This window comes from Sporosarcina sp. Y838 (genome assembly GCF_056786515.1).
Map to the genome: position 1 here is coordinate 1 of NZ_JBXCJD010000016.1, position 57,671 is coordinate 57,671.

The 57,671-nt window shown below is 42.1% G+C and carries 56 protein-coding genes; 41 read left to right on the forward strand and 15 right to left on the reverse strand.

From position 1 onward, the window contains the following. Nucleotides 1-95: 95 nt before the first annotated feature. From AC1TO4_RS15420 to AC1TO4_RS15435, 4 genes are all read right to left on the reverse strand, one after another. Nucleotides 96-2,222: an MMPL family transporter gene (locus AC1TO4_RS15420; protein WP_482106070.1), complete on the reverse strand. Its 2,127-nt coding sequence runs from the start codon at nucleotides 2,220-2,222 to the stop codon at nucleotides 96-98. A gap of 168 nt (nucleotides 2,223-2,390) precedes the next feature. Then, complete coding sequence (locus AC1TO4_RS15425; protein ID WP_067205063.1) at nucleotides 2,391-2,591, reverse strand: cold-shock protein; 201 nt, start codon at nucleotides 2,589-2,591, stop codon at nucleotides 2,391-2,393. 159 nt (nucleotides 2,592-2,750) lie between these two features. Further along, nucleotides 2,751-3,749: an inorganic phosphate transporter gene (locus AC1TO4_RS15430; RefSeq protein ID WP_482106071.1), complete on the reverse strand. Its 999-nt coding sequence runs from the start codon at nucleotides 3,747-3,749 to the stop codon at nucleotides 2,751-2,753. Between the two features lie 14 nt (nucleotides 3,750-3,763). After that, nucleotides 3,764-4,384 (reverse strand): DUF47 domain-containing protein, encoded by a 621-nt coding sequence (locus AC1TO4_RS15435; protein ID WP_482101500.1) that lies wholly within the window; start codon nucleotides 4,382-4,384, stop codon nucleotides 3,764-3,766. A gap of 408 nt (nucleotides 4,385-4,792) precedes the next feature. Here AC1TO4_RS15435 and AC1TO4_RS15440 point away from each other — a divergent pair, with 408 nt between their 5' ends. The 7 genes from AC1TO4_RS15440 (at nucleotide 4,793) to AC1TO4_RS15470 (ending at nucleotide 11,516) form a co-directional block, all read left to right on the forward strand. Next, nucleotides 4,793-5,326, forward strand: a complete 534-nt coding sequence (locus AC1TO4_RS15440) for an NfeD family membrane protein (RefSeq protein ID WP_482101499.1) — start codon at nucleotides 4,793-4,795, stop codon at nucleotides 5,324-5,326. Nucleotides 5,327-5,344: 18 nt separating this feature from the next. Continuing rightward, a complete protein-coding gene (locus tag AC1TO4_RS15445) occupies nucleotides 5,345-6,907 on the forward strand; it encodes an SPFH domain-containing protein (RefSeq protein ID WP_482106072.1) in 1,563 nt (520 codons plus the stop codon). A 238-nt stretch (nucleotides 6,908-7,145) separates the two neighbouring features. Then, nucleotides 7,146-7,844, forward strand: a complete 699-nt coding sequence (locus tag AC1TO4_RS15450) for an ABC transporter ATP-binding protein (protein ID WP_482106073.1) — start codon at nucleotides 7,146-7,148, stop codon at nucleotides 7,842-7,844. Then, on the forward strand, nucleotides 7,834-9,120 hold the full coding sequence (locus AC1TO4_RS15455; protein ID WP_482106074.1) for an ABC transporter permease: 1,287 nt from the start codon (nucleotides 7,834-7,836) through the stop codon (nucleotides 9,118-9,120). The genes AC1TO4_RS15450 and AC1TO4_RS15455 overlap by 11 nt, the downstream gene beginning before the upstream one ends. 127 nt (nucleotides 9,121-9,247) lie before the next feature. After that, nucleotides 9,248-10,630 carry a class II fumarate hydratase gene (fumC, locus tag AC1TO4_RS15460; RefSeq protein ID WP_482106075.1) on the forward strand — a complete coding sequence of 461 codons (1,383 nt, stop codon included), beginning with the start codon at nucleotides 9,248-9,250 and terminating at the stop codon, nucleotides 10,628-10,630. A gap of 1 nt (nucleotide 10,631) precedes the next feature. Further along, nucleotides 10,632-10,754, forward strand: coding sequence for a hypothetical protein (locus tag AC1TO4_RS15465; RefSeq protein ID WP_482106076.1), 123 nt, complete (start codon nucleotides 10,632-10,634; stop codon nucleotides 10,752-10,754). Between the two features lie 96 nt (nucleotides 10,755-10,850). Next, a complete protein-coding gene (locus AC1TO4_RS15470) occupies nucleotides 10,851-11,516 on the forward strand; it encodes a Dph6-related ATP pyrophosphatase (protein WP_482106077.1) in 666 nt (221 codons plus the stop codon). A 35-nt stretch (nucleotides 11,517-11,551) separates the two neighbouring features. Here AC1TO4_RS15470 and AC1TO4_RS15475 read toward each other — a convergent pair whose 3' ends face one another. The 3 genes from AC1TO4_RS15475 to nfsA all read right to left on the reverse strand — a co-directional run bounded on the left by AC1TO4_RS15475 (nucleotide 11,552) and on the right by nfsA (nucleotide 13,905). Further along, nucleotides 11,552-11,884, reverse strand: a complete 333-nt coding sequence (locus AC1TO4_RS15475; protein WP_482106078.1) for a nucleoside triphosphate pyrophosphohydrolase — start codon at nucleotides 11,882-11,884, stop codon at nucleotides 11,552-11,554. A 111-nt stretch (nucleotides 11,885-11,995) separates the two neighbouring features. Next, the gene (locus AC1TO4_RS15480; protein ID WP_482106079.1) at nucleotides 11,996-13,162 is read right to left on the reverse strand and encodes a class I SAM-dependent methyltransferase; all 1,167 of its coding nucleotides are present in this window, start codon (nucleotides 13,160-13,162) and stop codon (nucleotides 11,996-11,998) included. Nucleotides 13,163-13,173: 11 nt separating this feature from the next. After that, nucleotides 13,174-13,905, reverse strand: coding sequence for an oxygen-insensitive NADPH nitroreductase (nfsA, locus tag AC1TO4_RS15485; RefSeq protein WP_482101492.1), 732 nt, complete (start codon nucleotides 13,903-13,905; stop codon nucleotides 13,174-13,176). An 89-nt stretch (nucleotides 13,906-13,994) separates the two neighbouring features. On the opposite strand from nfsA, the gene AC1TO4_RS15490 reads away from it, so the two are divergent. The 4 genes from AC1TO4_RS15490 to hflX all read left to right on the forward strand — a co-directional run bounded on the left by AC1TO4_RS15490 (nucleotide 13,995) and on the right by hflX (nucleotide 20,694). Then, a complete protein-coding gene (locus tag AC1TO4_RS15490) occupies nucleotides 13,995-15,554 on the forward strand; it encodes an FMN-binding glutamate synthase family protein (protein WP_482106080.1) in 1,560 nt (519 codons plus the stop codon). A 151-nt stretch (nucleotides 15,555-15,705) separates the two neighbouring features. Beyond that, the gene (locus AC1TO4_RS15495) at nucleotides 15,706-17,340 is read left to right on the forward strand and encodes an AMP-binding protein (protein ID WP_482106081.1); all 1,635 of its coding nucleotides are present in this window, start codon (nucleotides 15,706-15,708) and stop codon (nucleotides 17,338-17,340) included. 407 nt (nucleotides 17,341-17,747) lie between these two features. After that, nucleotides 17,748-19,232 carry a sodium/proline symporter PutP gene (gene putP / locus AC1TO4_RS15500; protein ID WP_482106082.1) on the forward strand — a complete coding sequence of 495 codons (1,485 nt, stop codon included), beginning with the start codon at nucleotides 17,748-17,750 and terminating at the stop codon, nucleotides 19,230-19,232. 190 nt (nucleotides 19,233-19,422) lie between these two features. After that, a complete protein-coding gene (hflX, locus tag AC1TO4_RS15505) occupies nucleotides 19,423-20,694 on the forward strand; it encodes a GTPase HflX (RefSeq protein WP_482101488.1) in 1,272 nt (423 codons plus the stop codon). A 99-nt stretch (nucleotides 20,695-20,793) separates the two neighbouring features. Here the strand turns inward: hflX and AC1TO4_RS15510 are convergent, their stop codons facing one another. Continuing rightward, on the reverse strand, nucleotides 20,794-22,512 hold the full coding sequence (locus tag AC1TO4_RS15510) for an ABC transporter ATP-binding protein (protein WP_482106083.1): 1,719 nt from the start codon (nucleotides 22,510-22,512) through the stop codon (nucleotides 20,794-20,796). Nucleotides 22,513-22,733: 221 nt separating this feature from the next. On the opposite strand from AC1TO4_RS15510, the gene AC1TO4_RS15515 reads away from it, so the two are divergent. The 14 genes from AC1TO4_RS15515 (at nucleotide 22,734) to AC1TO4_RS15580 (ending at nucleotide 36,847) form a co-directional block, all read left to right on the forward strand. Beyond that, complete coding sequence (locus tag AC1TO4_RS15515; RefSeq protein ID WP_482106084.1) at nucleotides 22,734-23,612, forward strand: DUF6612 family protein; 879 nt, start codon at nucleotides 22,734-22,736, stop codon at nucleotides 23,610-23,612. A 247-nt stretch (nucleotides 23,613-23,859) separates the two neighbouring features. After that, the gene (locus AC1TO4_RS15520) at nucleotides 23,860-24,810 is read left to right on the forward strand and encodes an ABC transporter permease (RefSeq protein ID WP_482101485.1); all 951 of its coding nucleotides are present in this window, start codon (nucleotides 23,860-23,862) and stop codon (nucleotides 24,808-24,810) included. After that, nucleotides 24,803-25,753, forward strand: a complete 951-nt coding sequence (locus AC1TO4_RS15525) for an iron chelate uptake ABC transporter family permease subunit (protein ID WP_482106085.1) — start codon at nucleotides 24,803-24,805, stop codon at nucleotides 25,751-25,753. The genes AC1TO4_RS15520 and AC1TO4_RS15525 overlap by 8 nt, the downstream gene beginning before the upstream one ends. Next, on the forward strand, nucleotides 25,750-26,511 hold the full coding sequence (locus tag AC1TO4_RS15530; protein ID WP_482101483.1) for an iron ABC transporter ATP-binding protein: 762 nt from the start codon (nucleotides 25,750-25,752) through the stop codon (nucleotides 26,509-26,511). Before AC1TO4_RS15525 ends, AC1TO4_RS15530 begins: the two co-directional genes overlap by 4 nt. 87 nt (nucleotides 26,512-26,598) lie before the next feature. After that, on the forward strand, nucleotides 26,599-27,570 hold the full coding sequence (locus tag AC1TO4_RS15535; protein ID WP_482106086.1) for a siderophore ABC transporter substrate-binding protein: 972 nt from the start codon (nucleotides 26,599-26,601) through the stop codon (nucleotides 27,568-27,570). A gap of 1,032 nt (nucleotides 27,571-28,602) precedes the next feature. Next, a complete protein-coding gene (zupT, locus tag AC1TO4_RS15540) occupies nucleotides 28,603-29,412 on the forward strand; it encodes a zinc transporter ZupT (RefSeq protein WP_482106087.1) in 810 nt (269 codons plus the stop codon). 148 nt (nucleotides 29,413-29,560) lie between these two features. Beyond that, complete coding sequence (locus AC1TO4_RS15545; RefSeq protein WP_482106114.1) at nucleotides 29,561-30,703, forward strand: MFS transporter; 1,143 nt, start codon at nucleotides 29,561-29,563, stop codon at nucleotides 30,701-30,703. A gap of 302 nt (nucleotides 30,704-31,005) precedes the next feature. Then, nucleotides 31,006-31,653, forward strand: coding sequence for a uracil-DNA glycosylase (locus tag AC1TO4_RS15550; protein WP_482106088.1), 648 nt, complete (start codon nucleotides 31,006-31,008; stop codon nucleotides 31,651-31,653). Nucleotides 31,654-31,764: 111 nt separating this feature from the next. Next, nucleotides 31,765-32,733 (forward strand): ABC transporter ATP-binding protein, encoded by a 969-nt coding sequence (locus AC1TO4_RS15555; RefSeq protein WP_482106089.1) that lies wholly within the window; start codon nucleotides 31,765-31,767, stop codon nucleotides 32,731-32,733. Beyond that, complete coding sequence (locus tag AC1TO4_RS15560) at nucleotides 32,730-33,368, forward strand: ABC transporter permease (protein WP_482101478.1); 639 nt, start codon at nucleotides 32,730-32,732, stop codon at nucleotides 33,366-33,368. Before AC1TO4_RS15555 ends, AC1TO4_RS15560 begins: the two co-directional genes overlap by 4 nt. Nucleotides 33,369-33,381: 13 nt before the next feature. Beyond that, nucleotides 33,382-34,272 carry a glycine betaine ABC transporter substrate-binding protein gene (locus AC1TO4_RS15565; RefSeq protein ID WP_482106090.1) on the forward strand — a complete coding sequence of 297 codons (891 nt, stop codon included), beginning with the start codon at nucleotides 33,382-33,384 and terminating at the stop codon, nucleotides 34,270-34,272. Nucleotides 34,273-34,444: 172 nt separating this feature from the next. Next, entirely contained in the window at nucleotides 34,445-35,038 is a 594-nt protein-coding gene (locus AC1TO4_RS15570; protein WP_482106091.1) for a DNA-3-methyladenine glycosylase, read from the forward strand. Nucleotides 35,039-35,101: 63 nt separating this feature from the next. After that, a complete protein-coding gene (locus tag AC1TO4_RS15575; protein WP_482106092.1) occupies nucleotides 35,102-35,617 on the forward strand; it encodes a type 1 glutamine amidotransferase domain-containing protein in 516 nt (171 codons plus the stop codon). A gap of 174 nt (nucleotides 35,618-35,791) precedes the next feature. After that, nucleotides 35,792-36,847 (forward strand): YkvI family membrane protein, encoded by a 1,056-nt coding sequence (locus AC1TO4_RS15580; protein WP_482106093.1) that lies wholly within the window; start codon nucleotides 35,792-35,794, stop codon nucleotides 36,845-36,847. Between the two features lie 219 nt (nucleotides 36,848-37,066). On the opposite strand, the gene hmpA is transcribed toward AC1TO4_RS15580, so the two are convergent. Continuing rightward, on the reverse strand, nucleotides 37,067-38,254 hold the full coding sequence (gene hmpA / locus AC1TO4_RS15585) for an NO-inducible flavohemoprotein (protein WP_482106094.1): 1,188 nt from the start codon (nucleotides 38,252-38,254) through the stop codon (nucleotides 37,067-37,069). 161 nt (nucleotides 38,255-38,415) lie between these two features. Here hmpA and AC1TO4_RS15590 point away from each other — a divergent pair, with 161 nt between their 5' ends. Together AC1TO4_RS15590 and AC1TO4_RS15595 are read left to right on the forward strand one after the other, a co-directional pair. Beyond that, a complete protein-coding gene (locus AC1TO4_RS15590) occupies nucleotides 38,416-38,859 on the forward strand; it encodes an RrF2 family transcriptional regulator (protein ID WP_482106095.1) in 444 nt (147 codons plus the stop codon). Between the two features lie 42 nt (nucleotides 38,860-38,901). After that, entirely contained in the window at nucleotides 38,902-39,828 is a 927-nt protein-coding gene (locus AC1TO4_RS15595) for a manganese-dependent inorganic pyrophosphatase (RefSeq protein ID WP_482101471.1), read from the forward strand. Nucleotides 39,829-39,902: 74 nt separating this feature from the next. Here AC1TO4_RS15595 and AC1TO4_RS15600 read toward each other — a convergent pair whose 3' ends face one another. Further along, nucleotides 39,903-40,688 (reverse strand): AAA family ATPase, encoded by a 786-nt coding sequence (locus AC1TO4_RS15600; RefSeq protein WP_482106096.1) that lies wholly within the window; start codon nucleotides 40,686-40,688, stop codon nucleotides 39,903-39,905. Nucleotides 40,689-40,737: 49 nt separating this feature from the next. Further along, entirely contained in the window at nucleotides 40,738-42,111 is a 1,374-nt protein-coding gene (locus AC1TO4_RS15605; RefSeq protein ID WP_482106097.1) for an FAD-dependent oxidoreductase, read from the reverse strand. A 104-nt stretch (nucleotides 42,112-42,215) separates the two neighbouring features. On the opposite strand from AC1TO4_RS15605, the gene AC1TO4_RS15610 reads away from it, so the two are divergent. After that, nucleotides 42,216-42,848, forward strand: a complete 633-nt coding sequence (locus tag AC1TO4_RS15610) for a DsbA family oxidoreductase (RefSeq protein WP_482106098.1) — start codon at nucleotides 42,216-42,218, stop codon at nucleotides 42,846-42,848. A 99-nt stretch (nucleotides 42,849-42,947) separates the two neighbouring features. Here the strand turns inward: AC1TO4_RS15610 and AC1TO4_RS15615 are convergent, their stop codons facing one another. Next, nucleotides 42,948-43,475: a YceI family protein gene (locus AC1TO4_RS15615; RefSeq protein ID WP_482101467.1), complete on the reverse strand. Its 528-nt coding sequence runs from the start codon at nucleotides 43,473-43,475 to the stop codon at nucleotides 42,948-42,950. Between the two features lie 198 nt (nucleotides 43,476-43,673). On the opposite strand from AC1TO4_RS15615, the gene murB reads away from it, so the two are divergent. Beyond that, nucleotides 43,674-44,594, forward strand: a complete 921-nt coding sequence (gene murB / locus AC1TO4_RS15620) for a UDP-N-acetylmuramate dehydrogenase (RefSeq protein WP_482101466.1) — start codon at nucleotides 43,674-43,676, stop codon at nucleotides 44,592-44,594. 46 nt (nucleotides 44,595-44,640) lie between these two features. On the opposite strand, the gene AC1TO4_RS15625 is transcribed toward murB, so the two are convergent. Next, nucleotides 44,641-45,312: a histidine kinase gene (locus AC1TO4_RS15625; RefSeq protein WP_482106099.1), complete on the reverse strand. Its 672-nt coding sequence runs from the start codon at nucleotides 45,310-45,312 to the stop codon at nucleotides 44,641-44,643. A 367-nt stretch (nucleotides 45,313-45,679) separates the two neighbouring features. Here AC1TO4_RS15625 and AC1TO4_RS15630 point away from each other — a divergent pair, with 367 nt between their 5' ends. Genes AC1TO4_RS15630 through AC1TO4_RS15660 form a run of 7 tightly spaced genes read left to right on the forward strand, consistent with a single transcriptional unit; the run spans nucleotide 45,680 to nucleotide 51,490 of the window. Then, the gene (locus tag AC1TO4_RS15630) at nucleotides 45,680-48,091 is read left to right on the forward strand and encodes a Na+/H+ antiporter subunit A (RefSeq protein ID WP_482106100.1); all 2,412 of its coding nucleotides are present in this window, start codon (nucleotides 45,680-45,682) and stop codon (nucleotides 48,089-48,091) included. Beyond that, complete coding sequence (locus AC1TO4_RS15635) at nucleotides 48,081-48,503, forward strand: Na(+)/H(+) antiporter subunit B (RefSeq protein WP_482106101.1); 423 nt, start codon at nucleotides 48,081-48,083, stop codon at nucleotides 48,501-48,503. Before AC1TO4_RS15630 ends, AC1TO4_RS15635 begins: the two co-directional genes overlap by 11 nt. A 3-nt stretch (nucleotides 48,504-48,506) precedes the next feature. Then, nucleotides 48,507-48,845 (forward strand): Na(+)/H(+) antiporter subunit C, encoded by a 339-nt coding sequence (locus AC1TO4_RS15640; RefSeq protein ID WP_482106102.1) that lies wholly within the window; start codon nucleotides 48,507-48,509, stop codon nucleotides 48,843-48,845. Next, on the forward strand, nucleotides 48,838-50,322 hold the full coding sequence (locus AC1TO4_RS15645) for a Na+/H+ antiporter subunit D (protein ID WP_482106103.1): 1,485 nt from the start codon (nucleotides 48,838-48,840) through the stop codon (nucleotides 50,320-50,322). Before AC1TO4_RS15640 ends, AC1TO4_RS15645 begins: the two co-directional genes overlap by 8 nt. Nucleotides 50,323-50,368: 46 nt before the next feature. Continuing rightward, nucleotides 50,369-50,851: a Na+/H+ antiporter subunit E gene (locus AC1TO4_RS15650; protein ID WP_482106104.1), complete on the forward strand. Its 483-nt coding sequence runs from the start codon at nucleotides 50,369-50,371 to the stop codon at nucleotides 50,849-50,851. Beyond that, the gene (locus AC1TO4_RS15655; RefSeq protein ID WP_482101459.1) at nucleotides 50,851-51,135 is read left to right on the forward strand and encodes a Na(+)/H(+) antiporter subunit F1; all 285 of its coding nucleotides are present in this window, start codon (nucleotides 50,851-50,853) and stop codon (nucleotides 51,133-51,135) included. The genes AC1TO4_RS15650 and AC1TO4_RS15655 overlap by 1 nt, the downstream gene beginning before the upstream one ends. Then, a complete protein-coding gene (locus tag AC1TO4_RS15660; RefSeq protein WP_482101458.1) occupies nucleotides 51,113-51,490 on the forward strand; it encodes a Na+/H+ antiporter subunit G in 378 nt (125 codons plus the stop codon). Before AC1TO4_RS15655 ends, AC1TO4_RS15660 begins: the two co-directional genes overlap by 23 nt. Nucleotides 51,491-51,526: 36 nt before the next feature. Here AC1TO4_RS15660 and AC1TO4_RS15665 read toward each other — a convergent pair whose 3' ends face one another. Then, nucleotides 51,527-51,871: a hypothetical protein gene (locus AC1TO4_RS15665; RefSeq protein WP_482106105.1), complete on the reverse strand. Its 345-nt coding sequence runs from the start codon at nucleotides 51,869-51,871 to the stop codon at nucleotides 51,527-51,529. Nucleotides 51,872-52,047: 176 nt separating this feature from the next. On the opposite strand from AC1TO4_RS15665, the gene AC1TO4_RS15670 reads away from it, so the two are divergent. Genes AC1TO4_RS15670 through AC1TO4_RS15680 form a run of 3 tightly spaced genes read left to right on the forward strand, consistent with a single transcriptional unit; the run spans nucleotide 52,048 to nucleotide 55,648 of the window. Continuing rightward, a complete protein-coding gene (locus AC1TO4_RS15670) occupies nucleotides 52,048-52,413 on the forward strand; it encodes an ArsR/SmtB family transcription factor (RefSeq protein ID WP_482101457.1) in 366 nt (121 codons plus the stop codon). Further along, nucleotides 52,379-54,508: a heavy metal translocating P-type ATPase gene (locus AC1TO4_RS15675; protein ID WP_482106115.1), complete on the forward strand. Its 2,130-nt coding sequence runs from the start codon at nucleotides 52,379-52,381 to the stop codon at nucleotides 54,506-54,508. Before AC1TO4_RS15670 ends, AC1TO4_RS15675 begins: the two co-directional genes overlap by 35 nt. A 27-nt stretch (nucleotides 54,509-54,535) precedes the next feature. Then, entirely contained in the window at nucleotides 54,536-55,648 is a 1,113-nt protein-coding gene (locus tag AC1TO4_RS15680; RefSeq protein ID WP_482106106.1) for a GNAT family N-acetyltransferase, read from the forward strand. Between the two features lie 326 nt (nucleotides 55,649-55,974). On the opposite strand, the gene AC1TO4_RS15685 is transcribed toward AC1TO4_RS15680, so the two are convergent. After that, entirely contained in the window at nucleotides 55,975-56,121 is a 147-nt protein-coding gene (locus tag AC1TO4_RS15685; protein ID WP_482101765.1) for a lmo0937 family membrane protein, read from the reverse strand. Between the two features lie 132 nt (nucleotides 56,122-56,253). Between AC1TO4_RS15685 and mntR the strand changes: the two genes are divergently transcribed. Continuing rightward, on the forward strand, nucleotides 56,254-56,679 hold the full coding sequence (gene mntR, locus AC1TO4_RS15690; protein WP_482101454.1) for a transcriptional regulator MntR: 426 nt from the start codon (nucleotides 56,254-56,256) through the stop codon (nucleotides 56,677-56,679). Further along, nucleotides 56,679-57,536: a CvfB family protein gene (locus tag AC1TO4_RS15695; RefSeq protein WP_482106107.1), complete on the forward strand. Its 858-nt coding sequence runs from the start codon at nucleotides 56,679-56,681 to the stop codon at nucleotides 57,534-57,536. The genes mntR and AC1TO4_RS15695 overlap by 1 nt, the downstream gene beginning before the upstream one ends. Nucleotides 57,537-57,671 lie beyond the last annotated feature (135 nt).

Consider the following 57,671-nt stretch of genomic DNA (forward strand, 5'->3'; position numbering starts at 1 on the left):
TTGCGTCATCAATCTTAATTGAACCGCCGTATACCGAACGGTACGTACGGTGGTGTGAGAGGTCGGGAGTTAATCACTCCCTCCTACTCGATTGTCTAGTTTTCAGGTTTATGAGGACCTTTTCTGAAAGGGAGCCACCAGTTCCATTTGCCAAACAGTTTCATCAGGCTAGGAACAAGAAGTAGACGGATAATTGTAGCGTCAATAGCGACTGCAATAGCGATACCGACGCCAATTTGTTTCACAGGTAAAACATCCGTAAAGGCGAATGCCCCCGTCAAAACAATCATTATCAGTGCGGCTGAGGTAATAATTTTACTAGTTGTCGCAAGTCCTTCAACCGTTGCGTGGTCGTTATCCAACGTCTTCGCATATTCTTCTTGCATCCGTGAAATTAGGAACACTTCATAGTCCATGCTCAGTCCAAAGACGAGGCTGAAGACGATGACAGGTATAATAAGCGCAATCGTGCCTGCTTCCAGTCCAAAATGTCCATACTGGAATATATAAACGAGAATACCGAACGTTGCGGACAATCCGACGATGTTCATAAGAATCGCTTTAATGGGTATTAAAATGGATTTGAAGGCAATCATCAGGATGAAGAAAGTTGATACAATGATCACTAATAAAACATACAAAATTTTATCCGCGATTTCATCGAAGATTTCCTGATTGAACTTAGGGTTTCCTCCGATTGATAAATTCCAATCGGTTTCCTTGTTTGACCAATCACGCGCCCATTCCTGAGCTGCTTTGGAACTGCCATTGGCAAGAAGGGTTACTGGAATCATGAGTTGTGTATCTTTAACGAATGTGTCAACTAAAGGGGAAAGCCCCGCAGCCAGATCTGGTACTGTCATCGCTTGCTCCCATTGTTCTACGGAATCGATGTCACTGGCGGTGAAGAGTGTATTAACTTCATCCACCAAAGAGTCATTTGAAAGTTCGGTTTCAAGTGCCTTCATTGACTGAAGTCCTTCTGTATCTTCCCAGCCGCCAGTACGCTCTGCAATTACATAAACAGAAGACTGGTCACCAAGACCAAACGTTTCGTCCATCAGCTCAAAGGCTTGGCGTGTATCATACGACTCTGGCAATGATTCGATTTGCGGAATAGTTAAATCCATATTCTTTACTGGAATCATTGCAATTCCGAGTAAAACAAATGCAATAATTGTGATTGTAACGGGACGCTTGATAACTGCATTGGCAAATTTGCGCCAGCCGTTCGCTTCAGCAGGCTTTTCTTTCAACAGCTGCCATTTGTTAATCCGGTCACCGAGAACGATGAGTACGGAAGGTAGCAATGTTACAGAGGCGAAAACAGCCATTGCGACGACAATCATTCCGCCTATTGCGATGTTTTGGAAAAGATCGACACGAATAAGCAGCATTGCACCAAGCCCGATGAATACACAAAATGCGGAAAAGATAACCGATCTGCCGGCCGTTTGGATCGTTGTGACAATTGCTTCATGTATGTCGCTCTTCTTGCGCTCTTCACGATATCTACTGATGAACAGTAAAGCGAAATCAATACTGAGTGCAAGACCAAGCATTGGAATGATATTCAGGACAAAAATGGATAAATCCATTTTACTACCGAGAATTGTCAATACTCCAAATGAGGAGATGACCGTCACGATACCGATTAGTAACGGTACGAATGAAGCCACGACAGTCCCGAATGCGAATAGGAGGATAATGATTGCAATCGGTAACCCAATTGCTTCTGCTGTCATGAGGTCACGTTGGCTTGCTGTGTTGATGTCTTTGGAAATTGCTGAAGCACCAGTTAGTGTAATCCCTTTTTCATTACCTACTGCGTCGCGGATGTCCGTAACGATGGCGGACATATCTTCTGCTTCATTATCAAAATGTAGAAGTGCGTAAGAAACGCCATCTTTGTACTGATTGTCATTTTCCAAAGGGGAAGCGATTTCTGACGTGACGTTAAGTTTATCTATTTTATCGAGAGTTGACTTTATTTTGTAATTTTGGACGTCGTTGAAAACGAGAAACATCGTTTCGGCGGGCAACCCAAAATCGTCCGACACAATATCCATAACATCAGCATGCTCGCCGTCCATACGGAAGCCATCTCCTTCAAGGAGTCCTGGCAACTTAATTGCGAAAAATGCCATGACGAGGAAAATCGCAATCCACGCATAGATAATATATTTATGTGCACTTGTTACAAAGCGCGCTAGTGTAAGCATTAAACCAATCCTTTCCATCTATAGACTAAATCTATTCTTCTATAATATCGGATAATGTTGGTAATGTCTTTAAATGGAGTGATATGGATGTCAGGGCCAATAAATTAATTTTAGACAAAGAAAAAAGCCAAACCCCGAGGGGCTTGGCTTTTGAATGGTTAATTCAAATTAGTTTTTGTTTACGTTTGTAGCTTGAAGACCGCGTTGGCCTTGCTCGATTTCAAACGTAACATCTTGACCTTCTTCAAGAGACTTGAAGCCTTCTCCTTGAATAGCCGAGAAATGTACGAATACGTCGTCGCCATCTTCGCGTTCGATGAAGCCAAATCCTTTTTCTGCGTTAAACCATTTCACTTTACCTTGTTCCATGTGTGTATCCTCCTCGTATGCTTTGTGCATACATTGTGTTACTATCCTTGCTCAAGTCTTGAAGCGGTCAAGATTTATTTCGAGACCATCATGCCGAACAAAAATAATTCTTCTTTATCATAACAGGCCCATCTGGATAATGCAAGGGAAATGTTTGAGTTAAAAAAACAACTTGAAAATTCGATAGATAATTGCTGCGATTAAAGCTGAAATCGGCAATGTAATAACCCATGTGACAATGATCTTTTGAGCCATACCCCAATTGACACCTTTCACACGCTGGGCCGAGCCTACACCCATGATTGCAGATGAAATTACGTGTGTTGTACTGACGGGTAAGTGGATTAGTGTAGCGCCGAAAATAATTGCAGCAGATGATAAATCTGCCGCTATTCCGTTCACTGGACGAATTTTCATTATTTTTCCGCCGACTGTCTTTATGATTTTATAACCGCCAATTGATGTTCCTAGACCCATCGCAGTTGCGGCAGCAATTCGAACCCATAGCTGAATGTCTTCCGACGATTGCATTTCTGCAGCGATAAGCGCCATTGTAATAATCCCCATGGCTTTTTGTGCATCATTCGTTCCGTGTGTAAAGGATTGAAGTGCTGCTGTAGCAATTTGTATATAACGGATTCGTTTATTCGTTCCAAATAAATTCTTGTTTTTCATTGTTAGTTTGAATAGTGACATTATAAGGAAGCCGACCGCAAGTGCGATGAATGGTGAAACAAGAAGCGCTTGTAATATTTTTAAGAAACCACCGTAGTTTAAAATACCGAAACCTTCCGCTGAAATAGCTGCACCAGCAATTGACCCGATTAAGGCATGGGATGAACTGGACGGGATTCCGAAATACCATGTAACGAGATTCCAAATAATTGCTGACGTCAGTGCTGCCAAGATAACGAGTGGTCCATTTTCGAGAGCGAAAGGATCGACGATGTCTTTGGAAATTGTTTTCGCAACGCCTGTGAATGCGAGCGCTCCAATGAAGTTCATGATAGCTGCCATCATAATAGCAGTTCGTGGCTTTAGGGCACGTGTCGAAACGGATGTTGCGATTGAGTTTGCCGTATCGTGAAAGCCATTGATGAAATCAAAAGCAAGTGCGAAAATGACAACTAAAATGGTAAGGAGAAGAATAGTATTCATTTATCGGCTCCCTCTTATGCGTTGCGCATAATGATTGTATCGATTGTGTTGGCGACATCCTGGCAATAATCCGCGATATCTTCAAGTTGTTCATAAATATCTTTGAATTGAATAATTCGAATGGGATCTTTTTCGTTAATGAAAAGTTGTTTGATGGATGTACGGAAAATTTCATCACAAACCCGCTCGTATTCTTTAATGAGGATAGCGTGATCGTGCATGGCCTCAAGCTTTTTCTTTGCGAGTAGCTTCATTGCTTTCACTATTTCATCTGTACTTTTCACGATGTACTCCATGAATTTCTGCATATACTCATCAATTTCAGTAAGTGAAAACATTTCTAGATGGGCTACGAAATGTTCGATGCCATCAAGAACATCGTCCATTTTAATAGACAACTGCATAATGTCTTCCCTTTCAATTGGTGTAATGAATGATTTATTAAGCTTTGCAATGAGATTATGGATAAGCGAGTCACCCGCAGTTTCATAATTTTTAAGCTTAATGCTTACTTCTTTCAAGTCAACGGCTGTACCTACCTTAAAGTCGTTGGCGTAATGAGCTGCTTCTTGTACATTTTCAGCAATCATTAGTAGTGCTGTGAAAAATGGATCAGGTTTACGTTGACTAAACATTGTGTGCCTCCGTCCGTTTCCGGAATTAAATTTTTTGTATGCTCTTTACAAAATCTTAATAAAGCATATCATAGCAAAAACAAATTGAGACACCTATAAAATCTTCAAAACCATTAGAAAAGGAAAAGTGGTACTAGAAATGGTTGAATTCCTCATAAGTGGGAGGTGACTTAATATACTCAATTAAGTACCCTATTTATATTAAAGCTAACGTAAGATGTATGTGATGAAATTAACAATCTTGTTGCGGCGTTTAAATAAAAAGTGGAACAGAGTCAATTCACATTGTATGAAAATGTAAGCTAATAGATTCGAAATAAATTAATCAATTTTCAGTAAATTGAAACTTATGGGGTTGTTGGACGTATACATAGGTGAGGCAAAAAAGGTGAAGGCGGAGGTGCTGAAATGGAACTGTTTGGAATGCCAATTGTGCAAGTATATTTAATTACACTAATTATCGCCGGTCTTGCGACATTGTTATACATCCTATTTAGTGATATGGCTGAAGGGATTGGTGAAGTAAGTCCACTACTAGATCCAGCAGTCATACTTGCATTCATTACGTTTGTAGCGGCTAGTGGTTATATTTTGGAGCTTGTTACATCTTGGGGCAGTGGAGTCATTTTAGTAATTGCACTTGTTACTGCTTTTGTACTCGATTTTTTATTGTACTTATTTATTCTTCTTCCATTAAGGTCAGCGGAAGTATCCCTTTCTTACACAGATGAGTCGTTGATGGGACGGGTTGGGAAAGTAATTGTCCCTATTCCAGTTGACGGATTCGGCGAGATTGTCATCGAATCGGTAAATGGCGTAATTTCAAAGAGAGCGGCAGGGTACGAGAACACAGCAATTGAATACGAGAAAGAAGTTTTAATCATCGAAGTGAGAGATGGGACATTCATCGTCAAGGAGTATGAACCATTCCGCTTCAAATAAAAAAAGGGGGAAAAACAGATGGAGATTTGGATAGCACTTGGAGTAGTCGCATTTGTATTACTGGCAGTTATTCTCGTTTACGTTACAAAGTACCGTACAGTGGGGCCGGACGAAGCACTTATCGTGACAGGAAGTTACCTGGGAACTAAAAATGTACATACGGACGATTCAGGCAATCGTATTAAAATTATACGCGGAGGCGGAACGTTCCTGTTACCGGTATTCCAGCAAGCAGCACCGCTTAGTCTTTTATCTAGTAAACTTGAAGTGACAACGCCGGAAGTATACACAGAACAAGGAGTTCCAGTTATGGCGGACGGAACAGCCATTATTAAAATCGGCGGCTCAATAGCAGAAATTGCAACAGCCGCGGAGCAATTTTTAGGAAAATCGAAAGCAGACCGTGAAAACGAAGCGAAAGAAGTGCTCGAAGGTCATCTGCGTTCGATTCTAGGTTCCATGACAGTAGAGGAAATTTACAAAAATCGTGATAAGTTCTCACAAGAAGTACAGCGTGTTGCGTCACAGGACCTTGCGAAAATGGGACTCATCATCGTTTCATTCACAATAAAAGATGTACGTGATAAGAACGGCTACCTCGATTCTCTTGGAAAACCGCGTATCGCACAAGTAAAACGTGATGCAGATATCGCAATGGTTGAAGCAGAAAAAGAAACGCGTATTAAAAATGCAGAAGCATCCAAAGAAGCACAAAAAGCGGAACTCGAGCGTGCGACTGAAATTGCGGAAGCCGAAAAAGAGAATCAGTTGAAAGTTGCGGATTACCGACGCGAACAGGACGTTGCGAAAGCACGTGCCGACCAAGCATACGAACTTCAAACGGCCGTTTCTAAACAGGAAGTTATGGAACAAGAAATGCAAGTTCAAATCATTGAACGTCAAAAGCAAATTGAACTTGAAGAGAAAGAGATTCTGCGTCGTGAAAAGCAATACGATTCAGAAGTAAAGAAAAAAGCTGATGCAGACCGCTACGCAATCGAACAAAATGCAGAAGCTGAAAAGTCTAAACAAATTACTGAAGCCGATGCCGAGAAGTATCGCATTGAAGCGCGAGCGTCTGCCGATGCAGAAAAAGTCCGCCTCGATGGGCAAGCTAAGGCGGATTCCCAACGTGCACAAGGTGAAGCAGAAGCAGATATTATCCGTTTGAAAGGTCTTGCGGAAGCAGAAGCGAAACGTAAAATTGCTGAAGCATTTGAACAATACGGTCAAGCTGCCATGCTTGATATGATCGTTAACATGCTTCCGGAATACGCGAAACAAATTGCAAGCCCGCTTGCGAATATCGATAAAATCACAGTCGTTGACACGGGTAGTGGTGAAGGTGGCGGAGCTAACAAGGTTACGTCTTACGCCACGAACCTTATGGCGACATTGCAGGAGTCATTGAAAGCTTCATCAGGCATCGACGTTAAGGAAATGCTCGAGAATTATTCGGGCAAAGGCACTATTCGCCCAAGTATTGACCAATTGACAAACGAAGTGAAAGCAGCAAATACGAAGCCACCGATACAACAACAGATTGCAGAAAAACAAGTAGCAGCCGATAAAACTGAATAATTTCATAGGAGAGGGTCCAAGCGCAATTATGCGATTTGGACTCTTTTTTTATGGAGCAGGGGCTATCTCCGCATGTAGATGAGGTCGATCGACCATATAAGGCTACTTACCAATCATATAAGTGCTCCAACCAACCAAATCCTACGAACATCTTAAGAAATTCTTCATATCCATCCTTACAAAGCCTTAAGAATCTCACCTTATAATGAAGGGAGTAAAGAAACTTGGAGGCGACCGCATGATTAGTGTAAGAAATTTAAACCATTCATTCAAAATTGGCAAGAAAGGTAAGGAGAGGCGGGTGCCTGTGCTAAAAGGACTGAAATTTGACATAGCAGATGGTGAAATCGTATCGATTGTCGGAAAAAGTGGTTCGGGCAAATCAACGCTTCTTCACATAATGGCAGGATTCCTGACGCCTGAAAGTGGAGAAATTCACGTGCAGGGCGTACAGACGTCTTCATTTAGCGAAGCGGAAAGTGCAAAATTCAGACTGGATCATTTCGGATTCGTTTTTCAAAACTTCCAGCTCATGCCTGGCTTAACCGCGTTTGAAAACATTGAACTACCGCTGACATTGAAAGGCATCAGTAAAAGCGAGCGGCAGCAGAAAGTGCAAGACCTAATGCAAATCGTTGGTTTGGCAGAGGTGCAAGATCATTATCCGAATGAATTATCCGGGGGGCAGCAGCAACGCGTCGGTATCGCACGTGCGCTTATCACCGATCCGCCAATTATTTTTGCCGATGAACCGACAGGTAGTCTTGATTCGGAAACAGAGCAGGATGTCCTTTTGCTAATCCAGTCGCTCAATAAAACACGGGGCATCACATTTGTCATCATCACACACGATGATGAAGTGGCTCAAACGGCGAACCGTGTGTACAGAATGCACGACGGGGTATTAACGGAAGGTAGTGAACAGCATGCAATTTAAAGACCAAATTAGTTTCGTGAGGCGACATATAAAGAAAAATAGAATGCGTGTCTTTATGACCGTGCTTGCAGCAACAATGGGTACAGCATTTCTGATTGTGCTTGCGTCAGTTGGGTTCGGATTACACGATACAATACGCGAAGAAATTCTGTCGAACCGAATTGTGACGCAAATTGAGGTGTACTCAAGTGAGATGAATGAAGAGAAAGTTGCTGAGTTAAAGAAAAGGGAGCATGTAAATGCAGTTGTATTCCGCCAAAGTTTAGGTGCAGAACAGCAGACGTCAATAGGTGAATTCACAGGGAATAATTCGCTTACTATAACGGACTTTACAGAAGAGAAGAAAGCAAATTTTGAACTTCAGAATGGACGTTTACCGGAAAAATCGAACGAAGTCGTCGTGGGAAGCGATTTTGCAGAAGCCTTATTGAAACAACCAGTTGAAAATGGAGAGGGCGAAAATAAAACCTACGACGGTAATTTGATTGGTGAACAGTTCATTTATCAAATTGGCGATAATGAAGGGGGAATAATTGAAGAGCAAATACCACTTACAATAGTAGGTATCGGAAAAAATCCTGCAAAAGATTGGGTTCAGGATCAAAAAATATATGTGGATGCTACGATCATTCCAGAGTTAGAAAAAATCTATGATTCGCATGTAGAGAGACCTGTGGATGAGGATGCCGAGGTAGATTCCTTATTTTATGGTGAAGTAAACATCTATGCGGATAAAATAGAAAACGTCAAAGCACTTTCTTCTGCATTGAAAGAGGATGGATACAGCGTCTATTCCATATCGGAGGAACTCGATCAGCTTGACGTCTTTTTCCTGGCGTTGAAAGCGGGGCTCGTATTCGTCGGGACAATCGCGATTTTGATTGCATCCATCGGTATTTTCAACACGATGACAATGGCCGTGACAGAGCGGACGCGGGAAATTGGTGTTATGAAGGCAATCGGGGCAGATCCGAAATTAATCCAACGATTGTTCTTGATGGAAAGTGCATGGATTGGCATATTGGGAACGGTGCTTGCTGTCGTCATTTCGTATGGAGTGAGTATTGTATCGAATTATATCTTACCAATTATCGTCACAGCAGCACTTGGCGAAGAGGACTTTGGTGGAATGACCGTCACGTTCTCCATTATTCCATGGCAGCTTGTAGTCATTGCTTCCACAATCAGTATTGCTGTTGCCATGATTTCAGGATGGCGTCCGGCACGTAAAGCAACAAAAATTGATGTTATTAATGCGTTGAGACAGGAACTGTAATTGCTAGAATGCGTTGCTGTAAAACAGGTATTTCATTTAAAAAGCGTTCTTCCAAGACGAGGTACATGAAATAATAGTGCCAATCATGCGATAATGGGAATACTTACAATTGAAAGAGGGATGGATAATGGATTATCGTATTGAGCATGACACGTTCGGTGAAATTGAAGTACCATCGGACAAGTTATGGGGTGCACAAACACAACGTAGTAAACAAAACTTTAAAATTGGCGGAGAAAAAATGCCGATTGGTGTTATACATGCATTTGCTCACTTGAAAAAGTCAGCAGCCATCGCGAGCCATGCACATGGTGCTGTATCAGAAGCGAAAATGAAGGCGATTTCTGCAGCGGCGGATGAAGTAATATCCGGAAAGTTGGACGACCATTTTCCACTTGTCGTTTGGCAAACAGGTAGCGGTACGCAATCAAACATGAACATGAACGAAGTACTGGCACATCGCGGCAATCAACTTCTTGAGGAGTGGGGCGAGGAAGAACGCCTTCATCCGAACGACGATGTGAACAAGTCACAAAGTTCGAATGACACATTCCCGACAGCGTTGCATGTTGCAGGCGTCATAGCTGTACAACAGCAACTTGTTCCGGCAATTAAGGTATTAAAAGAAACACTTGGCAAGAAATCAGAAGAATTCATGGATATCATTAAAATTGGTCGTACGCATTTACAAGACGCGACGCCTTTAACGCTAGGCCAAGAGATTAGCGGCTGGCACCGTATGCTCGAGAAAACGGAACAAATGATTACTGGCAGCGTCGAGTCGATGAAAGAACTTGCGATTGGCGGAACAGCTGTTGGAACAGGACTCAACGCACCTGCTGGATTCGGTGACCGTGTTGCTGCTGAAATTAGCACAGCGGTGGGCATTGAGTTTACGTCTGCGATAAACAAATTTCATTCACTCACGAGCTATGACGAAATTGTTTACGTTCATGGTGCCATCAAAGCGCTTGCGGCGGACTTGATGAAAATTGCCAATGACGTACGTTGGTTGGCGAGTGGACCGCGTTCAGGCATCGGAGAAATAACAATTCCCGAAAATGAACCCGGCAGTTCTATCATGCCAGGAAAAGTGAATCCGACGCAAAGTGAAGCATTGACGATGGTTGTTGCACAAGTCATGGGGAATGATACAACAATTGGCTTTGCGGCGAGCCAGGGGAACTTTGAACTGAACGTCTTCAAACCGGTTATCATCTTCAACTTCCTTCAATCGGTGACGTTGTTGAGTGATGCGATGATCAGTTTCAACGATAATTGTGCAATTGGTATTGAACCGAATCGTGAAGAGATTGATCGTAAAGTTCAAAACTCACTCATGCTCGTAACGGCACTTAATCCTTATATCGGTTACGAAAATGCAGCGAAAATCGCGAAAACTGCACATGCAGAAGGGACAACGCTGAAAGAGGCTGCGCTTAAATCAGGCTTGCTGACAGAAGAGCAGTTTGAGGAATATGTCGTTCCTTCGAAAATGATTGGCAGATAAAATGAAAACACAAAAGGAGGTTCCAACAGTCGGCATCTTGACTGGCGGACCCTTTTTTGATGAAAACGGGGAAATTGTTATGGTGATGGTAGCAAGGTTTGTGCCTCTAACAATTATTTATTAATCATTCTATAAATTTTTGAAATGAAGATTTAGAAATCAAAAAGGGCAGTTTTGAAGCTGCTATAGTACTGATTTTACAGACAGGGGAGTGGACAAGATGAAAGATGTATCATTTGTAGCATCATGGAGCGGCGGGAAAGATTCTGCCATGGCTTATTACCGCGCAATGAAAGCGGGCGGCATTCCGAAACGGTTGTGGACGATGTTTGAAGAGGATGAAGAACGGTCAAAATCACATGCATTGTCTTTTGAAGTTGTGGAAGCCCAGGCAGAAAGACTTGGCGTGCCTTTAATGATTCGTGGTGCAAATTGGACAAGTTATGAAGGGCAATTCTTGGATGCGATGAAGGAGTGTGTTGAAGCGGGTATTAACCATGGCGTATTCGGTGATATCGATCTCGAAGATCATTTGAAATGGGTACGACAGACATGTGAGAAAGTCGGCATGGAAGCGGTACATCCCCTTTGGATGGAGCCGCGACGCAACATTCTGGAAGAGTTCATAGAGGCAGGCTTCGAAGCATATGTTGTTGTTGTCAATACAAAAATGATGCCTGTACATTTCATTGGCCGTAAATTTACAGTGGAACTGATGGACGAACTGGAAGCGATGGACATCGATTCGTGTGGAGAATCGGGCGAATTTCATACTGTTACCGTAAATGGTCCCATATTCAGTGAAAGAGTACCTGTTGTATTTTCTGGAAAGCACGAACGGGATGGCTATGTATTTTTAGATGTAGGGTTGGAAGAAAAGAAGTGAGTGCCAACAAATATAGCGCTATCTTTTTGGAAACCTCATATTTCACCATCTTCAACATCTACCAGAAAAATTTGCTCGTCAAAACCACCGCGTTTCTCAGCTTTTTCGGCTCTGACCCTTTCTAAATCTTCAAATGATGCACCGTAATGGCCTAATGCTGCATGGATAAGTTCCAATAAGTCAGCGAGTTCCTCAATGGCGTCATCTGTCGTTTCAGTCGCATCGTATTCATTAATTTCCTCATACATTTTTTTATTGATTTCGATTATGTACTCTTCTTCAGTCAATAGGCGTGTGGTGCACGTTTTACCGGACATTTCGATAATTTCAGGAATCCTATCGCGCACGAGCTTGTTGTATATTGGCATTTGCATCATCTCCTTCAATCACATAACTAATTATTCTAAATGATACCACGTAATCCTCCGAATTGAAAAAACCATCCACACTCGCCTGGAGCGAACGTGGACGGTTTTTAGTCATATATTCAATAAATCTCCAAGTTCCTTCTCTAAAAATGGATCTGCATGCAACAGAGTCTTGAACGCAGTGTACCGAGTTACTTCATCAGCAGTAGCCTTACGTCCGGTCTGGTAAGCACGTATTAAGATATTCTTTGGTGTATGCTCCATGTCAATAAACTCAAGAAGCTGTGCTTCGTAACCAACGAGTGATAAGAGCTCCGCACGAATCGAATCGGTAGCAAGCGCAGAGAATCGTTCTTTGATAAGTCCGTGCTGAAGCATAACGTCGAGCGCGGGGGAATTGACCTGCGAGAATAGTTCATGCTGGCAGCAAGGGACGCTCAAGATGACTTTCGCGCCCCATTTCACCGCGCGTGCGAGCGCCATATCTGTTGCAACGTCGCATGCATGAAGTGTAACCACCATGTCGACGGACGTTTCTTCATTGTAGTCATTGATATCACCTACAAGAAATTCAAGATTCTCGTAACCAAGATCTTTGGCAATCAAACTGCATTCATCAATTACTTCTTTTTTTAAGTCAAGACCAGTTACTTTAATATCCAGTCCCTTTTCAATGCGCAAATAATGATAGAGAGCAAACGTCAAATAGGATTTACCTGAACCGAAATCGAGGATGCGGATAGTACGGTCTTTTGGCAAGTGAGCAAGGGAATCATCAATGAACTCAACGAATCGGTTAATCTGCCTGAATTTGTCGTGCTTCTGCTTTTTCACTTTACCATCAGGTGTCTGGACTCCCAGTCGGACTAGAAATGGATAGGCAGTATTTTCATCGAGCAAATAATTTTTCTTACGGTTATGTGTTAAGTCAATTACTTTTTCAGATGTCGTTTTCTCTGATTTCCACATGACTTTAAATTTCTTCGTCAGCTGGACATGGATTTTTTCGTTGGAAAACTCAGCATGCACTTGTCTAAAACGCTCAAGTAGCTGTTGTAAATAAGGAAGTAATCCATCAGGTGTAATGTTTTCATGGTTTAACACACGTTCATACTGATACTCGAATTGAATATGCAGTTGGCCTTTTATTTCAACAGGCTTCACTTTCACTCGCTTCAAATCATCCGTCTTCGTGCGTGGCTGGCTGATTGTAGCACCAATGAAAGCGCCATCTGTCATGCGACGTGCCAGTTCGTCCAGTAATTCCTCGAATTGCAAATTCATCACTCCTAGTTAAACTCGAATCCCTGTTTCTTTAAAAAGTCTTTCATATAAGTTCGGCGAGGCGCTCCAAGGAAGTCAGCCATAGAGTCGGACCAGGCTGCGTCTTTGCGATTTGAGCCGCGATTTAAATAATACTCGTTCATTATTTCATCGTATTCCGGAATGATTTCGTTGTATTTCTCAGCATCATATCCGTTTTCATGAATGATTGCATCTACGGGCAAGCGGGGTTTTACTTCATTTGCTTCATCGGGAACTCCGATTGTCATAGCGAACATTGGTGCAACGCCTACTGGAAGTGCCAGCAAGTTACTGATTTCTTCGGGTGCATTACGCACGCCACCGATATAGCAGATGCCATATCCTTTCGATTCAGCCGCAATTGCAACATTTTGTGCGAACAAAGCCACATCGATTGAACTGACAAGTACATTTTCAGCTGAGGAAAAGTCAATATCCTTCCCGACTAATTGTGCCGCCTTTTTCAATCTACAATAGTCTGCACAAAAAACAAGGACAGCTCCCGCGGATAAAATCTGCTGCGGATTTTTTGCGAGTTCAGCAAGTTTCTGCCGTTTTTCAACGTCCGTGACATAAATAACGGAATAAGCTTGTACAAAATGTGAGGTGGCCGCGTGTTGACCTGCATGAATGAGCTCATGCACTTCTTCTTTTGTTAAGGGGATGTCTTTATACTTTCTTACGGATGAGTGTGCTGTTAATAATTTGATAACCATTGAATCCCTCCAAAATGTGTTTAATGAATTAAGATTAACAGACTTAGATAGTGGTAAACTACCTTTAAAGCTTGAAAAGGGGTGTAGAAATGAATTGGATGGAGAGTATTTCGTTGACGACGACTTTATTAGTCCTATTTCTAGTTATCATACCAATCACGATTGCCATCTTTCTTTTCTTTTATGACAAAAGGCAAAAACAACATGCTATTCTTCGGAATTTCCCGATTTTAGGGCGGATGCGTTATGTGCTCGAAAAAACGGGGCCTGAACTTAGACAATATCTTTTTGACGACGATAACGATGGCGAACCATTTAACCGTGAGGAATATTTGCGCATGGTGCTGCCGGGGAAATATTTGAACAGTGTTATCGGCTTTGGATCGAAGCGGGATTTTGAGGAATCTGGTTATTATATACGAAACGCAATGTTTACAATGCAGAATGAGGAAATGCGCGTGGATAATGAGGACCTTGTAGATACGATGCGTTATGTTATGGAGGAAGATCATTTGTTTTCCCGGAAAGAGCATCGTGAAGAAATCCCGACATTGCCATGGCTGTTGCCGGAAGAGGACGCGATCGTTATCGGACCGAACTGTGAGCAGCCGTTCCATGTACGCAGTATGCTTGGTCAATCAGGAATGAGTTACGGAGCACTCGGAGAAAATGCCATCACTGCTTTGTCAAAAGGGATTGGCCTGGCTAAAGGCGCATGGATGAATACCGGTGAGGGAGGTCTTTCCTCGCATCATCTGGCGGGAGGTGCTGATATCATTGCTCAAATCGGTTCTGGTCTTTTCGGTTTCAGGACGGAAGAAGGAGAATTCAGTTTTGAAAGGGTCCGTGAAAAAGCGGATATTCCTCAAGTGAAAGCATTTGAGATTAAGCTTGCACAAGGTGCAAAAATGCGTGGAGGGCATGTAGAAGGATCCAAGGTAACGGAAGAAATTGCGGCAATCCGCAATGTTGTTCCTTATGTTTCCATTAACAGTCCGAATCGTTTTCACCAGTTTGATGATTATCCAACACTATTTGAATTCATTGATCGAATTCGCCAGCATTCTGGTAAACCGGTTGGTATTAAAATCGTCATTGGTGGTAAAGAAGACGCGGAAGAATTAGCATCTTTCATGCATGAAACTGGTAAGGGTCCTGATTTTATATCGCTGGATGGTGGGGAAGGTGGCTCTGGAGCTACCTACCAAGATCTTGCAGACAGCGTTGGGTTGCCGTTACGTTCTTCGATTATTCTTCTAGACGATGCGCTTAGGAAATTTGAAGTGCGTGACCAAGTAAAAATCATTGCCTCGGGTAAAATAACGACACCGGACCGGGCAGCAATTGTGTTGGCAATGGGGGCAGACTTAGTTCAAATTGCACGAGGTTTTATGATTTCCGTCGGCTGCATTATGGCGCACCGTTGCCATACGAATGATTGTCCAGCGGGTGTAGCGACAACGGATAAGAAGCTGCAACAAGGTCTTGTTGTTGAGGAGAAAAAGTTCCGTGTTACAAATTATATTTTGACAATGCGAGAGGGGCTTTTCCGAATCTCCGCAGCTGCGGGACTGGATTCTCCGACGAAACTCACAAGGCATCATATAGTTTACAAGGATGACCGAGGACGTGTTTATCCGGTTGAATGAAATGAAGAATACCGTTCTGCCTACAAAGGGTAGAACGGTATTCTTCATTTTTGGATGATTAATCCGAAAACAGTTTCATATTAATTTTCCAACCTTTAGAATATTGTGATAATATATAAGTATATGAATCAATGAGAAAAGGGGAATGGATATGACGTTGTTGCACAAAACAGTGGGGGAAATGGTAAGAGAGCAGGCACGGCTTTATCCTGCGCAGGAAGCGTATGTCTATCCGGAACATGGGATTCGTAAAACATATACAGAATTTGACGAGGAAACAGATATACTTGCGAAAGCGTTCATGGGCATGGGCATCGGAAAAGGGGAAAACGTTGCCATTTGGTCGGATAATAAACGGGAGTGGCTGCTCAGCCAGTTTGCAACAGGTAAAATGGGGGCAGTTCTTGTCACGGTGAATACGAATTACCAAGCTTCAGAGTTGGAGTATTTATTAAAACAATCTGATGCAACTACACTTATTCTGGATGAAAGCTTTAAGGGGACGAGTTACATAGACATCCTCAAGAGAGTTTGTCCGGAGCTGTTAATAGGTGAAAAAGGTTCTATAGCAAGCGAAAAACTTCCTCATTTTAAACGAATCATTTTGATGACGGAGCGAGAAGAAGCGGGTATGTATAAATGGTCTGAATTTTTATCGTATGCGGAAGGTGTATCTGATGAACAGCTAGATAAGCAGTTCCATTCGCTAAATCCTGATGATGTCATCAATATTCAATATACATCCGGCACGACCGGCCAACCGAAGGGAGTTATGCTGACGCATAGAAATGTCGTCAATAACGGTAAATTAATCGGTGATAATATGAAACTGACTGAGCAGGACCGGGTCTGTATTCCAGTACCATTTTTCCATTGCTTCGGTTGTGTACTGGGTACGCTTGCAGCTGTCACGCACGGTTCCGCGATGATTTTGCTTGAACAATTTGATCCTCTACGCGTACTTCAGGCGGTGCAGGAAGAAAGATGTACAGCACTTCATGGGGTACCTACGATGTTCATTGCTGAGCTAAATCATCCTGATTTTAAAAAGTATGATACATCTACGCTTCGTACCGGAATAATGGCAGGCTCCGTATGTCCAATTGAAGTTATGAAACGAGTTATTGAAGATATGGGTGCGAGTGAGATTACGATTTGTTACGGCCTGACGGAAGCATCTCCTGTCATTACTCAGACAAAGATAGATGATCCAATCAGTAAAAGGGTTTCGACAGTCGGTAAGCCGCATCCAAGTGTAGAAGTCAAAATCATTGATTCCATCACGGGTGATGAGATGCCTGTTGGGGAACCCGGGGAACTTTGCACGCGCGGATATAATGTCATGAAAGGGTATTATAATAACCCAGAGGCGACAAAAGAAGTCATTGATGCAGAAGGATGGCTCCATACTGGAGACATCGCTGTAATGGACACGGAAGGATATATTGATATTACAGGGCGCATCAAAGACATGGTTATTCGTGGTGGTGAAAATATCTATCCAAAAGAAGTAGAGGAGTTCCTATATACACATCCTGACATCGCTGACGTACAAGTCGTAGGCGTACCGGATGCAAAGTATGGCGAGGAACTGATGGCGTGGATTATTCTGAAGCCAGGAGTGAAAATCGATGAAGAGGCAGTACGCACTTTCTGCAAAGGAAACATTTCTCATCACAAAATTCCAAAGTATATTGAGTTTACGGAAGAGTATCCGATGACTGCATCCGGTAAAATACAGAAGTTCAAACTGCGTGAAATGTCTTTTGAGAAATCGTCCACATAATCGTAAGCGTATTCCATACGATATTGTGGGATACGCGTATTACAAACCATTCTAAATAGCCAAAAGTTCAGCTTGAGCAGAGGGGGTAGCGTGAAAGGAACAACATTTGCATCTGTTTCGACAATATTATCGTTTTTCACAACGCTTGCCACAATGAGTTAGCCACCCATTTTTGTGTTCGAACGCCGTATCTTTTGTCGCGATCAGCAAATGTTCGTATGTCAATTGCAATCTATCTTGTCGAAATAACAATATTTCCTGGGAAATGTAGCAGGAATAAACTAATCATATCGTTCCTTGCCAATATTTACTTCAAGAGTTATTGGAAAGTATCAATAATACTGATTTCCATTCAATATTTAGATGATATAATGAAGATTATCTATTATGAAATGGAGGAATTCGCTATGTCAGATAATGGTTTTCAGTTAATTGCAATTATTATATACATGGCAGCCATGGTTTTCATCGGATGGTATGCATTCAAACGCACTTCAAATCTGACAGACTACATGCTTGGTGGACGAGCACTTGGTCCAGCTGTTACTGCGCTTAGTGCTGGAGCGGCTGACATGTCGGGTTGGTTGCTGATGGGGCTACCTGGAGCAATCTATCTTAATGGACTGGTTGAAGCTTGGATTGCCATAGGATTGACAATTGGAGCATACTTAAACTGGGTGTTCGTTGCACCGCGTCTTCGTGTGTATACACAAGTATCAAGTGACTCTATTACCATTCCGAGTTTCTTGGAAAGTCGCCTGAAAGATAAATCAAGACTCTTGCGCATAGCTTCCGGTGTAATCATTCTAGTTTTCTTCACATTCTATGTCTCTTCAGGAATGGTTGCAGGTGGAAAGTTCTTCTTAAGCTCATTCGGGTTAGATTATCATGTAGGTTTGTTAATTGTTTCTGGTGTTGTTATCTTCTATACATTATTCGGAGGATTTTTGGCGGTCAGTTACACGGACGTTGTTCAAGGTATCATTATGTTCCTTGCCCTCCTTCTTGTACCGATTGTTGGCATATTCATAACAGGAGGACTTACAGAAACTGCTGCAAGTATCCGTACTGTTGATCCTCAATTGCTGAACTTCGTATCGGGTGCATCATTCCTCGGTATAGTGTCAGCGGTTGCGTGGGGGCTCGGTTATTTCGGTCAACCACATATTATCGTCCGTTTTATGGCTCTAAATTCGCACAAAGAAGCGAAAAAAGCACGTCGAATCGGAATTGGATGGATGTTCTTGAGCCTGTTTGGTGCAGTAGCAACAGCACTAATAGGGATTGCGTATTTCCAACAAAATACGGATGCTACATTGGTAGATAACGAAACTGTATTTATTGTCCTAGGGCAAATTATCTTCCATCCGTTCATCGCAGGAATAATGCTCGCGGCTGTCCTCGCAGCTGTAATGAGTACAATTTCTTCACAATTAATTGTTTCTTCTTCAGCACTTGTCGAAGACTTATACAAAACGTTTATGAAGAAAGATGCAACGGATAAGCATTATGTGTTTTTAGGTAGAATGGCTGTTCTTATCGTTTCCGTAATTGCGATGGTACTTGCATGGCCGAACAATGAATCCATTTTAAGTATCGTATCGTTTGCGTGGGCTGGATTTGGAGCTTCATTCGGACCAGTTATTCTTCTATCACTATTCTGGCGCAAACTTACAACTAAAGGAGCGCTATGGGGAATGATTGTCGGTGCCGTAACAGTTATGGTTTGGGGGAACATTGATTCTTTATCGGACACGCTTTATGAAATCATTCCTGGTTTCTTCCTCTGTCTAATAGTCGCGGTTGTGGTAAGTAATATCACATACAAACCGAATGCGGAGATTGACAAGGAGTTTGCAGAAACAGTTAAAATACTAAACGGAGATAAGTAATTTGAAAGTCTGCAGATATTACTGCAGGCTTTTCAATTGCATTTTTTCGGTGAGGAAAGGTTGACGAATGTTGTCATTGGGCAAACTAAATAACATTGACGGTTTGATACTACATTTCGTTCGGAGGCTATCGTTTCGCCGAATATGTTAAACTGAATATACTTAAATGTTGTTTGGAAGGGGTAATTCCATGGAAGAATTAATAGAACGCGCAGTAATTGTAGGGGTCCATGAACAAAAGGACGATCACTTTGAATATGGTATGGAAGAACTGAGGAATCTTGCCAGTGCAATTGAAGTCGAGGTTGTCGGGGAAGTCACACAAAACATGGAAAAAAGAAACCCGTCTACGTATGTCGGGAAAGGCAAAATAGAAGAGATTAAAAGTTTTTACGAAGAGTTGGATGCCAATCTTGTTATCTTTAACGATGAACTGTCTCCTTCCCAAATTCGTAATCTGGAACGGGAACTTGATTGTAAAGTAATTGACCGAACTATGCTCATTCTTGATATTTTCGTAAGACGTGCAAGAACGAGTGAGTCACGGATGCAAGTAGAACTTGCTCAGCTACAATACATGCTTCCCCGACTTGTTGGACTACGTGCATCCTTAGGTAGACAAGGTGGTGGGACCGGCGGTGGTGTCCAGAACAAAGGGGCCGGAGAAACAAAACTTGAACTCGATCGCCGGAAAATTGAAGACCAGATTGCTAAACTTGGCCGCGACCTAGATCATGTGAAGGATCAGCGGGAAACACAGCGGAAACAGCGTAAAAAGAGTGGTATCCCTGTAGTTTCGATTGTTGGTTATACGAATGCGGGCAAGTCAACAATTATGAATCAATTACTGCTGAAAATGGACGTTGACAATGCGAAACAAGTATTTGAAAAGGATATGCTTTTTGCAACACTTGATACATCTATCCGCAAAGTGAAACTAGAGGATAATAAAGAATTCATCTTAACGGATACGGTTGGTTTTGTTTCAAAACTGCCTCATCACCTTGTAAAGGCTTTCCGCTCAACGTTAGAAGAAGCACGTGATGCAGACTTACTCTTACATGTTGTGGATGTATCGAATTCGGAACACGATTATATGATGGAAGTAACAAATGATACCTTGCAAGCGGTAGGAGTAGAAAATGTACCAACACTTAATATTTACAATAAATCGGATCTGGCTGGAATTCCATATCCAGCAGTAAGTGACAATAGTGCCTGGATTTCTGCTAAAGAAGGAAAAGGGTTGGATGAACTCATTAAACTGATTACGAAGAAGATTTTTGAGCAATACATCACGTGTAAGTTGCTCATTCCATTTGACCGTGGTGATATCGTTTCCTACTTGAATGACAATGCAAATGTGAAAAATACGGAGTACGAAGAGGAAGGAACGCTTATGACAGTTGAAATGGATATATCAGAGCGTTCAAAAGTTGAGCAATTTATAGTTAGCCATTAAAAAACAGCACCGCCTGACTTGGGGAAGTCAGGCGGTGCTGTTCCTTCTATCTAAGAGAAAGGGGGTGGGATAATTGTAGTATGCCCGCTTTTACAATCATTAAACCTCTTGAAATTGATTATTATGCAGGCGGGCGAAAATTCCACCTTTCTTCACAAGTTCATGGTACTTCCCGTCCTCCTCGATTCCGTTTTCAGTAACAACGATAACGCGGTCGGCATCACGAATTGTGGCCAGTCTATGAGCGATGACAAGGGTTGTACGGTTTTCAGCAAGTTCAGCGAGCGACTGTTGGATAATTCGTTCTGTCTCTGTATCGAGAGCTGATGTTGCTTCATCCAAAATAAGAATTGGCGGGTTTTTTAAGAACATGCGAGCGATGGCAAGACGCTGTTTCTGCCCACCCGACAGTTTCAAACCGCGTTCCCCAATCTGTGTTTCGTAACCATGGGGAAGCGCAGCAATGAAGTCTTCTAAATGCGCTTTTTTTGCTGCTTCAATTACTTCTTCGACTGTCGCATCCAATTTACCGTAGCTGATATTCTCTTTAATGGTACCGGTGAACAAAAAGACGTCCTGCTGTACGATGCCAATCTGCGAGCGCAAGGAATGCTGCGTCATATTGCGGATATCAATGCCGTCAATGGCAATTGAGCCTTCTGTGACATCGTAGAACCGTGGAATAAGTGAACAAATCGTTGTTTTTCCAGCACCGGACGGACCGACGAAAGCGACTGTTTGACCTGCGTGGATATTCAAGTCAATCCCATGGAGTACCGCTTTATTGTCGTCATAATTGAAATGTACATCATCAAAGAGGATATCACCATTTAAATGCGTGACAGCTACCGCTCCTGGACGATCTCTAATTTCAGGTTCCTGGTCGATTAATTCGCGGAACCTACGGAATCCCGCCATTCCTTTCGGATACAGTTCCAGGAGAGCACTGATTTTGTCGACAGGTTTGATAAGAACATTAACGAAAAGGACAAAACTTACGAGCTCGCCGTATGACAATTTGTTATTGAATGTGAACCATGCTCCGACAACTAGTACGATGAGTGTAATGAGTCGGGTCATCATGAACATACTGGAATGGGTCCATGCCATCACTTTATAAGCGACTAACTTAGCTGTTCTAAAATTGCCATTGTCTATTCTGAAACGAGCAATCTCAAAATCCTCGTTCGTGAATGATTTGACAACGCGTGAACCTGATACGGAATCTTCAACACGTGCATTGACATCTGCGATTTTGCCATACATATTTTGCCATGCAGCATTCATTTTAATATTACAGAATGTCACGACAATGATTAGGAAAGGCACCATAATTATTGCGATTATGGCAAGTTCCGGATTAATGCTATACATAATTGCGAAAGCACCAATAAGCGTCATGATGGCGATGAAAATATCTTCAGGGCCATGGTGGGCGAGTTCACCAATGTCAAACAAGTCATTGGTGATGCGGCTCATAATGTGACCCGTTTTGGTATTATCGAAGAAACGGAATGATTGTTTCTGTACATGGTTGAACAATTGTTGGCGCATATCCGTTTCAATATTAATGCCAAGTTTGTGACCTAGATAACTAACGATATATTGTAGGAATGTACTTAGTAAATAAATGAGCAGTAGAATAATGCTGATTGTTATGATCTGCCCCCAATTACCTTTAGGCAGCAAATCATCAATGAACCATTTGACCGCTACCGGGAAGGCAAGGTCAAGCAGCGCTACAAAAATAGCGCTTGAAAAGTCGATAACGAAAAGCCGCCTGTGCGGTTTATAGTATGAAAAGAATTGTTTAATCATTTTATGCAATCCCCTTTTGTCTGATAATTGCAAGTATAGCGGAGATGAAGACAAAAAACGATTTTTAATTTCAGAAACCGAAATAAAAGGCATGTAGTTCTATTTATTTATGGTGAAGCATGAGTACTATGATTCAATTTCACCGAATCATGAAACTCTTTGCGAATCGGGTCGTATGAGTATATGTAAAAGAAATCTGGAATTGGAAGGAAGCGAAGGATATGAAAAAGTGGATAAAGGGTATAGCGACTGGTGTTCTAATCCTCGGTCTTGGAGCATGTAGTACAACAGCAGAACCGAAAACCGATCCAGAGACAGGAAAGAAAGGAGAACTTCAAAACAAAAGTGAAATGACAGCACAAGAAGTATATGAAAAAGCAATGGAAGTTTCGGATGAACAAAAGAGTATGCATGCAAAAATGGAAATTGATCAGCTCGTAAAGATGCCAAGTCAAGAGTTGGAAATGGACAGCAAAATTAAAATGGACATGGATATGATCATTGAACCTCTAACTATGTATCTGAATATGAACGTGGATATGGGCGAGCAAGGTAAGATGGACATGGATATGTACATGGCAGACGATGGTTTCTTCATGAGTAACCCTGAAGCAGAGGGGTGGATCAAGTTTCCGGATGATATGTACGAGGAAATGGTTGGTCAAATGGCTGGTGGGGCAGACCCAACACTTGATATGAATATGTTCAAAGAGTTTGTAGATGAATTTAAATTTGAGCAGACGGATGACGAATATATACTTAAACTTTCTGCATCAGGAGATAAATTCAATGAGTTGTTTAAGAAAGTAGCATCTGAAAATATACCTGCTGGTTTGGAGATGGACGAACAACAAGCGGAAGTGTTGGAAAATATAGACGTGAAAGTACTAGAATATGAAATATTTATCGATAAAAAAACCTTCTACACAAACGCATTCAATGTGAATATGGATATGGTAATGAAAATTGAAGGCGAAGAAATGCATATCGACCAAAAAGCAAAAGCAGACATCAGTAAAATTAATGAAATTGAAAACATTAAAGTTCCACAAGAGGTAATTGATAACGCAGTCGACATCAATGAAACAATGGGTCAGTGAGATAGATAGAGGGCGCCAGATATTCAATCTGGCGCCCTCTTTTTATTACTAGAAATGTAGAAAATGGATTGAAATCTAGGACTCGAAGCGTTCTATGATTTAGTACTTCAATTCTAATTGATAATGATTTTCAGTTAATCGTTGACACTTATTTCTGACATGTTATAATTGAATTTGTAGCCAATTGATAATGGTTTTCATTAATGAATTCTCAATTAGCTGCAAATAATTGATATCGAGGCTTCCTATGAAGATACGTTACTTATTCATCGCACTTATCATTCTTTCATTCCTATCGTTATTCGTAGGGGTGAGTCGTATCACGCCAATGGCTCTGCTAGATTTTGATTCGGAAGCAACAGAAATTTTCTTGATCAGCCGTTTGCCGCGACTAGTTGCCATTCTCCTTGCAGGAGCAGGTATGAGTATCGCGGGACTCATTATGCAACAGCTGAGCCGGAACAAATTTGTTTCTCCGACGACAGCGGGAACTTTGGATGCAACGCGGCTTGGGATTCTTGTCTCTATGCTGTTATTCACAAACGCATCCACGATTGAAAAGATGATTGTCGCATTTGTATTCGCGCTTGCCGGCACGCTACTGTTTATGCAAATCCTTGATCGTATTAAATTCAAGGATGCGATTTTCATTCCACTCGTCGGGCTTATGTTCGGTAATATTTTGTCATCGATTACGACGTTTTTTGCTTATAAAGCAAACGTTATTCAAAATATGTCGGCATGGTTACAAGGTGATTTTTCGATGATTATGAAAGGACGTTATGAACTTCTATACATAAGCATACCCGTGCTAATCATTACTTATCTGTATGCAAACCGATTTACGGTTGCAGGAATGGGTGAGGATTTCTCGAAAAACCTCGGGCTTGCTTATAGGAAGATTGTCAATATCGGCCTCATTTTAGTTGCACTGATTACGACTACGGTCGTTTTAACAGTCGGAATGATTCCATTTCTAGGATTAATCATTCCGAATATTGTATCAATCTATAAAGGTGACCATTTACAGAAGACATTGCCACACACGGCACTGCTCGGTGCAATATTCTTGCTCCTCTGTGATATTTTAGGCAGAGTGCTTATCTATCCTTATGAGATTTCAATTAGTTTGATGGTCGGCGTTATCGGCAGCGGAATCTTCCTATACTTATTGTTTAGGAGGAAGGCCTATGCGTAACTCGACGAAACTCATCATTCTTGGCGTACTGGCTGTTATCTCCTGTGCTTTGTATCTTTTTCAAGGATTAAACGGAAGTTTTGACTATGCATTACCACGCCGTGGCATCAAAGTAATGGCGATGGCCATTACGGGCGTCGCCGTAGCGTATTCAACTGTCATTTTTCAGACAATCACACATAACCGCATTTTGACACCGAGCATTATGGGGCTGGACTCACTATACTTATTGTTACAGACCGCCATTATTTTCTTCCTTGGTTCAGGGCATATGGCCATTGTCAATACACATGTGAATTTCATATTATCTGTTTCTGCAATGGTTGTATTCGCGCTTCTCCTCTACCGCTTTTTATTCCGAGGAGGCAAACAGCCAATTTACTTTCTGTTGCTTGTCGGAATCATTGTCGGAACATTTTTTGGAAGCATTTCGACGTTTCTGCAAGTGCTCATTGATCCGAATGAATTCATGCTCGTACAGGATATGATGTTTGCAAGTTTCAATAACGTCAGCGGAGACCTCGTTTGGTGGGCACTTGGGATTGTTGCTATCAGCTTACTAATTGGCTGGAGGTATATTAACGAACTCGACGTGCTCTCGCTTGGAAGGGATACCGCCATTAACTTAGGCGTATCTTATGACAAAGTCGTCAAAACGATGCTTGTATTGTCCGCTGTACTAATCGCGGTTTCTACTGCACTTGTCGGACCGATTACATTCTTCGGTCTGATTGTCGCGAATTTGTCTTATCAGTTTTTTAAATCATATAAGCACACCGTTTTAATCGCTGGTGCTTCTATTATGAGTATCATCGCCCTTGTAGGTGGACAATGGGTTGTCGAAAGAGTCTTCACTTTCTCTACGACACTCAGTGTGATTATTAACTTCATCGGTGGCGTTTACTTCATCTACTTACTATTAAAGGAGAGTCGATCTACATGATCCAGGTCCGTGAACTGTCAAAGTTTTATGGTAAAAAAGCGGTCGTTGAAAAGGTGAATGTGAATATTCATCGCGGAAAGATCACATCTTTCATCGGTCCAAATGGTGCGGGTAAATCAACGCTCCTTTCAATGGTTAGCCGTCTTCTCGATGCAGATACGGGTGAAGTACTCGTTGATAAAGATAATGTTAAACAGATGAATTCAAATGAGTTTTCAAAAAGAGTTTCCATATTAAAGCAATCTAATTTCATGAACGTTCGTTTGACAATCCGTGAACTAGTATCGTTCGGTCGTTTCCCACATTCCAGGGGCAAACTAACTGCAGAAGACTTACGGCTTGTCGAGCAAGCAATGGATTATATGGATTTAATGAGCATGCAACACGATTATCTGGACGAATTATCAGGTGGCCAACGTCAGCGTGCATTCATTGCGATGGTTATCGCCCAGGATACGGATTATATCTTGCTTGACGAACCGCTCAATAGTCTAGATATGAAGCATTCCGTTCAGATTATGAAGATATTGAGAAGACTTGTAGACGATCTTGGTAAAACAGTCGTCATCGTGCTGCACGACATTAACTTTGCATCCGTTTACTCTGACCGCATTGTTGCGTTAAAAGAGGGACGCGTTGTCAAAGATGGTCCGACCGATGAAATTATCACTTCCGATTCGTTAAAAGATATTTACGATATGGATATTCCGATTAAACAAATGGCTAATTGCCGAATATGTGTGTACTTCGATTCTTAATAGGAAGAACGAAATGCGCCCGGAATTTAGGCATCAATCTGAGTCGGAAAAATTAAACTAACAATAAAACTAAAAGGATGGTTTTTGATGAAGAAACTACTAATGACAATGATGATGTTCGCATTAATTGCTTTACTTGCAGCTTGTGGAACGAATGATGATGCTGCGGACGATAAAGCAACTGGAGACAAAACAGAACCAAATGTTGAAGAAACCGAAACAGCAGAACAAATGGTAATTACGCACGACCTAGGCGAAACTACAGTGGAAAAAAACCCTAAAAAAATTGTCGTATTCGATTTTGGTATGCTAGACACGCTTGACGAGCTTGGCGTTGAAGTTGCAGGTGTCCCACAAATGAACGTTCCTTCATACTTGTCTCAATACGAGGATTCAAAGTACACGAACGTTGGAGGTCTTAAAGAGCCTGATTTTGAAGCAATCCATGCAATGCAGCCAGATGTGATTTTCATCTCAGATCGTCAATCTGCTATGTATGAGGAATTGAGTGAAATTGCTCCAACAGTCTTTGTAGGTGTAGATACAGCAAACTATATGGAGTCATTCAAAACCAACATGGAAACGGTTGCAGAGCTCTTTGATAAGGAAGATGAAATGAAAGCAGAACTTGCGGACATTGATGAAAGAATTGCAGCAATTAATGAAGAAGCCAGCAAGAGTGATGCTAAATCATTGATCGTTCTTGGAAATGAAGGAAAAGTAAGTGCTTATGGACCGAGTTCACGTTTTGGTATTATTCATGACGTATTTGGCTTTGCAGCAGCTGATGAAAATCTTGAAGTGTCTACACATGGTCAAAGCATCACATTCGAATATATCCTTGAAACGAACCCGGACATTCTCTTTGTTATAGACCGTGACGCTGCGGTTGGCGGAGATTCAAGTGCAAAAGATTCGATTGAAAACGACCTTGTTAAGAAAACAAATGCTTATCAAGACGGTAAAATCATTTATCTAGATCCGAACTATTGGTACCTATCTGGAGGCGGACTTCAGTCTGTGAAAGAAATGGTTAAAGAAGTCGAAGAAGTATTGTAATAATAGCAAAAGAGCCAGCACACTAAAAAGTGTGTTGGCTCTTTTTTTGTTAAGCAGTATTCACTTATAGCTGTCGGTTACAGCTGGGAAATCAAAATTACAATACTGCACATAAAATATAGTTTGAATATAGATCGCTTGGCGCTCTGGGGATGCCTCTCACCGTAAGCCTGGATTAGCGCTTCACATCCAGTCTTACGGCTTCGGCTACCCCTTTGCCGCGCCTTCGCTGGAGGGTTCATTATTGATGGAGTTGTAATTCAGAGTGTACATTTTAGATCGCTTGGCGCTTTGGGGATGCCTCTGGCCCTGAGCCTGGATTAGCGCTTCGCATCCAGTCTCACGGCTTCGGCTACCCCTTTGCCGCGCCTGCGCTGGAGTGTACATATATCGATAGAGTTGCGATTTGGTGTGTAAATTATATAGTGATACTGGGATGTATAGGCTGAAATTATAATGTGATTACTATCTGACACTAATTTAATTCTTAAAAGAAAGCACTAAAAGTTGCAGGTTTAATCCCCGATAACGAAATGCACATTCTTATATAGACTATCTAGCGAAGGCGCGACTTCGTGGTAGCCGGAGCGATAAGACTGAAAGTGGTCTTCTTTCCGGCTTATCGCGGGAGGCATCCACAAAGCGTCGAAGCGGTATTAGCGGGCTTTCTGAAGTATTCTCCATGTATTGGGACATTTATAATGGCTTACCTAATGATAGATAATGAAATGCGCTTTCCTACATAGAGACTATCCAGCGAAGCATCCACAAAGCGTCGAAGTGATATTAGTAGGTTTTCTGATTCGTTTCACTGTATTGGGATATTTAATAATAGTCTTCGTAATAATAGATAACGAAATACGCTTTCTAACATAGACCATCCAGCGCAAGGGGCATCCACAAAACACCGAAGCGGTTCAAAGGAAAGCTTGATTTCAACATATATATTTGATAAGACTCATTATAATGTTGTGTAAGGGAAACTTATAGCATACACTAGTTTTAACTTAGAAATAGAAAGAAGATGTGCAAATGGACGGAACTGTAGTATTTGCATTCGCCCTAACACTATTTGCAGGGCTAGCAACTGGGATTGGAAGTTTACTTGCATTTTTTACGAAAAGAACAAATACGAAATTTCTCTCAATAGCACTTGGTTTTTCTGCAGGTGTAATGATTTACGTTTCACTTGTTGAGATATTTGTAAAAGCTAAAGACGCACTTGTATTAGATCTTGGACTAACCAATGGCTATTGGGCAACTATCGCCGGTTTTTTCGGGGGAATGCTACTTATCGCCTTAATTGATCGTCTCATTCCTGCAATTGGAAATCCGCATGAAGTGAAGAGTGTTGAGGATGTTAATGCGGGTCCAACGAATGATGAATATGCCAAACTGAAGAAAATGGGTATGTTCACGGCACTAGCCATTGCAATTCATAACTTTCCTGAAGGTATTGCGACGTTCACATCTGCATTGCAGGATCCAACGCTCGGTATTGCGATTGCCATCGCGGTTGCAATTCACAACATTCCCGAAGGTATTGCGGTTGCTATCCCCATTTATTTCGCGACGGGTAATCGGAAACAAGCATTCAAATTATCCTTTTTGTCGGGATTAGCTGAACCTCTTGGTGCTATAGTAGCATTTCTAATTTTAATGCCTTATTTAAACGGTGTAATGTTTGGCGTCATTTTTGCCGCGGTTGCAGGGATTATGGTATTCATCTCTATCGATGAACTGCTACCGGCAGCGAGAGAATATGGCGAAGCGCATTTATCGGTTTATGGCTTTATGGCAGGAATGGCAGTAATGGCAGTAAGTCTTGTTCTAGTGATTTAAAAAACATTGTGTCACTTTGTTGTACGGGGTATAATGACAGGTGTAAAGACACTTAAATAAACCGGACAACGAGGTGCAGGGGATTGTGAAAAAAAACAAACAGGGGATTTCAAGAAATAAATTATTAGTACTTGCTGGAACGGGCTGGATGTTCGACGCGATGGACGTCGGAATTCTCTCCTTTGTTATAGCAGCACTTGCATTGGAGTGGCATCTGACACCAACTGAAATGGGTTGGATAGGAAGTGTCAACTCCATTGGGATGGCTTTCGGTGCATTTGGTTTTGGCCTGCTTGCAGATCGGATTGGACGAAAAAACGTCTTTATGATGACGTTAGTTCTATTCTCAGTTGCAAGCGGTTTATCAGCTCTGACAATGACGCTTACTGCATTTCTCATTCTGCGCTTTTTTGTTGGAGCAGGTCTTGGCGGAGAATTACCTGTCGCATCAACGCTAGTATCTGAGAGTGTTGCGGCGCACGAGCGAGGGCGAGTTGTCGTGCTCCTAGAAAGCTTCTGGGCGGCAGGATGGTTGATAGCAGCATTAATCGCCTATTTTATCATTCCAGACTATGGTTGGAGAGTCGCTTTGATAATTACAGCACTTCCAGCTTTTTATGCCATTTACCTTAGAAGGAAATTGCCAGATTCTCCAAAGTTCGTGGCAGATGGAAAACCGAAACAGTCAGCTGGCGAAAAAATTAGGATAATTTGGTCGAAGAAGTATGCACGAAGGACGCTTATGTTGTGGATTGTCTGGTTCACGGTCGTATTCTCGTATTATGGTATGTTTCTTTGGTTACCGAGTGTCATGGTAATGAAAGGCTTTGATTTGATTCACAGCTTCAAATACGTTCTCATTATGACGCTTGCACAGTTGCCGGGCTACTTCACAGCAGCTTGGTTAATTGAAAGAGCAGGCCGGAAATTTGTTCTCGCCACATATCTTATTGGAACTGCGGCAAGTGCGTTGCTTTTCGGCAATGCAGAGACGCTTCCGCTGTTACTTATTTCGGGTGCATTGCTATCTTTCTTTAATTTAGGGGCATGGGGAGCATTGTATGCATATTCTCCAGAACAATATCCCACTGCAATCCGTGCAACGGGTTCCGGAATGGCGGCTGCGGTAGGACGTATCGGTGGTATTTTTGGGCCGTTGCTCGTAGGTTCACTACTTGCGGCAGGCTATGGTTTCGAAACAGTATTTGGTATCTTCTGCGGTGCGATAATTATTGGTGTAATAGCTGTTGTGTTTTTAGGGACAGAGACGAAACAAATGGAATTGGAATGAAGTTGGACCTGCCTTATGTTAGGTAGGTCTTTTTTAGTTCATACTATTAAAACTTCCTTCTATATCTATAAGTAAGAAGGGTAAGAACAAAGTGGATGGGCAATGTCGGTTCGTGAACAATGTAAGGTGAATGGTATTTTGACGGGGGCGTATGAATAGATCAATTCTACTGTCATTAAAGCATCAGGGCTAATTTGAATACTAAACAACACGACACGCCAATAGCGATAACGTACGGAGTCTTTCCTTTTGATGGAAAGGCTTATTTTGGTAGAATGAAAACACAAGTTGGAGGTGTTTAGATGTTTCGTATTCCTGAATCAATTGCGAGTCTTGGTAGAAAACGGATAGAAGGTTTTCCTGTAGAGGGGTTTATTTACGGAGAAGGTCCCAGAAATCCCGAACTGATGCTAATCGGTGAAGCGCCTGGAGAATTTGAATTGGTCGATGGTATTCCCTTTATAGGCCGTGCAGGGAAGGAATTGATGAAGTCACTTGCGACAATTGGATTAACGCGTGAAGACGTTTATATTACAAGTGCGGTCCGAAGCAGGCCATATAGATGGGGAACAAAAAATAACCGTGATGGAACAACGACAGAACGGAAATATAATCGACCTCCGACGATAAAAGAAATTCTGTCACATGCTCCCATTCTGGATTATGAACTGGCAAACATTGAACCGAAGCTCATTGTCACGCTTGGTAACGTCGGGTTGCAGAGGTTACTTGGAAAAGGCATGAAGGTGACCGAACTCCACGGACAGCTGTTGGAGCGACCCATTCAGTATTTAAACGAACTGGATGACACGACCTTCAACAAGACAAAAAAGTTGTACAAGATTGTACCGACATTTCATCCCGCATCAATCTTTTACAGGCCTTCACATAGACCTTCACTAGATGCAGATTGGTTGAAAATTGGTCGTATTTTGAAGGGAATGAACTAGTGGAACGATTCATCAGAAAGTGAAAGCGGGTGTCGTACTGTTGAAGACCTCGCTTGAGGCTGAAAGATGGTTGAAGACTTCGCCGCAACGAACTACAAAAGGAGGAGTTCAATGATTCGCTTTGATAATGTAACAAAACGTTTTGATGATGGAACAAAAGCATTGAAGAATGTATCTGTGACAATCCCTACAAATAAGTTGACGGCTATTATAGGGCCTTCCGGTTGCGGAAAAACGACGCTTATGCGGATGATCAATCGTTTGGAAGTGCCAACTGAAGGAGCCGTCTATATTGATGAGCTGCCAATTATCGAACGGGATGAGGTGGAGCTACGACGTTCAATTGGCTATGTCATCCAACGAATCGGCCTCATTCCTCATATGACGATTGAAGAAAATATTGCTCTTGTTCCTGAATTACTCAAATGGGATAAAAAGAAAATTGCTGTTCGTGTAAATAAACTGCTTGACATGGTGGATCTCGATCCGTCGGTATTCAAAAAACGCTATCCTTTTGAATTATCGGGGGGACAACAGCAGCGAGTCGGCGTAAGTCGAGCACTTGCGAGCAATCCCAATATTATATTGATGGACGAGCCGTTCTCTGCACTCGATCCAATTAGTCGTGAACAGCTGCAAAAGGAATTGAAAAAGCTACAGCTGAAAATTAAGAAGACAATTGTATTTGTAACACATGATATGGATGAAGCGCTCGATATCGCAGATCAAATTATTGTCATGCGGGACGGGGAAATTGAGCAAATGTCTTCGCCTGCCGATTTAATAGAAAACCAAGCAACTAAGTTTGTTCGTGAATTCATTGGACAGGGACGTATTGACAGGCAACGCAATTTTGGTCAACGACCTATTAAAGAGTTCATTAAGTTCTACGATGAAACATGGGCAGGTGAAGTTAGGAAAGTACCTTCTGCGTTGACGGTCAATGAGGCCATTGCAGTATTGGATGCGCATCCGTCGAACCGGTTAGCAGTTACGGAGGATGATGCAGTGATTGGATATATCGGTCACCATTCTTTGCTGCAGGCGTCGATGGAGAATGGAAGGTGGGTGAAAGAATGAAGAATTTTATTGAAACGGTGACGAGTCGTTCAGATATGATTACAGAAGCTTTCCTCCAACATATTTACCTCTCTCTTGTTGCGCTAGCTGTTGGAATACTCATTGCTTTGCCAGCTGGAATGCTTATTGCCCGTCACCGCCGTTTCGCAGAACCGATTATCGGTGTCGCGGCTATTTTACAGACCATACCCAGTCTTGCGTTGTTCGGTTTCCTCGTCCCATTAATTGGAATTGGTTCAAAAACTGCTCTTATTGCACTTATTATTTATGCATTATTGCCGATTGTTCGAAATACATATACAGGTCTCACGAGTGTGGATGAAGCAATTATAGAGGCGGGGCGTGGAATGGGGATGACTCCAAATCAAATCTTGAAGAAAATTGAGTTTCCGATTGCGTTGCCAATCATCATGGCAGGTATACGGACAGCAACTGTGCTGACTGTCGGTATTGCGACGCTCGCAACGTTCGTAGGGGCTGGAGGGCTGGGAGATGTCATTTACCGAGGATTACAGTCCTATAACAACGCACTCGTCCTTGCTGGAGCACTGCCGGTCGCATTACTGGCCATTGCTTTTGATTTCATCCTGAAGTGGGTAGAGAAGAAGGTAACACCAAAAGGGGTACAACATTAAAGGGGGAAGAAAGATGAAAAAAGGTATTGGAATTATTTTATTGACATTAACGGTGCTGTTAGGCGCATGTGGTGGTAAAGATGAAATCGTAATTAGCGGAAAACCGTGGACGGAGCAATTTATATTGCCGCATATATTAGGTCAATATATTGAATCTGAAACAGATTATAAAGTTACGTACAAAGATGGATTGGGTGAAGTTGCAATTATGACGCCCGCTCTTGAAAAAGGCGATATTGATTTATATGTTGAATATACGGGTACTGGTTTGAAAGACGTTTTAAAAGAGGAGTCTGAAGCAGGGGAGAGTTCTGAAAGTGTATTTGAACGAGTTAAGAAGGGCTATGAAGATGAATTCAATGTAACGTGGCTTGAGCCGCTCGGTTTCGAGAACGGATATACACTTGCATTCACGAAAGATAAAGAATACCAAGCGAAAACGTATTCTGATCTTGTTGCAATTTCGACGGATGAAGAAATGATTTTCGGTGCACCGCATGCTTTTTACGAACGAAAAGGTGACGGCTACGATGACATGGTAAATTCATATCCATTCACATTCAAAGATACAAAAAGCCTAGATCCCAATGTAATGTATGAAGCGGTGAAAAATGGAGATGTTGATGTTATACCGGCTTTCACAACGGATAGTCGTATTCAAATGTTCGAACTTGCAACGACAGAAGATGATCTCGGATTTTTCCCGAAATACGATGCAGCGCCAGTTGTACGTCAAGAAACATTGAAGAAATTCCCAGATCTTGAAAAAGTATTGAATAGCCTTGCAGGTAAGATTACAGAAGAAGATATGTTGAAAATGAATGCCCGCGTTGATTTGGATAAGGAAAAACCGGAGGACGTTGCAAAGGATTTCCTGATTGAAAAAGGATTAATTAAGAAATAAGAGTAAACCGTTCCCGCTGGACTGGGAACGGTTTACTCCATTTATACACAATATTTCTCTGTGTGTTATTGAAAACCCGCATATTTAAGTTGGCAGTTTTTCCAAATTCACCTCGCCCATTTTAATATTGTAATTCCAGGGAATAGTAATACTGATGTGGAGGACGATTATTATGTATAAACCTATAGACAAATCTTTTTTCGAGGCACCCGTACTTGAACTTGCACGAAATCTGTTAGGGCAATATATCGTTCACGAGCAACCCGAGGGAACAATTGTTGTCCGTATTGTGGAAACGGAAGCATATCATGGATCTGAGGATCAGGCGGCACATAGTTTTGAAAATAGGCGAACGAAACGGACTGAAGTGATGTTTGGAACTGCTGGGTTAGTCTATACGTATCAAATGCATACACATACATTGATGAATGTTGTGGGAGGGCCAATTGGAACGCCCCATGCTATTTTAATCCGGGGGGCGGAACCTGTGGCCGGATTAGAAATGATAAAGGAAAACCGAGGGGGGATTTTGAAAATGACTGATTGGACGAATGGACCTGGTAAGTTATCGAAAGCACTTGGTGTGACCATGCAATACTATGGTCATCATTGGTCAGATAAGCCGTTATTCATTGCTGAAGGCGTTGTTCCGAGAGAAATTATGGCAGGTCCGCGAGTCGGTATTGGAAACTCCGGTGAAGCGGTCCACTATCCATGGCGCTTTTTCGAAAAAGATAATCCCTACGTTTCAAAGTTCCGATCCTAAGTTTACTATTCGCAATGAGAGGTATTGTATTAGAGTAGACACAAAAAAAGGAGTGCATTTAAATTGGCTAAAATAGCAACTTTAATCACGGATCTGTTTGAAGACTCAGAGTACACGGAACCGGCAAAAGCATTTAAAGATGCCGGTCATGAAGTCGTTACAATTGAAAAAGAGGCAGGTAAGGTAGTGACAGGTAAGAAAGGGAATGTAAAAGTAACGACGGATCACGGTATTGGAAACGTGAAGCCAGCAGACTTTGATGCATTATTCATTCCAGGAGGTTTTTCACCGGATCAGCTTCGTGCAGATGATCGATTTGTAAAGTTTGCAAAAACATTTATGGATGATAAAAAACCTGTATTTGCAATTTGTCATGGGCCTCAATTATTGATTACTGCAAAGGCATTGGAGGGTAGAGATGCCACCGGCTATAAATCGATAAAAATCGACATGGAAAATGCTGGTGCGAAATATGCTGATAAAGAAGTTGTTGTTTGTCAAAATCAGCTCGTTACAAGCCGAACGCCTGACGATATTCCTGCGTTTAATCGAGAATCTTTGAAACTTCTAGAGAAGTAATAATCCATATAAAAAACAAAATTTTCTTGAAGGCCATCTATTGGCCTTTTTTTTTGTTGAAAATGTTTCACAAGAGTGATAAGTTAGAACAGTACTACAACACACAGGGTTTAAATTCAGACTATTTAGTGTAATTGTTAACTTTATGTGTGATGAAATAATGGGGGGAACATCATGAAAAACGTAATTAAAATGGGAAGCGCTTTCATCGGAATTATCGTTGGTGCAGGATTTGCTTCTGGCCAGGAAATTCTACAATATTTTACAAGTTTCGGACTTCTTGGCGCAGCGGGGGCAGTTGTTTCGACAGCATTATTTGCATATCTCGGAATGATCCTAACTCGCCTTGGAAGCCGTATGCAGACTACTTCACATAAAGAAGTAATTTACAAAATTAGTGGTCGATACTTAGGGATTCTTATTGATTATATAATTATTTTTACATTGTTTGGTGTTGGTGTCGTTATGATAGCTGGAGCAGGATCGAACTTAAATCAGCAATTCGGCTTACCACCATTTGTCGGAAGTCTCCTGATGATTGTTCTTGTCATGTTGACGGTTATGCTTAATGTCGATAAAGTCGTGGGCATTATTGGTAGTATTACCCCATTCTTGGTTCTGGCAGTTGTTCTTGTATCCATCTACAGTTTGGTGACAATGGAAAACTCTTTCGCAGATCTTAATTCAACTGCACTTGCAGTGAAAACAACTTTGCCGAACTGGTTCATTTCCGCCATAAACTATGTATCGTTTAACATTGCTGTTGGTGCCTCTATGGCCCTTGTCATGGGTGGAGCAGAGAAGAATGAGAAAGTAGCTGCGTGGGGTGGATTGCTCGGCGGACTAGCTCTAGGGATCCTTATCCTATTAAGCCACTTAGCTATTTTCGCGAAAATTGAACTGGCCGGAGATTCTGAGTTGCCAATGCTGGCAATTATTAACGAGGTATCACCTATATTAGGTATTTTGATGGCATTCGTTCTGTACGGAATGATTTTCAATACAGCTGTGAGTATGTTCTTTTCATTCGGAGCACGTTTCATACAAATCAATACGAAGAAATTCAATTACTTTGTTTTAGTAACGCTTGTAATCGGGTTTGTGTTGAGTTTCGTTGGCTTTACGAAGCTTGTGGCTTATTTCTATCCACTAATCGGTTATCTTGGACTATTGCTTATAGCGGTCTTAATTTACAGTTCATTCAAGCTCCCGCCTAAAGCTCAAAGATGATTCATCAAGAAGAATAAATTCAGAGAACCCCTTTCACTGGAGTATGCATCTAGTGAAGGGGGTTCCTTCTTTAAACTGAAGTTTTCAACAACAAAAACCGCTATCCAGCTTGGATGACGGTTTTTGTTGTGTGTTTAATAAATCATGAAATATCAGACCAAGCTAACTTCTAAGGTGGAGATTTTATGCTTAGCTCACTACTTTTAGCATTTTTAGGAATTATACGCTTACCAAATCAAGCTCTTGGGCTGGTCCAAAGAATTCAAAGTTGACTTTTTCCTCTGAAATTCCCATTGCATATAAATCTTTAATGACAGACTGCATGAACACTGTCGGTCCGCAGACGTAGATGTCGCTTCCTTCAATGACATGGGCTGCAAGGAAGTCACGGTTGATGAAGCCATCGCCTTCATCAGAATACAGTACAGCATAAGTTGACGAAGGCATCGATTCATTCAACGTTCGTAGTTTTGCATCAAACGCCTGGTGTTGGCGCGTACGTGCAGAATGCAAGAACGCAGCGGGACGGTCAGGTGTGTTTTTTGCGATTGCGTCAAACATACTCATCATTGGAGTGATACCCACACCGCCGCTAATCAGCGTGACAGGAGTCGAACTATCTATGTCAAGGTGGAAGACACCTGCAGGAACACTAACTTCAACTGTATCTCCGACGTTCATTTCCTGATGAAGATTAACAGACATCTTGCCGTTTGGCGTGTTTTCATCTTCACGTTTAACAGAAATACGGTAAGAATCGCCAGTTGGAGCTTGCGACAAACTATACTGACGGTTCAGAATATACTCTTCACCAGGGATTGTAACGCGTAAAGTAATGTATTGCCCAGGTTTGTAAGAAGGAAGTTCTTTTCCATCGACGGGTTTTAAATAGAAGGATGTAATGACATCACTCTCAACTACTTTGTCTGCAATGACGAAGTCTTTGAACGTTTTCCATCCGCCGTCCATTTCTTCTGCATCTGCATACATCTTTTTCTCGATACCGATGAATACACCTGCAATCACTTCGTAAGCTTCTCCCCATGCGCCGATAATTTCGGGAGTAGCTGCATCGCCCAATACTTCTTTAATGGCGCCTAATAGATAATATCCAACAATGGGGTATTGTTCTGGCGTAATGTTAAGTGATTTGTGCTTGTGAGCAACTTGAACGACAGCTGGCAATACAGCCTCGAGGTTATCGATGTTAGCAGCTGCTGCGTAAACAAGACCTGCAAGAGCACTTTGTTGGCGTCCTTGTGATTGGTTGGCGTGATTAAAAATGTTGAGAAGTTCAGGGTGAGCCTCAAACATATTTTTGTAAAATACTGTTGTAATTGTTTTTCCGTGTTGTTCTAAGACAGGTACTGTTGATTTGATAATCGTGATGGTTTCTTCTGATAGCATGTGAAACACGACCTTTCAAAGTTGTTAGTACAAGCATAAACGATGATAAGCTTTAAAGATAGATATATAATACATCTTTAAGAAAGGTTTATAATTTAGTCACATTTCTATCACCTTCTTGCCACAAACGTTATAATAGTATCGGAAAGAGTGGTGAAATTATGCGTCTTACGATGTATACAGATTTTTCTTTACGTGTATTAATTTACTTGGGTGCAAAAGAACACGGAGAACTATCGAAGGTTCAGGACATTTCAGATGCTTACGGCATTTCGAAAAATCATTTGACGAAAGTTGTACACGAGCTTGGAAAAATGGGGTTGATCGAGACGATTCGTGGTCGAGGTGGCGGGATAAGAATGAAGGTAGAGCCTGAAAATATCAATGTCGGAGAACTTGTTCGAAAGACTGAAGATGATTTCCACCTCGTAGAGTGTTTCAATCTCCAATCGAATAGTTGTATACTATCACCGGTCTGTCGGCTGAAAGGTGCTTTACATGAAGCATTGAATGCCTATTTGACAGTTTTGGATAATTATACGGTCGCTGATTTCATCGTTAATAAAGATGAATTAGCAGCGATTTTATTTGACCGTCCTTTATGATAATATGAAATAGAATATAAAATGAGCAGGAGGCTATTTTACATGGAAAAAGTTTTTGTTTTTGGACATAAAAATCCGGATACCGATTCAATCTCTGCCGCTATCAGTTATACATATCTAAAACAGCAATTAGGGATGAATGCTGAAGCAGTGAGACTTGGTGATATTACGAACGAGACAGCTTATGCACTTGAATATTTTGGTTTTGAAGCGCCGCGCTTGATTGAAAAAGCAGCGCCTGAAGTAGCGAAAGTCATTCTTGTCGACCATAATGAGAAACAACAAAGCGTGGATGATATCGATGAAGTACAAATCATTGAAGTGGTGGATCATCATCGTATCGCCAATTTCGAGACCAATGAACCTCTATATTATCGTGCAGAGCCAGTTGGTTGCACAGCGACGATTCTAAACAAACTATTTAAAGAAAACGGTATTGAAATTCCGAAGAACATTGCAGGGCTTATGCTTTCCGCACTTATCTCAGACTCACTATTGTTCAAGTCACCGACGTATACTGATGAAGATCGTGCAGCTGTCGAAGAAATGATAGCCATCACGGGCGTGGATGCACAAGAGTATGGACTGGCTATGTTGAAAGCTGGTGCTGATTTGAGCAATAAAACGCTTGAAGATCTTGTGAAATTGGATGCTAAAGAATTCGCAATCAATGATGTGAAAGTTGAAATTGCACAAGTAAATGCAATCGACGTAAATGATGTCATGAACCGCCAAGCGGATCTAGAAGACCTTCTGTATCGTGTCATTGCTGAAAAAGGACTTGATCTATTTTTGTTTGTCGTTACCGACATATTGAATAATGACTCGATCGTCCTGGTGCTTGGTAAAGAAGCAGTTCGTGCAAGTGCAGCTTTCAATGTGACACTTGTAAACAATACAGCTACTTTAAAGGGCGTCGTTTCCCGCAAGATGCAAATTGTCCCAGTATTGACTGAAGCGTTAAAATGAAATAAATAGTAAAAGGTTGTGATCCGCGAAAAAAGTGGATTGCAACCTTTTTTTGTTTTGTAACAATTTATTGATTACTTGAACAAATGCCGCAAATACCTCTCCGGATCATTCAAAAAGTCTTTCGTCATACTAACATGCCTGATTTCATCGAACGAAACATTCACCAGTTCGCCGTCTTGAATCTCATACAAATCCGCACCAGGATATGCCATAAGCATGGGAGAATGGGTGGAAATGAGGAATCGTGCACCTTCGGCAACCATGTCGTGGAGAATTGCCAGCAATGTGAGTTGTCGATTCGGTGATAAAGGTGCTTCAGGCTCATCGAGGATATAAAAGCCGTTTGGTTGAAACTGTGCTTGAAACAAGTCGAGAAAGCTTTCCCCGTGCGAACGTTTTTCCAATCCTTCGCCGTATAAATTCCGTAGTTCGTTATACGTTCTAGCGTAGGGAAGTACTTCCAGGCTATTCGGATTACGCCTTTTAATCTCTTCTATTTTTTGACGTGCTTCTTCTCGGATGTTGGCAATGCTGCGTATATACGTAACGAAATCAGAAGCCCTGAAAAAGAAGCCGTTGCCTGTTTTCACTGACCAAATTAACTTGAATTCATCTGCCAATTCGAATGCGGGGGATAGTGAACGATCCATTTCCATATGCTCTCCGCTAATGAGTGTACTACCGGCAGCTGCTGCAATACCTTCCAATAACGTCGTTTTACCGCTTCCATTATCTCCGGCGATAATCGTAATAGGGGCTTTCAATGTCAGGGATTCAAAATTTTGAATGATGTCTGGATTGAACGGATAACGGTCTTCATCAGACCTTCGAATCCGTCGAATTTCACGCAAAGTCATAGAAACACCCCTTTTTAGACAGTATACCTTAAAAAGAGGAAACGCTTTATTACAAATTCAGCGGTTTTGTTGCTGGGCCTTCTAGAACTGAGCCGTCCTTTCGGAAGCGTGAACCGTGACATGGACAATCATATGTTTCATCAGCGGCATTCCACCTCGTCCTACAACCCATATGCGTGCAAATAGGGGAGTCCGTACGGGTCAGGTGACCACCCGCAAATTCCTTTAAAACGATGCCGGTATTTTTTAAGGCTTGTAGTAAAAATGTCCCAAACCCCGTTCGATCTGGCGAATATAGTTCGGATGCGGGATTAGTTCTTCCGACAATGAGGTCACTAATTATCCGAGCACTCGCCATTGAATTCGATAATCCCCATTTTCGATAACCCGTACTCAAATAGACATAAGGCATGCTTGCAGAAATTATTCCCGCGTACGGTATCAAATCCGATGTCTGTGGATCTTGTGCGGACCAGCCATGAGTGATTGTGTATAGCCTATATAAATCTCTTACTTCGGTATAAAGTCGATTGTAATATACTTGCGTATCGCTTTCCATGCCTGCCTGATGGCTTTCGCCTGATAGTAGGAAAAATGTTTTTCCATCAATTTGCGCAGTTCGGATTGACCGTTTCGGTTCGTCGACTGAAATATATTGGCCACGTAGAGCCATATTACCTTCTGCTGAGACGATATAAGAACGGTCGACGGATAACTTCATGATTTGAAGTCCACGCAGTGCTTCTATTGGGTAGTGCGTACATATAATGAGTTCGGTGAATTTAACTTCGTGTCCAGATTTCGTGGAAAGTAGCCGTTTTTTTAAGTCCATCAATACAACATCCGAATTTTCGTAAATACGTGCGCCCGCTTCGACTGCGAGCTTTGCTAGATGTTGCCCGAAACGAACAGGATGAATCTGGCTTTCATTTTTCAAGGTGAGTGTTGCATCCATCTGTATCGGCAATTCTGAGTTTTTTCCGAATTCGCCCGGGATACCAAGTTCCTCATAGGCTTTCATTTCATAACGAAGCATATCAGTGCCAAGTTTGGATTGGGAGTAAAGAATAGAGTCCGCTATCTTAAGTTCACTTTTATTGGCAAAGGACTTGCCGAATTGGACAGCTTCTTGATTCACTTCAAAATACAATTTTGCATTGTCGCGTCCGAATTGTTTCAGTAGCTTTGCATAGATGAGGCCATGTTGGACAGTGAGTTTCCCTGTAGAGTTACCTGTGGCCCCTGCCAGAATCGTATCTTTTTCAAGCAGAATTACATCTTTCCCTTCCTTTGCTAGAAAGTAAGCGTTGGCAATTCCGCTTAGACCACCGCCAATGATACAGACGTCACAAGTGATATCACCATCGATTTCAGGGGAGGCTTCTCGGGGGTGTGCAGTACTTAGCCATAATGAATTGGTCAAAATTATAACCTCCGTCAAGAATGTTCGAAATAGTAGTAAGCATATTCATTGTTCCCTTCTTGGATTGAATTTAAAATAGGGATATGAAAGGTGGTAAATATAATTTGAAAATCGAGATTTGGTCAGACTACGTTTGCCCGTTTTGTTACATTGGTAAACGCAGATTAGAAGAGGCACTGGAACAAACCGGTCTTTTGGAAAAAGCTGAAATTGTTTTCAAAGCCTATGAACTTGATCCGAATTCGGCTGCTGAGTCGAATGATTCTGTACGGGTGGATCTAGCTAAAAAGTATGGTATGAGTGCTCAAGAGGCAAAAAACATGACCGATAATGTGGAGCTACAGGCAAAAACTGTAGGACTAGATTACGACTTTGATAAAATGACGCCTGCAAATACATTTAATGCACATCGTCTCGCGAAACTTGCGGAACAGGAGGGCCACAGCAAGGTAGTAACGGAAAACTTACTGAAGGCTTACTTCATCGATGGGGAGAAGATTGGAACAGATGACGTGTTGCTCCGTATTGCCGAAGAGGCAGGACTTTCCCGCGACCGTGTGAAAGAAGTTCTCGATTCTGATGAATTTGCAGAAGACGTAAAAATGGATATAGAGGAAGCTGGACAACTTGGCGTGAAGGGTGTTCCGTTTTTCGTGATTAATCGTAAGTACGCAATTTCAGGTGCTCAACCTGTTGATGCATTTGCTGAAGCTCTCCGCCAAGCTGAAGAAGCATAAGTTTAACCAATACCAAATTAAAATGGACCAAGAGATCATAATGATCACTTGGTCCATTTATTTGTTTCAACGATAGGCACTGGGTGCCAATTGCTATTATTATTGAGCAGGGTTAAGTTGTAAGTCGATTGTAATCTTAATATCATCGCCAACCAGAACGCCACCTGCTTCAAGTGCTTGGTTCCATGTAAGACCGAATTCTTTTCTTGAGACTTTGCCTTCAACTTCAAAAGCAGCGACATCTACACCCCAAGGGTTTTTAGCAGTACCTTCGTATTCAGCTTCGAACGTAATTTCTTTCGTCACGTCTTTAATTGTCATATCGCCGGTAACGTCGTATTCGTTGCCGCCTTTTTTAGTGATAGCTGTTGAAACGAATGTGATGCTTGGAAATTGCTCTGTATCAAAGAAATCGGCAGAACGAAGGTGATTATCACGGTCTTCGCTGTTTGTATGAATTGTATTAGCGTCAATTGTGAAATTGAGGTTGGCGCCTGTCAAGTCCTCAGGGCTACCTTCAAATGTACCTTCTACCCCTGTGAAACGTCCTTTTACTTTAGAAACCATCATGTGCTTTACTGAAAAACCTACGCTTGTATGTGAAGCGTCTACAGTCCATTTTGTCATTGTGAAAAACTCCCTTTCATATTTGAATATGTTTCTACTATATTCCATAAGTATCTTGAAGTCAAGGTATTTATTTGGATGAATTTGGAGGGAATTGAGGAGGTCGATTTCAAATCAATTAGAATTCCTTGTCAAAAGAATAATTTCCAAGCATACTATTAAAGATGAAAAGCTTTATATTGAAAGGATTGAATGTTGATGTCAAAACATCAATGGTTTAAAGAACTTCAGAAAAAAATTACACAAGGCACATTACTAATTGACGAACCACTTGGCAAATACACGATGACAAAACTTGGAGGAGCTGCAGACCTTCTCGTCATCCCTGGAACTATAGATGAAACAGAAGCCACAGTACGCTACGCATATGAAAATAAGATTTCGTTGTTATTACTGGGAAATGGGTCAAATATGGTCGTCAGGGATGGCGGTGTAAGGGGGATTGTCCTTCATTTGTCAGAGCTTAGTGAAATAAGAATTGAAGGTTCGCTCATACATGCAGAAGCGGGTGCACTGATTATTGATGTTTCAAAACGTGCAGCAGCAGCTAGACTGTCGGGCATCGAATTTGCATGCGGAATTCCGGGCTCTATCGGAGGTGCAATGGCGATGAATGCCGGTGCATACGGAGGGGAAATAAAAGATATCATTGTTCAGGCGACGGTGCTGACGCCAAAGGGCGAGCGGCTAATTCTCACAAAAGATGATCTCGAACTCGGTTATCGTCAAAGTATTATTTCGAAAAATGGTTACTTTGTTCTGTCTGCTGAATTCCAGCTTGTACAAGGAAGTCAGGATGTCATTGATGCGAAAGTAGCTGACTTGACTTTCCAACGCGAGTCTAAGCAACCGCTTGAGTATCCTTCAGCCGGAAGTGTGTTTAAACGACCTCCGGGCTATTTTGCAGGAAAACTCATACAAGACTGCGGTATGCAGGGGAAAGGGCATGGAGGTGCAGAAGTATCATTGAAGCACGCCGGTTTTATCATCAATAAAAACAATGCGACAGCTTCTGATTACATTCAGACAATTGATATGGTTAAAGCGGAGGTTAAAAAGAAGTTTGACATAGACCTTGAGCTTGAAGTGAAAATCGTAGGCGAAGAAATAGAGGAGTAACAAAAAGCGGATGCCCATAAATGGGCATCCGCTTTTTGTTACTTATTTAAGTAGTTTTACAAGAGAACAAAGAGGGATCAGTCACTTGGTCATCTGTAATGTGTACTTGACACATTTTATTGTTACTCATAAATTTAAAAATCCCGTTGTTGAAATCGGTTCCGATTTCTTTAAAGAAAATACCTTCAAAACGGACTTCTTTTGATAATTTGAAATTGATACGGAAACCGTCCCCATCTTCTACTAAATAGGCACGAATTCCTTTTTCAAACATTCCATCGATTTCGTCACGAATGGCACGATCGACAGAGACGACATGGAAGTCAACAAACGTGATTTCACGCAGGAGTACGTTCATGAACGACCCTTTTGTAATCTCTTCCCATCTGCTTTGAGCCGTTTGCCCGATAATTATTTGTGTAATGTTGTTTTTATGAGCTACTTCTTTTATCACTTTTGCAGAAGGTCGTTTTTCATTATCCTTGACGATGAATTCTTCTACATCCAATTCCTCGGCAAGCTCTTTCCAGCGATCGATATACTCAGATTTTTCCGCATCAAATTCATCGTAAGGCAATGGGTCTACAGTTAAAATATACATAGGACAATCCATGATTGTCGCGATTTTATGTCCACGTCTAATGAGACGTTCACCATTTGGACCGTAGTAGACACAAACGAGAATACTCTCGTCCATACGACCTTTTACTTTGCCCATGACGGTAGTCACCTCTTAATTATTATTTGTCTAATTATATATCTGTATATGAAGTTTAACATTAATTGAAAACCAAGCAATTATATATGAAACTGCTTCACTTGACAAGAAATAAGTAAATCGAATGCCTTCAAAGTGCTAACCATGTCGTTATAGTGTATAATTTCTTGTATAAACTTATAGAGTTTCCCCTTCTGCTTGTTAGCTATAGCTCCCTATTATCCCGTCAGATACGACGCAGGTCAAGTGCACACTTAACTATTATTAAAATTTACAATCCCTACACACTCAGAGCTATCGGTTTCCGTGTACTTTCTAGGTGAATAAAATCAACGGGATTAATCTGTTTAGAACTGGAGGTTTGCATTTGTTATCAATTACGTTAGCCATTTTCACTCCGTTTTTGGCTGCTCTCTTTATCCCGTACATTTATAAGCGGGTCCCGAGCCGAAATATCGGATGGTTTGTCATGGTTGTTCCACTAACATTATTTATTTTTCTGGCTAGTTATATTCCTTCTGTTGCGGGAGGGATAACGTATATACATACAATTAAATGGATTGATTCTGCAGGAATTAATTTTACGACGTATCTTGACGGACTAAGTATGATTTTCGCACTACTTATAACTGGGGTAGGAAGTTTAGTCATTCTCTATTCCATATATTATTTATCCGAACGTGAAACGTTAGGGCGATTTTATGTTTATCTTTTAATGTTCATGGGTGCAATGCTCGGTGTGGTCCTGTCAGATAATCTGATGGTACTTTATGTTTTTTGGGAATTGACAAGTATTTCGTCGTTCTTATTAATCGCGTTTTGGTATCACAGGAAAAAGTCCAGATCAGGCGCGCAAAAATCGTTGCTTATTACAGTTTCAGGCGGAGTGGGGATGCTTGCCGGTTTTATTATGCTTCATGCAATGACGGGATCATTTAGTGTGCGTGAAATAATTGGGACCATTGGCCAGTATACAGATGAAACTCTTTTCATACCGGCAATGTTGCTCGTTTTACTCGGTGCCTTTACAAAATCAGCACAATTCCCTTTCCACATCTGGTTACCAGATGCTATGGAAGCGCCGACACCTGTTAGTGCCTATTTACACTCTGCAACAATGGTAAAGGCGGGAATTTACCTAGTGGCACGCTTTACGCCTGTATTTGGTGGGGAATCGGTGTGGTTTTATACAGTGACTGGTGTAGGGATATTTACTTTGTTATGGGGTTCTGTTAACGCTGTTCGGCAAACAGATCTTAAAGCCTTGTTGGCTTACTCTACTATCAGTCAGCTCGGTCTGATTATGAGCCTCTTCGGACTGGGTTCTGCGGCACTGAACGAAGGCTACAGTGCAGACTCGGTTATTTACACGCAAGCTGGATTTGCAGCTTTGTTTCATCTAATTAACCATTCTACGTTCAAAGGCGCATTATTCATGGTCGTTGGTATTATTGATCACCAGGTCGGTACGCGGGATATCCGGAGACTTGGTGGACTAATGTCACTTATGCCTGTGACATTTACAATTGGGGTTATCGGAAGTTTTTCGATGGCTGGATTACCACCGTTTAATGGCTTCCTTAGTAAAGAAATGTTTTTTGAATCTGTATTAATTATTCGCAACCTCGATATTTTTGCAATGGGGCCAATATGGGGAACGCTCATACCGGTCGTCGCTTGGCTTGCGAGTGTGTTGACATTTGTTTATAGCATGATTATCGTTTTCCAGACGTTTCTTGGGAAACATCAGCCGGATCGTCTTGACCGGAAGGCACAAGAAGCTCCAGTGGGCATGCTTATTGCACCAGCAATTCTTGCATTACTTGTCCTAGGAATCTTTTTCTTCCCGAATGTCGTGGGACGTTATTTATTGAGTCCCGCGATGGCTTCAATCTATCCGCCATTTGAAGGGGCAAAAGGGCTTGTTCCGCATATATCCGCTTGGCACGGATTTAATATGCCATTACTGATGACATTCGGTGTCGTCATACTGGGCACGTTACTTTATATATTCCTCCGATATTGGCGAGGGATTTATACGATTGTCCCGATGCGTTGGAATCTCGATACTGCATATAACGGTCTATTATCGCAGTTGGAAAATGGGTCGGCATTCCTGACACGGACTTATATGACAGGCTACCTTAGGGATTATCTTGCCTATATATTTATATTCTTCATTGTGACGGTTGGTGGAGGATTATTATGGACAGGCGGGTTTTCCATTGATTTCTCTAATGACGCGCCTATTACAATTAATGAATTCATCATCGTTTTCGTAATGATGGGTGCGAGTATAGCGATTATCTTTGCAAAATCGCGTATAACTGCAATTCTTTTAAATGGTGTTCTCGGTTATTCAATTGCGATTCTCTTCGTTGTATTCCGAGCGCCAGATTTAGCATTAACACAAATTATCGTAGAAACCGTGACTACGGCGTTATTTCTTTTATGTTATTATTTCTTACCGGAATGGAGCAAAGAGAAAGCAACCCGTTCATCAAAGATTACAAGAGGCATTATAGCGGTATCAGTTGGAACGGTTGTAACGGTTCTGGCATTAATCGTCCAGGGAAATAAAATGTTCGATTCAATTTCCAGCTATTTTGAAAATGCTTATGAGCTCACGGGTGGAAAGAATATTGTCAATACGATCTTGGGTGACTTCCGGGCATTCGATACAATGTTGGAAGTTGTCGTTCTTTTCATCGCGGGAATCGGAGTGTTTACATTAATTAAACTAAAGGCGGGGAAGGGGGACAAGGACGTTGAAAACTAATGATGTCATTTTACAAACTGTGACGAAAATCGTTGTCTTCATCATTTTGACGTTTGGTGTTGAATTGTTCCTATCTGGCCACAATAATCCCGGAGGGGGTTTCATAGGCGGTCTTGTCCTATCTTCTGCTTTCGTCCTGCTCTATTTGGTATTCGATATCGAAACAGTTCATAAGGGAATTCCATTCGATTTCAAGAAAATTGCAGCATTCGGAGTCTTGCTCGCTGTGGGAACGGGACTCGGACCGGTTATCTTCGGCGCTGAGTTCCTAACAATTACGGCTAGCCATGTCAATTTACCAGTGTTCGGGGAAACAGAGCTGTCGACTATGGTTCTTTTCGAGGCTGGGGTGGCGCTGACTGTTGTCGGCGTCGTCGTAACAATTATATTAAGTATTAGTGAGGATGTGTAGCTGATGGAAACGTTAATAACGATACTCGTTGGAGTGCTGGTAACGGTTGCTGTCTATATGTTGCTATCCAAAAGTCTGGTTCGGGTTATTCTAGGTACTGCTATTTTGTCACATGCTGTACATTTGCTCTTAATGACGATGGGTGGACTGAAAAAAGGTGCTGTCCCACTATTAGGTGAAAATGCAGAAAGCTATACGGATGCTCTCCCGCAGGCGCTAATTCTCACAGCAATAGTAATCAGCTTTGCGGTGACTTCGTTTTTACTGGTACTAGCTTACCGAACATACAATGAGACTGGATCGGACAGTCTGACTGCATTGAGAGGGTTCGAAGATGAATAATATTGTTGTAATGCCGATGATTATCCCTTTATTGACGGGGATTTTACTAATATTTCTTAGACGCAATATAAAAACTCAACGGGGATTCAGTCTAATTTCCATTACAGTGACCATCGCCGTGAGTATATACATATTGAATCTGATTCAGGCGGATGGGATTTTACGGATTGATTTCGGTGGCTGGTTGCCGCCTTACGGGATTTCGTTCGTTGCGGATTCATTTTCCATGCTACTCGTATTGACGACCGCGATTGTTACAGGAATCATTCTAATTTATGCGTTTTCTTCAATCGGACGGGCACATGAAAATATGTTCTTTTATCCATTCGTGTTTTTTCTCATTGCTGGTGTAAACGGCTCGTTCTTGACTGGTGATTTATTTAACTTATTCGTCTGTTTCGAAGTGATGTTATTAGCTTCCTACGTTCTTATTACACTTGGGGGTAGGAAAGTACAACTTGTCGAATCGATAAAGTATGTCTCCATAAATGTGCTGTCATCTTGGTTTTTCCTAGTCGGCATCGCGTATTTATACGGCACAGTAGGAACGCTCAATATGGCGCATCTATCCGTTCGTATTGCGGAAGTCGGACAAGGGCCACTATTGACAGTGATTAGTATTATATTTTTAATAGTCTTCAGTTTGAAATCTGGACTACTTCTTTATTTTTGGCTACCAGGATCATACAGTGCACCGCCGACAGCGGTTGCGGCCTTGTTCGGTGCGTTACTTACGAAAGTGGGTGTCTATGCTATGTTCCGCGTGTTTACACTCATCTTTTATCACGAGCCGGGTGTAACACATTCGATGATTGGCATCATGGCTGCGGTAACGATGATTGGCGGATGTTTCGGTGCAATTGCCTACAATGATATTCGACAGATTGTTTCCTACAATGTCGTTATTGCAGTCGGATTTATACTTGTTGGACTAGCTGTTTCGACAGAAGTGGCAATCCAAGGGTCTATCTATTATCTGATTCACGACATGATTATCAAAGCACTGTTATTCCTGATTGCCGGAACGATGGTTTACTTGACAGGAACAGGTAGGATTGAAAAAATGAGCGGCTTGATCCGAAATTATCCGTTGCTGGGTTGGCTATTTTTCATCACGATGCTGTCGCTTGCCGGAATTCCACCACTTAGCGGATTCATCGGTAAAGTGTACATCGGACAGGGCGCAATTGAAACGGGTTCATTCGTTTTGCTGGCAATTGCCTTCGCATCTAGTATTTTTGTGCTTTATTCATTGTTGCGCATTTTCATGAACTGTTTCTGGGGTGAAACAATCATTAATGAAGATGACGATGTCCCGCTAAAAAAAGGGATGCTTATTCCACTCGTGCTGTTCGGTATTTTGACTATTGCATTGGGAGTTGGAGCAGAGGGACTTGCACCATACGTTTCTGATGCGGCACGCACGCTGATGAATCCCGAAATTTATATCGATGCAGTTTTGAAAGGCAACGGATAATCGAGAACACTCCTATCCATTAACCGTAAAGAAGAGGTGACCGTTTATGCCAGCCCAATTATTGTTGAATTTATTTATAGCTTTGCTCTGGATGCTCCTAATGGATGAAGACGAGTTGAAGTTTACGACTTTCTTTGCTGGCTTCCTAGTAGGGATTGGAATCATATTTTTCATGCACCGATTTTTCGGTACCCGATTTTACTTGCGCCGCTTATACGCAACCATTAAGTTGCTCTTCATCTTCATTTCGGAGTTGACCAAATCCAGTGTCGTCGTATTGAAACAAATTCTTAGCCCAACGCTGAAAATTAAACCAGGTATTTTCAAATATGAAACTGTATTGAATAGTGATTCGGAAGTAACGTTGCTATCATTGCTTTTGACATTGACCCCGGGTTCTGTCGTCATGGAAGTATCCCTTGAGGGAAATGTACTTTACATCCACGCGATGGACGTCGAACAATCACGTGATGGACTCTTAATGCAGTTGCATAACTTTGAAAGAGCGATCATGGAGGTGACCCGCTAATGATTCAAGTAATGCTAACAACTTCGCTCATATTATTTTCGATAACAATAGCCATTGCTGTCATACGGATTATTCTCGGACCATCTATGCCGGACCGGGTTATAGGTCTTGATGTCATAGGTGTCAATTTAATTGCCACGATAGCTGTCATTTCAGTAATGATGAACACAAAGTCGTTTTTAGAAGTCATCCTCATAATGGGAATTCTATCGTTCATCGGAACAATCGCCTTCTCGAAATTCATTGAGAGGGGTGTTATTGTTGAACGTAAACGCGATCGGTGAATTTCTAGGTGCATTTCTAATCTTGCTAGGCGGAATTGCGAGCGTAATCAGCGTGTTCGGACTGCTTCGGTTACCTGACGTTTATACGAGATCCCACGCAGCTACGAAAAGCTCGACGCTCTCAGTTTTGCTGACTTTGTCAGGTGCTTTCATTTACTTTTTGTTTAGTCAACACTTCGTAAGTGTTCGTCTACTTCTTGGAATTGTTTTTGTCTTTCTGACTGCACCGGTTGCCGGGCATGTGATTGTCCGTGCAGCTTACCGTTCGAATGTAAAACTTGCAGCGATTTCTACTGAGGATGAATTGTATGATGTATTACATAAGGATAAAGAAGAGGATGGGACCGGCGACTAAAGTCGGGTCTATCCTTTTCTTTGATTATATGAAGGACTAGAAGGCATGTTGCGAATGGGTCAGAATCGGCTTGATTGAGCGAGGGATGCCATCGTTGAATAGTACGAGAATATACGTAAAAGTGGAAAAGCGGGACGCAAATGCGCTCCGTTTTTCCACTTTAAGACTGCGGCTGCCGGGAACAACGAGATCGACAGCATTACTATTCGCGTAATTCACGATTGTTGGTCCGACGACCCCGTGTTTAATGACAAGTTGATGTGGGGTGTGTAACTGCTCAATAGGCTCCTCAATCGGCGTTGGATGTTTCTTGCGGACGATAATGCAAATCATCGATTCCGGCATTGTAAGCGACGAGTTATGAGTTTTTCGAGCCGTCATTGCAGTTTAGTCGTGCCACGTTCTAGCAGAAATTCTGGATTTCGTCCATGCAGGTATATTGAAACGCCGATGAACGAATAAACATTCAAACCATCGTTTGATTAACCTTGCAACTTCTCGGAATTTTGCATATACTAATTACAATCAAACAAACATTTGAATGAGGTGTATATAGGATGATAAAAGAAGTGTGTGAAGTGGTATCAGTTCATGAAGAAGTCGTTGAAGGTGTACAGAAAGCGCTCCCGGATTTAGGAGCTGCAGTAGGGATATTCAAAGCGTTGGCAGATGAAACAAGATTGAAAATCGCTTATTCCCTGACGATAGAAGAAGAAATGTGTGTCTGCGATGTTGCGGCAGTCATTGGTTCTTCAGTCGCTACTGCATCCCATCATTTACGGTATTTGCGCGTTCAAGCACTTGCTAAGTCCAGGAAAAAAGGGAAAATGGTCTACTATTCACTTGCAGATGATCACATCTACAAACTTGTGAAGATTGCACATGAGCATGCGATTGAAGGTGTTGAATTTGACAACGGTTGAAAAACAAGAATATCGGCTTGAGAATCTGACTTGTGCCAGTTGTGCCATGAAGTTCGAAAATAACGTCAAAAAATTACCATCTGTACAAGATGCGCAAGTGAATTTTGGTGCTTCTAAATTAGCATTCAGCGGTACCGCAAGTATAGAAGACCTTGAAGCAGCGGGTGCTTTTGATGGCATTAAAGTGGTTTCGCTACAGCGTAAGGTAATTGAAGCGAAGATACCTTTCTTTAAACGCAAGGAAAATCTTGTTACACTTTTTTCGCTTATCTTTTTAATGGTAGGGATGGCTATCTCATTCCTCTACTCAGAAACACATCCGGCGGCGATACTATTTTTTGCCATTGCAATCGTAGTTGGCGGAGCGGGGATATTCAAAACAGGATTGCTAAACCTTGTTCGTTTTGAATTTGATATGAAAACATTAATGACCATTGCGATTATCGGCGCTGCAATCATTGGTGAATGGCGTGAAGGCGCGGTTGTTGTCTTTTTGTTCGCAGTCAGTGAAGCCTTGGAAGCCTATTCAATGAACAAAGCTCGGCAGTCAATCCGAAAGTTAATGGATATTGCACCGCCCTCTGCTTTGGTAAAACGCGGAGTAGAATTGGTGGAGCTTTTGACAGAAGACATCCGCGTCGGGGATATCCTCATCGTGAAACCTGGACAGAAGATTGCCATGGACGGTGCGATCCTGACGGGAGCATCTACAGTGAATCAATCGGCGATTACGGGTGAATCCATTCCTGTTCTTAAAAAGCCAGGTGATAATGTGTTTGCGGGAACACTCAATGAAGAAGGAGCGCTCGAAGTAACGGTCACGAAGCTTGTTGGGGATACAACAATTGCGAAAATTATCCACCTAGTAGAAGAAGCACAGGCGGAAAAAGCGCCATCGCAAAAATTTGTCGATAAATTTGCCAACTATTACACACCTGTTATTATCGTGATAGCCATTTTAGTGGCTATCATTCCTCCTTTACTTGGTGGGGATTGGAGCGCTTGGATTTATCAAGGACTCGCAGTACTTGTCGTCGGTTGTCCGTGTGCGCTTGTAGTTTCCACGCCGGTAGCGATCGTGACCGCGATTGGAAACGCTGCGCGTCAAGGCGTACTTATTAAAGGCGGTATCCACCTTGAAGAGACGGGAAGGCTTAATGTTGTCGCTTTCGATAAAACAGGCACATTAACAAAAGGCTATCCGGAAGTAACAGATTTCATTCCTAGTGATGAAGGAAGTCGAGTACAATTACTAAATGCAATTGCAGCCGTCGAATCGTTGTCACAGCATCCGCTTGCGAAAGCTGTCGTTGATTATGCGCATGCATTCGGTGCTCAGAAAGTTCGGGTTTCAAATTTCCAATCAGTAACTGGAAAAGGAGCTTATGCTGAGGTTGATGGCGTGAGGACTTATATCGGAAGTATCAGTTGGGCGCAGGAGCTGTCATCGTTGCCGGAATCAGTCTTACACCAAGCGGCATCCCTTCAACAGCAAGGGAAGTCAGTGATGGCTATTGTATCAGGATCGGTGTTCGGTGGATTGCTGGCAGTAACGGATCCGATTCGCGCGGAAAGCCGAGAGGTTCTTCAACAATTGAAGAGTATTGGAATCCGTCATTCAGTTATGTTGACAGGAGATCATCAGGTGACGGCAGAAGCAATTGCTGCTGAATTGGGCGTTACGGATGTGCGTGCCGGTCTGATGCCTGAAGACAAACTGACAGCAATTAAACAATTGAGCAAACAATATGGCCGTGTCGCCATGGTTGGTGACGGAATCAATGACGCCCCTGCTTTAGCGGCAGCATCTGTCGGGATTGCCATGGGCGGGGCAGGAACGGACGCCGCTCTTGAAACAGCTGATATTGCACTGATGGCAGACGATTTAGAAAAACTGCCCTATACAATAAAACTTAGCCGAAAAACATTGCGAATCATCAAAGAAAACATTATGTTTGCATTAGGCTTAAAAATTATTGCGCTGCTCCTTATCATTCCCGGTTGGCTAACATTATGGATTGCCATCTTCGCGGATATGGGTGCGACATTACTCGTTGTACTGAACTCGCTTCGTTTGTTGCGTGTTAATAAGTAAGCAGGTTCTAAACGGAGGCGAAATTGAATGCATTTAAAAGAATGGACTATGGAAGAGCAGGAACAGTTAATTCATTTTATCACTACAAATACGTGGCCTTTCCACGGCAACTCCGATCCCGGTCGCCATCTGATTGAAAAAACAATTGAAGAAGGCGGATATGGGTCGGATGAAGTGAAAACATTCTGGGTAGAAAATGAAAACGAGGAAAAAGTGGGCATTGTGAAGATATACGATTTACAAGATACCATTCCGTTATTCGATTTACGAATAGCGGATATGTCGAGAGGGCACGGCTACGGACCCAAAGCACTAAGGCTTGTAGCAGAATATGTATTTAATTTATTTGGCAATAAAATACGTCTCGAAGGTCACACAAGGCAGGATAACTTAGCGATGCGAAAAACGTTTGAACGGGCAGGTTTTGTTAAAGAAGCGCATCTTCGGAAAGCTTGGTTTTCACCAAAAGAGAATTCCTATTACGATGCAGTGACCTATGGTATAACACGTGAAGACTTTATGGCGGGGACGACGACTCCTGTCATTTGGGAAGATGGTGAGAAGTCAAGGAAGCCTGTAAGGACTCCGTTTATACCAAGCTTTTCGGATTCATTCGAATCGGACCGGTTAGTTATTCGTGCTCCAAAACTTGATGATGCAATGGATGCCTGGAACGCAATACGAGATTCCTTACCGGCGCTTCGCAAGTGGATGCCGTGGGCGCAACCGGAACCTGAGCTGCATATGACAGAGGAGAGCTTACGAAAAGCAATTGCAAATTTCATCACGCGTGTTGACCTGCGCTTTCATATATACGAAAAAGAGACTGGCAAATTCGTTGGTTCCTCAGGGCTTCATCGAATTGATTGGTCGATTCCAAAGTTTGAAATCGGTTACTGGTTGGCTACGGAATTTGAGGGTAGAGGCTATATGACCGAAGCTGTGAAATCTATTGAGCAATTTGCATTCGAACAACTGGGGGCCCGCAGAATAGAAATACGCTGTGACGAAGAAAACATGAAAAGTCGGAGCGTCGCTGAACGTGCTGGGTTTACGCTTGAAGGGATATTAAACCAAGATTCCTTATCACCGGATGGTAATGTTTTACGAAATACATGCATCTATGCGAAAATAGACTAATGAAAAGCGTAAGTAGCCGTTTGGCCCCGAAAAGCGCTGGAGGTCTTACTGATAAAGGCGTTCTTTGCCTTTAACAGTAAGACTGAAGCGACTCGAGGGGCTGGCGCCTGTAGCTAGACTAATGAAAAGCGAAAGGCGCCGTTTAGACGCGACCGGCATAAGTCGGGAAGGATTAGCGGCGCCCTTTGCCGCTCAGGCTTCCAGGCTTATCACCCGAGCGTCTGGCGCCTGCAGCTAGACAAGAAAAGCGTAAGTAGCCGTCTCGCTACCAAAGTTTGAAAGAGTGCATTAGAAAGGGATGCCGACTTGAGTCGACATCCCTTTCGTTACACGCTCCGTTTTCCAGTAATGAGGTTGAAGATAAATACAACAACCGCAATTACAAGAAGAATATGAATTAGTCCTCCACCAATTTTAAAAACTAGACCTAATAACCAAAATACGAATAGTGCTACAATGATTAACCATAAAATTCGACCCAAGTGCCTCACCCCTTTACTGTATGTATTCTAAATTTACCCCCTCTGCAGATTTGTTAAACACAGAGTTTAGGAGACAGGAGTAATTCGGATTGAGTACGGGCATACATAACGGAGGCGTTACAGTTGGCAACACCGGGTATGGAAGACTATCTAGAACAGATTTATTTGCATATTGAAGCGAAAGGCGTTGCGCGTGTATCTGACGTTGCAGAATCATTGGCAGTTCTTCCTTCTTCCGTAACAAAAATGGCACAGCGTCTAGATAAAGAAGGGTATATTGTCTATGAACGTTACAAAGGTCTTGAGTTGACGGACAAAGGATCTGAATTCGGAAAAAGACTTGTACGGCGTCATGATCTTTTGGAACAGTTTCTCCGCATTATCGGGGTTGACGAGGTAAACATTTATGGGGACGTAGAAGGAATTGAACATCATCTTAGCTGGAATGCGATGGATCGAATAACAAATCTTGTTGAAGCGATGGGACAAGATGATGAGTTTGTTAGAAAGCTACGAGTAATGGATTTTGAGAAAGAGGTTGATAAGTAATGGAAGAACTTAAATCGGGTTATAAAGCAGAATTGGTAGTATTGGAGCAAGATGGTTCGAGGTGGGTATTGGATGGAGATGGCGATCATATTATGATGAACACATCCGATGCGGATGAGGACATTCAAGTAGGTGATAAAGTTAACGTCTTTCTTTATACAAACAGACGTGGAGAACTTTCAGCGACCATGCAAATTCCACACATGACAGCTGACACTTTTGGGTGGGCACGTGTAATAAGAGTAGATGAACATGAAGGGGTCTACGTGGATATCGGCTCCTCTATCGAAGTGCTAGTTAATAAAAATGACATGCCAAAAGTGCGGGCGCTATGGCCAAAAACGGATGATGCGCTGTATATGACACTTCGTATGGATTTGGGCGGTACGATTTTTGGACGACTTGCAACGGAAGAACGCGTATTGGAACAAATTGTCGAAGCACCTTCATCCCTGTTCAATATGGATATAAAAGCTAGAGCGTACCGTCTGTTGCCAGTAGGGTCATTCATGCTTAGTGTTCCGGAAAATTACCGTATCTTCATTCACAATACGGAACAGGAACGAGAACCCCGTCTCGGCCAGGAAATGAAAGTACGTATAATCGGTGTCCGTGAAGATGGAACATTGAATGGGTCAATGCTCCCGCGTAAAGAGGAGCGTTTAGGAGACGACGCTGAAACAATTCTACGTTACTTAGACAAAGCCAATGGGCGCATGTCGTTTACTGATAAGTCAACACCGGATGAGATTAAAGAAGTGTTCAATATGAGCAAAGCATCATTCAAGCGTGCGCTCGGTAAACTCATGAAAGAGGGCAGAATTGAACAAAGTGAAGGGAAGACATTATTGAAATAACACCGAAGCAAGGGAACTTTTTTGACCCCGAATCGTATTTATCTTTATTCAGCAGAAGACTCTCACCTCCATAGGTGGGAGATGAATGCGGTTTTATTTTCCTGTTCAGCGGGTGTCCAAACGCCCGCTGAACAA

Excerpts from the sequence above, each read along its gene's own strand:
- AC1TO4_RS15420 (WP_482106070.1), bottom strand. The coding sequence starts at position 2,222 with ATGCTTACACTAGCGCGCTTTGTAACAAGTGCACATAAATATATTATC.
- AC1TO4_RS15425 (WP_067205063.1), bottom strand. The coding sequence starts at position 2,591 with ATGGAACAAGGTAAAGTGAAATGGTTTAACGCAGAAAAAGGATTTGGC.
- AC1TO4_RS15430 (WP_482106071.1), bottom strand. The coding sequence starts at position 3,749 with ATGAATACTATTCTTCTCCTTACCATTTTAGTTGTCATTTTCGCACTT.
- AC1TO4_RS15435 (WP_482101500.1), bottom strand. The coding sequence starts at position 4,384 with ATGTTTAGTCAACGTAAACCTGATCCATTTTTCACAGCACTACTAATG.
- AC1TO4_RS15440 (WP_482101499.1), top strand. The coding sequence starts at position 4,793 with ATGGAACTGTTTGGAATGCCAATTGTGCAAGTATATTTAATTACACTA.
- AC1TO4_RS15445 (WP_482106072.1), top strand. The coding sequence starts at position 5,345 with ATGGAGATTTGGATAGCACTTGGAGTAGTCGCATTTGTATTACTGGCA.
- AC1TO4_RS15450 (WP_482106073.1), top strand. The coding sequence starts at position 7,146 with ATGATTAGTGTAAGAAATTTAAACCATTCATTCAAAATTGGCAAGAAA.
- AC1TO4_RS15455 (WP_482106074.1), top strand. The coding sequence starts at position 7,834 with ATGCAATTTAAAGACCAAATTAGTTTCGTGAGGCGACATATAAAGAAA.
- fumC (WP_482106075.1), top strand. The coding sequence starts at position 9,248 with ATGGATTATCGTATTGAGCATGACACGTTCGGTGAAATTGAAGTACCA.
- AC1TO4_RS15465 (WP_482106076.1), top strand. The coding sequence starts at position 10,632 with ATGAAAACACAAAAGGAGGTTCCAACAGTCGGCATCTTGACTGGCGGA.
- AC1TO4_RS15470 (WP_482106077.1), top strand. The coding sequence starts at position 10,851 with ATGAAAGATGTATCATTTGTAGCATCATGGAGCGGCGGGAAAGATTCT.
- AC1TO4_RS15475 (WP_482106078.1), bottom strand. The coding sequence starts at position 11,884 with ATGCCAATATACAACAAGCTCGTGCGCGATAGGATTCCTGAAATTATC.
- nfsA (WP_482101492.1), bottom strand. The coding sequence starts at position 13,905 with ATGGTTATCAAATTATTAACAGCACACTCATCCGTAAGAAAGTATAAA.
- AC1TO4_RS15490 (WP_482106080.1), top strand. The coding sequence starts at position 13,995 with ATGAATTGGATGGAGAGTATTTCGTTGACGACGACTTTATTAGTCCTA.
- AC1TO4_RS15495 (WP_482106081.1), top strand. The coding sequence starts at position 15,706 with ATGACGTTGTTGCACAAAACAGTGGGGGAAATGGTAAGAGAGCAGGCA.
- putP (WP_482106082.1), top strand. The coding sequence starts at position 17,748 with ATGTCAGATAATGGTTTTCAGTTAATTGCAATTATTATATACATGGCA.
- hflX (WP_482101488.1), top strand. The coding sequence starts at position 19,423 with ATGGAAGAATTAATAGAACGCGCAGTAATTGTAGGGGTCCATGAACAA.
- AC1TO4_RS15510 (WP_482106083.1), bottom strand. The coding sequence starts at position 22,512 with ATGATTAAACAATTCTTTTCATACTATAAACCGCACAGGCGGCTTTTC.
- AC1TO4_RS15515 (WP_482106084.1), top strand. The coding sequence starts at position 22,734 with ATGAAAAAGTGGATAAAGGGTATAGCGACTGGTGTTCTAATCCTCGGT.
- AC1TO4_RS15520 (WP_482101485.1), top strand. The coding sequence starts at position 23,860 with ATGAAGATACGTTACTTATTCATCGCACTTATCATTCTTTCATTCCTA.
- AC1TO4_RS15525 (WP_482106085.1), top strand. The coding sequence starts at position 24,803 with ATGCGTAACTCGACGAAACTCATCATTCTTGGCGTACTGGCTGTTATC.
- AC1TO4_RS15530 (WP_482101483.1), top strand. The coding sequence starts at position 25,750 with ATGATCCAGGTCCGTGAACTGTCAAAGTTTTATGGTAAAAAAGCGGTC.
- AC1TO4_RS15535 (WP_482106086.1), top strand. The coding sequence starts at position 26,599 with ATGAAGAAACTACTAATGACAATGATGATGTTCGCATTAATTGCTTTA.
- zupT (WP_482106087.1), top strand. The coding sequence starts at position 28,603 with ATGGACGGAACTGTAGTATTTGCATTCGCCCTAACACTATTTGCAGGG.
- AC1TO4_RS15545 (WP_482106114.1), top strand. The coding sequence starts at position 29,561 with ATGTTCGACGCGATGGACGTCGGAATTCTCTCCTTTGTTATAGCAGCA.
- AC1TO4_RS15550 (WP_482106088.1), top strand. The coding sequence starts at position 31,006 with ATGTTTCGTATTCCTGAATCAATTGCGAGTCTTGGTAGAAAACGGATA.
- AC1TO4_RS15555 (WP_482106089.1), top strand. The coding sequence starts at position 31,765 with ATGATTCGCTTTGATAATGTAACAAAACGTTTTGATGATGGAACAAAA.
- AC1TO4_RS15560 (WP_482101478.1), top strand. The coding sequence starts at position 32,730 with ATGAAGAATTTTATTGAAACGGTGACGAGTCGTTCAGATATGATTACA.
- AC1TO4_RS15565 (WP_482106090.1), top strand. The coding sequence starts at position 33,382 with ATGAAAAAAGGTATTGGAATTATTTTATTGACATTAACGGTGCTGTTA.
- AC1TO4_RS15570 (WP_482106091.1), top strand. The coding sequence starts at position 34,445 with ATGTATAAACCTATAGACAAATCTTTTTTCGAGGCACCCGTACTTGAA.
- AC1TO4_RS15580 (WP_482106093.1), top strand. The coding sequence starts at position 35,792 with ATGAAAAACGTAATTAAAATGGGAAGCGCTTTCATCGGAATTATCGTT.
- hmpA (WP_482106094.1), bottom strand. The coding sequence starts at position 38,254 with ATGCTATCAGAAGAAACCATCACGATTATCAAATCAACAGTACCTGTC.
- AC1TO4_RS15590 (WP_482106095.1), top strand. The coding sequence starts at position 38,416 with ATGCGTCTTACGATGTATACAGATTTTTCTTTACGTGTATTAATTTAC.
- AC1TO4_RS15595 (WP_482101471.1), top strand. The coding sequence starts at position 38,902 with ATGGAAAAAGTTTTTGTTTTTGGACATAAAAATCCGGATACCGATTCA.
- AC1TO4_RS15600 (WP_482106096.1), bottom strand. The coding sequence starts at position 40,688 with ATGACTTTGCGTGAAATTCGACGGATTCGAAGGTCTGATGAAGACCGT.
- AC1TO4_RS15615 (WP_482101467.1), bottom strand. The coding sequence starts at position 43,475 with ATGACAAAATGGACTGTAGACGCTTCACATACAAGCGTAGGTTTTTCA.
- murB (WP_482101466.1), top strand. The coding sequence starts at position 43,674 with ATGTCAAAACATCAATGGTTTAAAGAACTTCAGAAAAAAATTACACAA.
- AC1TO4_RS15625 (WP_482106099.1), bottom strand. The coding sequence starts at position 45,312 with ATGGGCAAAGTAAAAGGTCGTATGGACGAGAGTATTCTCGTTTGTGTC.
- AC1TO4_RS15640 (WP_482106102.1), top strand. The coding sequence starts at position 48,507 with ATGGAAACGTTAATAACGATACTCGTTGGAGTGCTGGTAACGGTTGCT.
- AC1TO4_RS15645 (WP_482106103.1), top strand. The coding sequence starts at position 48,838 with ATGAATAATATTGTTGTAATGCCGATGATTATCCCTTTATTGACGGGG.
- AC1TO4_RS15650 (WP_482106104.1), top strand. The coding sequence starts at position 50,369 with ATGCCAGCCCAATTATTGTTGAATTTATTTATAGCTTTGCTCTGGATG.
- AC1TO4_RS15655 (WP_482101459.1), top strand. The coding sequence starts at position 50,851 with ATGATTCAAGTAATGCTAACAACTTCGCTCATATTATTTTCGATAACA.
- AC1TO4_RS15665 (WP_482106105.1), bottom strand. The coding sequence starts at position 51,871 with ATGACGGCTCGAAAAACTCATAACTCGTCGCTTACAATGCCGGAATCG.
- AC1TO4_RS15670 (WP_482101457.1), top strand. The coding sequence starts at position 52,048 with ATGATAAAAGAAGTGTGTGAAGTGGTATCAGTTCATGAAGAAGTCGTT.
- AC1TO4_RS15675 (WP_482106115.1), top strand. The coding sequence starts at position 52,379 with ATGCGATTGAAGGTGTTGAATTTGACAACGGTTGAAAAACAAGAATAT.
- AC1TO4_RS15680 (WP_482106106.1), top strand. The coding sequence starts at position 54,536 with ATGCATTTAAAAGAATGGACTATGGAAGAGCAGGAACAGTTAATTCAT.
- AC1TO4_RS15695 (WP_482106107.1), top strand. The coding sequence starts at position 56,679 with ATGGAAGAACTTAAATCGGGTTATAAAGCAGAATTGGTAGTATTGGAG.